Source organism: Micromonospora rubida (genome assembly GCF_009908295.1).
Taxonomy (GTDB): Bacteria; Actinomycetota; Actinomycetes; order Mycobacteriales; family Micromonosporaceae; genus Micromonospora; species Micromonospora rubida.
In genome coordinates, this window is the sequence record NZ_JAAALO010000004.1 from 340,408 (window position 1) to 395,910 (window position 55,503).

At 73.8% G+C, this 55,503-nt stretch carries 57 protein-coding genes (2 of these 57 cut by a window edge); 35 read left to right on the forward strand and 22 right to left on the reverse strand.

Annotation, left to right across the window (positions count from 1 at the left end; translation table 11 throughout):
* Together GVV04_RS15915 and GVV04_RS15920 are read left to right on the forward strand one after the other, a co-directional pair.
* A protein-coding gene (locus GVV04_RS15915; protein WP_161688810.1) for an acyl-CoA dehydrogenase crosses the window boundary here: on the forward strand, positions 1–1,375 show its 3' portion. The gene continues 482 nt to the left of window position 1, outside the view; only the last 1,375 of its 1,857 coding nucleotides appear in the window; its start codon lies off the left edge, out of view; the stop codon is at positions 1,373–1,375.
* A 225-nt stretch (positions 1,376–1,600) separates the two neighbouring features.
* The gene (locus tag GVV04_RS15920; protein ID WP_161688811.1) at positions 1,601–1,870 is read left to right on the forward strand and encodes a DUF6458 family protein; all 270 of its coding nucleotides are present in this window, start codon (positions 1,601–1,603) and stop codon (positions 1,868–1,870) included.
* Positions 1,871–2,011: 141 nt separating this feature from the next.
* Here the strand turns inward: GVV04_RS15920 and GVV04_RS15925 are convergent, their stop codons facing one another.
* Complete coding sequence (locus GVV04_RS15925; protein ID WP_161688812.1) at positions 2,012–2,542, reverse strand: SixA phosphatase family protein; 531 nt, start codon at positions 2,540–2,542, stop codon at positions 2,012–2,014.
* A 115-nt stretch (positions 2,543–2,657) separates the two neighbouring features.
* On the opposite strand from GVV04_RS15925, the gene GVV04_RS15930 reads away from it, so the two are divergent.
* Positions 2,658–2,945 (forward strand): DUF6458 family protein, encoded by a 288-nt coding sequence (locus GVV04_RS15930; RefSeq protein ID WP_161688813.1) that lies wholly within the window; start codon positions 2,658–2,660, stop codon positions 2,943–2,945.
* Positions 2,946–3,078: 133 nt separating this feature from the next.
* Here the strand turns inward: GVV04_RS15930 and trhA are convergent, their stop codons facing one another.
* Positions 3,079–3,756 carry a PAQR family membrane homeostasis protein TrhA gene (gene trhA / locus GVV04_RS15935; protein WP_161688814.1) on the reverse strand — a complete coding sequence of 226 codons (678 nt, stop codon included), beginning with the start codon at positions 3,754–3,756 and terminating at the stop codon, positions 3,079–3,081.
* A gap of 106 nt (positions 3,757–3,862) precedes the next feature.
* Between trhA and GVV04_RS15940 the strand changes: the two genes are divergently transcribed.
* Genes GVV04_RS15940 through GVV04_RS15950 form a run of 3 tightly spaced genes read left to right on the forward strand, consistent with a single transcriptional unit; the run spans position 3,863 to position 6,166 of the window.
* On the forward strand, positions 3,863–4,513 hold the full coding sequence (locus GVV04_RS15940; protein WP_161688815.1) for a 5-oxoprolinase subunit B family protein: 651 nt from the start codon (positions 3,863–3,865) through the stop codon (positions 4,511–4,513).
* Positions 4,510–5,433: a 5-oxoprolinase subunit C family protein gene (locus tag GVV04_RS15945; protein WP_161688816.1), complete on the forward strand. Its 924-nt coding sequence runs from the start codon at positions 4,510–4,512 to the stop codon at positions 5,431–5,433. Before GVV04_RS15940 ends, GVV04_RS15945 begins: the two co-directional genes overlap by 4 nt.
* Positions 5,417–6,166, forward strand: a complete 750-nt coding sequence (locus GVV04_RS15950; protein WP_161688817.1) for a LamB/YcsF family protein — start codon at positions 5,417–5,419, stop codon at positions 6,164–6,166. Before GVV04_RS15945 ends, GVV04_RS15950 begins: the two co-directional genes overlap by 17 nt.
* Before the next feature lie 26 nt (positions 6,167–6,192).
* Here the strand turns inward: GVV04_RS15950 and GVV04_RS15955 are convergent, their stop codons facing one another.
* From GVV04_RS15955 to pdhA, 6 genes are all read right to left on the reverse strand, one after another.
* Positions 6,193–8,025 (reverse strand): NHL domain-containing thioredoxin family protein, encoded by a 1,833-nt coding sequence (locus tag GVV04_RS15955; RefSeq protein ID WP_161688818.1) that lies wholly within the window; start codon positions 8,023–8,025, stop codon positions 6,193–6,195.
* A gap of 123 nt (positions 8,026–8,148) precedes the next feature.
* Complete coding sequence (locus GVV04_RS15960; protein WP_161688819.1) at positions 8,149–11,232, reverse strand: LppU/SCO3897 family protein; 3,084 nt, start codon at positions 11,230–11,232, stop codon at positions 8,149–8,151.
* Positions 11,233–11,548: 316 nt separating this feature from the next.
* Positions 11,549–11,686, reverse strand: a complete 138-nt coding sequence (locus tag GVV04_RS32195; RefSeq protein ID WP_201753571.1) for a hypothetical protein — start codon at positions 11,684–11,686, stop codon at positions 11,549–11,551.
* A gap of 220 nt (positions 11,687–11,906) precedes the next feature.
* Entirely contained in the window at positions 11,907–13,397 is a 1,491-nt protein-coding gene (locus GVV04_RS15965) for a dihydrolipoamide acetyltransferase family protein (protein ID WP_328822415.1), read from the reverse strand.
* Positions 13,394–14,383 (reverse strand): alpha-ketoacid dehydrogenase subunit beta, encoded by a 990-nt coding sequence (locus tag GVV04_RS15970; RefSeq protein ID WP_161688821.1) that lies wholly within the window; start codon positions 14,381–14,383, stop codon positions 13,394–13,396. The genes GVV04_RS15965 and GVV04_RS15970 overlap by 4 nt, the downstream gene beginning before the upstream one ends.
* Complete coding sequence (gene pdhA / locus GVV04_RS15975; RefSeq protein WP_161688822.1) at positions 14,383–15,567, reverse strand: pyruvate dehydrogenase (acetyl-transferring) E1 component subunit alpha; 1,185 nt, start codon at positions 15,565–15,567, stop codon at positions 14,383–14,385. The genes GVV04_RS15970 and pdhA overlap by 1 nt, the downstream gene beginning before the upstream one ends.
* A gap of 498 nt (positions 15,568–16,065) precedes the next feature.
* Between pdhA and GVV04_RS32200 the strand changes: the two genes are divergently transcribed.
* Positions 16,066–16,758, forward strand: coding sequence for a hypothetical protein (locus GVV04_RS32200; protein ID WP_201753572.1), 693 nt, complete (start codon positions 16,066–16,068; stop codon positions 16,756–16,758).
* Between the two features lie 140 nt (positions 16,759–16,898).
* Positions 16,899–17,423 (forward strand): phosphoesterase PA-phosphatase, encoded by a 525-nt coding sequence (locus GVV04_RS15985; protein ID WP_328822416.1) that lies wholly within the window; start codon positions 16,899–16,901, stop codon positions 17,421–17,423.
* Between the two features lie 19 nt (positions 17,424–17,442).
* Here GVV04_RS15985 and GVV04_RS15990 read toward each other — a convergent pair whose 3' ends face one another.
* From GVV04_RS15990 to GVV04_RS16000, 3 genes are read right to left on the reverse strand one after another with little or no spacing between them, the layout of a single operon-like run.
* On the reverse strand, positions 17,443–18,660 hold the full coding sequence (locus GVV04_RS15990; protein ID WP_161688823.1) for a hypothetical protein: 1,218 nt from the start codon (positions 18,658–18,660) through the stop codon (positions 17,443–17,445).
* Positions 18,661–18,713: 53 nt separating this feature from the next.
* Entirely contained in the window at positions 18,714–20,405 is a 1,692-nt protein-coding gene (locus tag GVV04_RS15995; protein ID WP_161688824.1) for a GTPase, read from the reverse strand.
* On the reverse strand, positions 20,402–22,249 hold the full coding sequence (locus GVV04_RS16000) for a GTPase domain-containing protein (protein WP_161688825.1): 1,848 nt from the start codon (positions 22,247–22,249) through the stop codon (positions 20,402–20,404). The genes GVV04_RS15995 and GVV04_RS16000 overlap by 4 nt, the downstream gene beginning before the upstream one ends.
* 195 nt (positions 22,250–22,444) lie before the next feature.
* Between GVV04_RS16000 and dnaK the strand changes: the two genes are divergently transcribed.
* The 5 genes from dnaK to GVV04_RS16025 all read left to right on the forward strand — a co-directional run bounded on the left by dnaK (position 22,445) and on the right by GVV04_RS16025 (position 27,252).
* Positions 22,445–24,334, forward strand: coding sequence for a molecular chaperone DnaK (dnaK, locus tag GVV04_RS16005; protein ID WP_161688826.1), 1,890 nt, complete (start codon positions 22,445–22,447; stop codon positions 24,332–24,334).
* Positions 24,335–24,381: 47 nt separating this feature from the next.
* Positions 24,382–25,113, forward strand: coding sequence for a nucleotide exchange factor GrpE (gene grpE, locus GVV04_RS16010; protein ID WP_161688827.1), 732 nt, complete (start codon positions 24,382–24,384; stop codon positions 25,111–25,113).
* 78 nt (positions 25,114–25,191) lie between these two features.
* Complete coding sequence (gene dnaJ / locus GVV04_RS16015; protein WP_161688828.1) at positions 25,192–26,379, forward strand: molecular chaperone DnaJ; 1,188 nt, start codon at positions 25,192–25,194, stop codon at positions 26,377–26,379.
* Between the two features lie 32 nt (positions 26,380–26,411).
* Positions 26,412–26,846 carry a heat shock protein transcriptional repressor HspR gene (locus tag GVV04_RS16020; protein ID WP_161688829.1) on the forward strand — a complete coding sequence of 145 codons (435 nt, stop codon included), beginning with the start codon at positions 26,412–26,414 and terminating at the stop codon, positions 26,844–26,846.
* Positions 26,847–27,012: 166 nt separating this feature from the next.
* Entirely contained in the window at positions 27,013–27,252 is a 240-nt protein-coding gene (locus GVV04_RS16025) for a hypothetical protein (protein ID WP_161688830.1), read from the forward strand.
* 74 nt (positions 27,253–27,326) lie between these two features.
* Here the strand turns inward: GVV04_RS16025 and GVV04_RS16030 are convergent, their stop codons facing one another.
* The 3 genes from GVV04_RS16030 to GVV04_RS16040 all read right to left on the reverse strand — a co-directional run bounded on the left by GVV04_RS16030 (position 27,327) and on the right by GVV04_RS16040 (position 29,651).
* Positions 27,327–27,758 carry a hypothetical protein gene (locus GVV04_RS16030; RefSeq protein WP_161688831.1) on the reverse strand — a complete coding sequence of 144 codons (432 nt, stop codon included), beginning with the start codon at positions 27,756–27,758 and terminating at the stop codon, positions 27,327–27,329.
* 182 nt (positions 27,759–27,940) lie between these two features.
* Positions 27,941–29,146: a cation:proton antiporter gene (locus GVV04_RS16035; RefSeq protein WP_161688832.1), complete on the reverse strand. Its 1,206-nt coding sequence runs from the start codon at positions 29,144–29,146 to the stop codon at positions 27,941–27,943.
* A 7-nt stretch (positions 29,147–29,153) separates the two neighbouring features.
* Positions 29,154–29,651 (reverse strand): cation:proton antiporter regulatory subunit, encoded by a 498-nt coding sequence (locus GVV04_RS16040; RefSeq protein WP_161688833.1) that lies wholly within the window; start codon positions 29,649–29,651, stop codon positions 29,154–29,156.
* 32 nt (positions 29,652–29,683) lie between these two features.
* Between GVV04_RS16040 and GVV04_RS16045 the strand changes: the two genes are divergently transcribed.
* Positions 29,684–30,778: a beta propeller repeat protein gene (locus tag GVV04_RS16045; RefSeq protein WP_161688834.1), complete on the forward strand. Its 1,095-nt coding sequence runs from the start codon at positions 29,684–29,686 to the stop codon at positions 30,776–30,778.
* Positions 30,779–30,858: 80 nt separating this feature from the next.
* Here GVV04_RS16045 and GVV04_RS16050 read toward each other — a convergent pair whose 3' ends face one another.
* Both GVV04_RS16050 and GVV04_RS16055 read right to left on the reverse strand, forming a co-directional pair.
* On the reverse strand, positions 30,859–31,125 hold the full coding sequence (locus GVV04_RS16050) for a winged helix-turn-helix domain-containing protein (RefSeq protein ID WP_161688835.1): 267 nt from the start codon (positions 31,123–31,125) through the stop codon (positions 30,859–30,861).
* Positions 31,126–31,149: 24 nt separating this feature from the next.
* A complete protein-coding gene (locus tag GVV04_RS16055; protein WP_161688836.1) occupies positions 31,150–31,368 on the reverse strand; it encodes a winged helix-turn-helix domain-containing protein in 219 nt (72 codons plus the stop codon).
* Between the two features lie 306 nt (positions 31,369–31,674).
* On the opposite strand from GVV04_RS16055, the gene GVV04_RS33150 reads away from it, so the two are divergent.
* Positions 31,675–32,043 carry a DivIVA domain-containing protein gene (locus GVV04_RS33150; protein WP_328822456.1) on the forward strand — a complete coding sequence of 123 codons (369 nt, stop codon included), beginning with the start codon at positions 31,675–31,677 and terminating at the stop codon, positions 32,041–32,043.
* On the forward strand, positions 32,040–32,291 hold the full coding sequence (locus GVV04_RS16065) for a hypothetical protein (RefSeq protein ID WP_161688838.1): 252 nt from the start codon (positions 32,040–32,042) through the stop codon (positions 32,289–32,291). Before GVV04_RS33150 ends, GVV04_RS16065 begins: the two co-directional genes overlap by 4 nt.
* A gap of 35 nt (positions 32,292–32,326) precedes the next feature.
* Here GVV04_RS16065 and GVV04_RS16070 read toward each other — a convergent pair whose 3' ends face one another.
* Positions 32,327–33,463, reverse strand: a complete 1,137-nt coding sequence (locus GVV04_RS16070; RefSeq protein WP_161688839.1) for an epoxide hydrolase family protein — start codon at positions 33,461–33,463, stop codon at positions 32,327–32,329.
* Between the two features lie 90 nt (positions 33,464–33,553).
* On the opposite strand from GVV04_RS16070, the gene GVV04_RS16075 reads away from it, so the two are divergent.
* The 16 genes from GVV04_RS16075 (at position 33,554) to GVV04_RS16150 (ending at position 47,630) form a co-directional block, all read left to right on the forward strand.
* The gene (locus tag GVV04_RS16075) at positions 33,554–34,210 is read left to right on the forward strand and encodes a TetR/AcrR family transcriptional regulator (RefSeq protein WP_161688840.1); all 657 of its coding nucleotides are present in this window, start codon (positions 33,554–33,556) and stop codon (positions 34,208–34,210) included.
* An 85-nt stretch (positions 34,211–34,295) separates the two neighbouring features.
* A complete protein-coding gene (clpB, locus tag GVV04_RS16080) occupies positions 34,296–36,884 on the forward strand; it encodes an ATP-dependent chaperone ClpB (protein WP_161688841.1) in 2,589 nt (862 codons plus the stop codon).
* A 90-nt stretch (positions 36,885–36,974) separates the two neighbouring features.
* Entirely contained in the window at positions 36,975–37,346 is a 372-nt protein-coding gene (locus tag GVV04_RS16085) for a hypothetical protein (protein ID WP_161688842.1), read from the forward strand.
* Between the two features lie 69 nt (positions 37,347–37,415).
* On the forward strand, positions 37,416–38,315 hold the full coding sequence (locus GVV04_RS16090; RefSeq protein WP_161688843.1) for a hypothetical protein: 900 nt from the start codon (positions 37,416–37,418) through the stop codon (positions 38,313–38,315).
* An 83-nt stretch (positions 38,316–38,398) separates the two neighbouring features.
* The gene (locus tag GVV04_RS16095) at positions 38,399–39,031 is read left to right on the forward strand and encodes a DUF4178 domain-containing protein (protein WP_161689416.1); all 633 of its coding nucleotides are present in this window, start codon (positions 38,399–38,401) and stop codon (positions 39,029–39,031) included.
* Positions 39,032–39,033: 2 nt separating this feature from the next.
* Positions 39,034–39,597, forward strand: coding sequence for a DUF2617 family protein (locus GVV04_RS16100; protein WP_161688844.1), 564 nt, complete (start codon positions 39,034–39,036; stop codon positions 39,595–39,597).
* The gene (locus tag GVV04_RS16105) at positions 39,594–40,022 is read left to right on the forward strand and encodes a DUF4247 domain-containing protein (RefSeq protein WP_161688845.1); all 429 of its coding nucleotides are present in this window, start codon (positions 39,594–39,596) and stop codon (positions 40,020–40,022) included. The genes GVV04_RS16100 and GVV04_RS16105 overlap by 4 nt, the downstream gene beginning before the upstream one ends.
* 34 nt (positions 40,023–40,056) lie before the next feature.
* On the forward strand, positions 40,057–40,479 hold the full coding sequence (locus GVV04_RS16110) for a DUF350 domain-containing protein (RefSeq protein WP_117667987.1): 423 nt from the start codon (positions 40,057–40,059) through the stop codon (positions 40,477–40,479).
* Positions 40,479–41,261 carry a hypothetical protein gene (locus GVV04_RS16115; RefSeq protein WP_161688846.1) on the forward strand — a complete coding sequence of 261 codons (783 nt, stop codon included), beginning with the start codon at positions 40,479–40,481 and terminating at the stop codon, positions 41,259–41,261. Before GVV04_RS16110 ends, GVV04_RS16115 begins: the two co-directional genes overlap by 1 nt.
* Positions 41,258–42,850 (forward strand): polyamine aminopropyltransferase, encoded by a 1,593-nt coding sequence (locus tag GVV04_RS16120; RefSeq protein ID WP_161688847.1) that lies wholly within the window; start codon positions 41,258–41,260, stop codon positions 42,848–42,850. Before GVV04_RS16115 ends, GVV04_RS16120 begins: the two co-directional genes overlap by 4 nt.
* Positions 42,851–42,890: 40 nt before the next feature.
* Positions 42,891–43,874: a hypothetical protein gene (locus tag GVV04_RS16125; RefSeq protein ID WP_161689417.1), complete on the forward strand. Its 984-nt coding sequence runs from the start codon at positions 42,891–42,893 to the stop codon at positions 43,872–43,874.
* A 91-nt stretch (positions 43,875–43,965) separates the two neighbouring features.
* Positions 43,966–44,919 (forward strand): hypothetical protein, encoded by a 954-nt coding sequence (locus GVV04_RS16130; RefSeq protein ID WP_161688848.1) that lies wholly within the window; start codon positions 43,966–43,968, stop codon positions 44,917–44,919.
* Between the two features lie 126 nt (positions 44,920–45,045).
* The gene (locus GVV04_RS16135; protein WP_161688849.1) at positions 45,046–45,669 is read left to right on the forward strand and encodes a hypothetical protein; all 624 of its coding nucleotides are present in this window, start codon (positions 45,046–45,048) and stop codon (positions 45,667–45,669) included.
* Between the two features lie 9 nt (positions 45,670–45,678).
* Complete coding sequence (locus tag GVV04_RS16140; protein ID WP_161688850.1) at positions 45,679–46,488, forward strand: SDR family NAD(P)-dependent oxidoreductase; 810 nt, start codon at positions 45,679–45,681, stop codon at positions 46,486–46,488.
* A 167-nt stretch (positions 46,489–46,655) separates the two neighbouring features.
* A complete protein-coding gene (pyrE, locus tag GVV04_RS16145) occupies positions 46,656–47,195 on the forward strand; it encodes an orotate phosphoribosyltransferase (protein ID WP_161688851.1) in 540 nt (179 codons plus the stop codon).
* A 57-nt stretch (positions 47,196–47,252) separates the two neighbouring features.
* Positions 47,253–47,630: an ArsR/SmtB family transcription factor gene (locus tag GVV04_RS16150; RefSeq protein WP_007454255.1), complete on the forward strand. Its 378-nt coding sequence runs from the start codon at positions 47,253–47,255 to the stop codon at positions 47,628–47,630.
* Between the two features lie 207 nt (positions 47,631–47,837).
* On the opposite strand, the gene GVV04_RS16155 is transcribed toward GVV04_RS16150, so the two are convergent.
* The 3 genes from GVV04_RS16155 to GVV04_RS16165 all read right to left on the reverse strand — a co-directional run bounded on the left by GVV04_RS16155 (position 47,838) and on the right by GVV04_RS16165 (position 52,928).
* Positions 47,838–48,773: a DedA family protein gene (locus tag GVV04_RS16155; protein WP_328822419.1), complete on the reverse strand. Its 936-nt coding sequence runs from the start codon at positions 48,771–48,773 to the stop codon at positions 47,838–47,840.
* 97 nt (positions 48,774–48,870) lie between these two features.
* Entirely contained in the window at positions 48,871–51,393 is a 2,523-nt protein-coding gene (locus GVV04_RS16160; protein ID WP_161688852.1) for a polynucleotide kinase-phosphatase, read from the reverse strand.
* On the reverse strand, positions 51,390–52,928 hold the full coding sequence (locus GVV04_RS16165; protein WP_161688853.1) for a 3' terminal RNA ribose 2'-O-methyltransferase Hen1: 1,539 nt from the start codon (positions 52,926–52,928) through the stop codon (positions 51,390–51,392). Before GVV04_RS16165 ends, GVV04_RS16160 begins: the two co-directional genes overlap by 4 nt.
* Positions 52,929–53,129: 201 nt before the next feature.
* Here GVV04_RS16165 and GVV04_RS16170 point away from each other — a divergent pair, with 201 nt between their 5' ends.
* Positions 53,130–53,609 carry a SigE family RNA polymerase sigma factor gene (locus tag GVV04_RS16170; protein ID WP_161688854.1) on the forward strand — a complete coding sequence of 160 codons (480 nt, stop codon included), beginning with the start codon at positions 53,130–53,132 and terminating at the stop codon, positions 53,607–53,609.
* A gap of 2 nt (positions 53,610–53,611) precedes the next feature.
* On the forward strand, positions 53,612–54,679 hold the full coding sequence (locus tag GVV04_RS16175) for an LCP family protein (RefSeq protein WP_161688855.1): 1,068 nt from the start codon (positions 53,612–53,614) through the stop codon (positions 54,677–54,679).
* 177 nt (positions 54,680–54,856) lie between these two features.
* Here GVV04_RS16175 and GVV04_RS34385 read toward each other — a convergent pair whose 3' ends face one another.
* Together GVV04_RS34385 and GVV04_RS16185 are read right to left on the reverse strand one after the other, a co-directional pair.
* Positions 54,857–55,078: an LPXTG cell wall anchor domain-containing protein gene (locus GVV04_RS34385; RefSeq protein ID WP_161688856.1), complete on the reverse strand. Its 222-nt coding sequence runs from the start codon at positions 55,076–55,078 to the stop codon at positions 54,857–54,859.
* Between the two features lie 77 nt (positions 55,079–55,155).
* Positions 55,156–55,368 (reverse strand): hypothetical protein, encoded by a 213-nt coding sequence (locus GVV04_RS16185; RefSeq protein WP_161688857.1) that lies wholly within the window; start codon positions 55,366–55,368, stop codon positions 55,156–55,158.
* A gap of 133 nt (positions 55,369–55,501) precedes the next feature.
* Here GVV04_RS16185 and GVV04_RS16190 point away from each other — a divergent pair, with 133 nt between their 5' ends.
* Positions 55,502–55,503, forward strand: partial view of a phage holin family protein gene (locus GVV04_RS16190; RefSeq protein WP_161688858.1) — a 2-nt sliver only. The gene runs 382 nt beyond the window's last position; just 2 of its 384 coding nucleotides fall inside the window; the start codon is cut by the window's right edge — 2 of its three bases fall inside, at positions 55,502–55,503; the stop codon falls past the right edge of the window.

Below are 55,503 nucleotides of genomic sequence, written 5' to 3' on the forward strand. Positions count from 1 at the left end.
CATGGTGCTCACCGAGCCGGACGCGGGCTCGGACGTCGGCGCCGGTCGTGCCCGCGCCGTCCAGCAGCCGGACGGTTCGTGGCACATCGAGGGCGTGAAGCGCTTCATCACCTCCGGCGAGCACGACCTGACCGACAACATCGTGCACTACGTGCTGGCCCGCCCGGTCGGCGTCGAGGGCGTCGGCGGCCCGGGCACCAAGGGGCTGTCGCTGTTCGTCGTCCCGAAGTACCACTTCGACGAGGAGACCGGCGAGCTGGGCGAGCGCAACGGCGTCTACGCCACCAACGTCGAGCACAAGATGGGCATCAAGGTCTCCAACACCTGCGAGATGACCTTCGGCGAGCACGGCGTGCCGGCGAAGGGCTGGCTGCTGGGCGACAAGCACGACGGCATCCGGCAGATGTTCATGATCATCGAGTACGCCCGGATGATGGTCGGCACCAAGGCGATCGCCACCCTCTCCACCGGCTACCTCAACGCCCTGGAGTACGCGAAGAACCGGGTGCAGGGCGCCGACCTGATCCAGCAGGCCGACAAGACCGCGCCCCGGGTCACCATCACCCACCACCCGGACGTGCGCCGCTCGCTGATGCTGCAGAAGTCGTACGCCGAGGGCCTGCGCGCCCTGGTCTGCTACACCGCCACCTGGCAGGACCGGGTCGCCATCGCCGAGGCGGCCGGCGACGAGAAGGCGACGAAGATCGCCAAGCGGGTCAACGACCTGCTGCTGCCGCTGGTCAAGGGCGTCGGCTCGGAGCGGGCGTACGAGATGCTCGGCCACGAGGCGCTCCAGACGTTCGGCGGCTCCGGCTTCCTCCAGGACTACCCGCTGGAGCAGTACGTCCGGGACGCCAAGATCGACACCCTGTACGAGGGCACCACGGCGATCCAGAGCCTCGACCTGATCTTCCGGAAGATCGTCCGGGACAACGGCAAGGCCCTGACGACGGTGGCCACCGAGATCCAGGAGTTCATCACCTCCGAGGGCGGCAACGGCCAGCTCAAGCAGGAGCGGCAGGCGCTCGGCAAGGCGCTCGCCGAGATCCAGAACATCCTCGGCGTGCTCACCGGCTGGCTGGGTGAGGCGCAGGCCGGCGACTCCCGGGCGCTCTACAAGGTCGGCCTGAGCAGCCGGCGGTTCCTGCTGGCGATCGGCGACCTGGTCGTCGGCTGGCTGCTCCAGCGGCAGGCCGACGTGGCCCTGCGTGCCCTGAACGGAGAGCTGTCCGCCACGGACAAGGCGTTCTACACCGGCAAGGTGGCCGCCGCGAAGTTCTTCGCCCGCGAGGTGCTGCCCCGCCTCGGCGCGGACCGGCGCATCATCGAGAACACCGACCTGGACGTAATGGACCTCCCGGAGGACTCCTTCTAACCTCCACCCCACCCCCTGGGTTCTGCGCCGGCACTTTCACGGAATTAGGGCTTATCCCGCGTCGGGAGGCCACAGATTCCGTGAAAGTGCCGGCGTTCTGGGTTGGGTGGGTTTGGGCTCGTATCGGGGCGTCTGTGCCGGGTAGTTGCCGGCCTGGGCGGGTAACCGGAGCGCGGACGCCGTCAGTGAACGCCCAGAGCCACCGCACGTGGGGGTGCAGCGCACATGGGCATTGGTAGCGGAATCTTTCTGATCGCCATCGGCGCGATCCTGACCTTCGCCATCCGGGCGAACGTCTGGTGGGTGGACCTGCGCGCGGTCGGGTGGGTGTCCATCCTGGCCGGGTTGGCCATACTGCTCACCACACTCTGGTTCTGGCAGGACCGGCGTAAGCGGGCACGCACCTTGATCGTGGAGGAGAACCGGCTGTCGCATCCGACCGCGATGATGCCGCCTCCGCCCGACCCGCCTCCGCCCACGGCACCGCCGTCCTGAGTGAGCCCGTGAGCAGGGGCCCCGGTCGCACCGGGGCCCCTGCCACGCGTACCCGTCCCGTTGCCCTGTGGTTGTCGCGCACTGAGGAAGCCCGCGTCGGGCGGGCCCCGGGACCGCGTCGAGAGGAGCCGCCTCGCGGGCTCAGCCCCGTGGCGTGTGGTGGGCGGTGATGTCGGCCTGGCGCAGGTCGGCCCAGGGGAACCGGGTGCGGTGCACCACGAGGTCGGCGGTGCGCATGCCCTGCTGGTCCGCCCGCTCCGGGTCGAGGAGCGCCGAGAGCAGCGAGACGCCCGGGTTGTGAGCGACCAGTAGCACCGTTGTCGCCTCCGGCGGTGCCGACCGGACCAGGGCCAGCAGCTCCGCCGGGCCTGCCTCGTACACGCCGGGTTCGTAGCGCACGGTCGGGGCGGAGCCGGCGGGCCCGGTCTCGTCCGGCGAGCCGGTCATGCCCAGCGCCACCCCGTGCCAGGTCTCCCGGGTGCGTCTCGCGGTCGAACAGAACACCACGTCGGGCAGCAGGCCGTGCCGGGCCAGCCAGGCGCCGGCCGCGGCGGCGTCGGCGTCACCCCGCGCGGTCAGCCGCCGATCGGCGTCCCTGTCGTCACCCGGCGGTTCCGCCTTGGCGTGCCGTAGCAGCACCAGCGTCCGTTCCGTACCCCCGGCGTCCGTCATGGACCCAGCTTGCCCGATTGGCGAGCGGAGTGCCGGGGTATGTCGATGGGTGCCGCAACCTTATCCATGGCCGCGGCGGGTAGCAGCGCCAGCTGACAGCCAAGGAGGCGACAAAATGGGCATTGGTGCCAGCATCTTCCTCATCGCACTGGGTGCGATCTTCGCGTTCGCCGTGCAGGCCGACCTGGGGTGGCTCAACCTCGGTGTCGTCGGCTGGGTGCTGATGCTCACCGGAGTCGTCAGCCTCCTCACCACCCTTTACTTCTGGAACCGGGGCCGGCGGACCGTGGTGGCCACCCCGGTGCGGGGGAACCGGGTCGTGGCCGACCGGGTCGTGCCGGTGCAGGGCGAGCCGGTGGTGCAGGAGTACCGCGAGGTGCGCCGCCCGGGCCGGACGGTCTGAGAGTCGTCCGACCCGCCGACCACCGGCCGTCGACCCGCCCGAGTGTCGGCCGTCGACCCGCCCGAGAACCCCGGGGCCCCGCAATGGTGCGGGGCCTCCGGCGCGTGTGTACGGGGCGAAGTGGCGGGGGCGCTCAGGCGAACAGGGCGAAGTAGATCGCGATGTGGTGACAGATCGCGGCCACCAGGGTGCAGGCGTGGAAGAACTCGTGGTGGCCGAAGACGGTGGGCCACGGGTTGGGGCGGCGCAGCGCGTAGAAGACCGCACCGACGCTGTAGATCGCGCCGCCGGCGGCGAGCAGCACCAGCGCGGTCACCCCGCCGGAGTGCAGGATCTGCGGCAGCATCGCCACCGCGACCCAACCGAGCGCCAGATAGAGCGGGGCGGAGACCCAGCGTGGGGCGTGCGGCCAGATCAGTTTCACCGCCACCCCGCCCAGCGCGCCGCCCCAGACCAGGGCGAGCATGGTGGTCGCGTGCCGGGCGTCCAGCAGCAGTACGCAGAACGGCGTGTACGTGCCGGCGATGAACACGAAGATCATCGAGTGGTCCATCCGGCGCATGATCTGGTACCCGCGTTCCGACCACACCCGGCGGTGGTAGAGCGCGCTGGTGCCGAAGAGCCCGCACACGGTCAGGCTGTAGATCAGGCAGCTCACCAGCGGAGCCCAGCCGGGCCGAGTAGCCGCGACGGAACAGAGCACGACGCCGCAGACGAGCGCGACGAAGAACGCGTAGGCGTGCAGCCAGCCCCGCATCCGGGGCTTTCCGATGTCGACCGGCTTGAGTCGAAGCGGGGCGGAGGTCGTCACACCAGTAGGTTACGGCACCGTAGGTTACCTGCAAGTAGTGTCTCGGGTCACGAGACCGAGGGGTCCGACGCCCCTGGCCGTCCGCCAAATCGGGAATCATGACGGGATGCGGATCCGACCCGTCGGCACGAACGCCTTGCTGCTCGACTGCGACGGCCCCGACCAGGTCGAGGCGTGGCGCGCCGAGCTGTGGCGCCGCCGGGCAGCCGGCGAGCTGACCGCCGTCGAGATCGTCCCGGCGGCCCGTACCGTGCTGCTCGACGGGGTACCCGACCAGGCCCGGGCCACCGCGCTCGTCGCCGGCTGGACGCCCCGGCCCGCCGACGCCGATGACGCCGGCTGGACGCCCCGGCCCGCCGTAGACGCCGCCGCGCCCGCCGACGAGGTCGAGGTCCCCGTCGGGTACGACGGTGCGGACCTGCCCGCCGTCGCCGGCCACTGGGGGGTGGACGTGCCCGAGGTGGTCGCCCGGCTCACCGGCACCACGTTCCGGGTCGCCTTCTGCGGGTTCGCGCCCGGGTTCGCGTACCTGACCGGGCTGCCGGCGGAATGGGCCGTGCCCCGGCTGCGGACGCCCCGGCCCCGGGTGCCGGCCGGCTCGGTCGCCCTGGCCGGCCCGTACGCCGGGATCTACCCCGGCGCGTCGCCCGGCGGCTGGCTGCTCGTCGGCCGGACCGACCTGACCCTGTTCGACGCGTACGCCGACCCGCCGGCCCGGCTCACCCCGGGCACCCGGGTCCGCCTGGTGGCCGGGTGACCGCCCGACCCGCCGCCCCGCCCGGCGACGAACCGCCCGGCGACGAACCGTCCGGCGACGAACCGTCCGGCCGGATCGAGGTGCTCCGGGCCGGCGCGCTCACCACCGTGCAGGACCAGGGGCGGCCCGGCTGGGCACACCTCGGCGTGCCCCGGTCCGGGGCGCTCGACCCGGCGGCGCTGCGGCTGGCCAACCGCCTCGCCGGCAACCCGGAGGCCGCCGCCGGCCTGGAGATCACCCTGACCGGCTGCACGCTGCGGCTGACCCGGGCCGGCACGGTCGCGATCACCGGCGCGGACGTCGACGTCCGGGTCGGCGACCGGCCCGGCGACGTCGGCCGGCCCCTCGCGGTCCCGGCCGGGGCGGTCGTGCGGGTCGGCCCGGCCCGCACCGGACTGCGGAGCTGGCTCGCCGTGGCCGGCGGGATCGCCGTCGCACCGGTGCTCGGCAGCCGGTCCACCGACACCCTCTCCGGCCTCGGCCCGCCCCCGCTGCGGGACGGCGACACCCTGCCGCTCGGCGCCCCGGCCGGCGGCCCCGCGCCGGTGGACGGCACCGTCAACCGCCCGGCCCCGGCCGAGCTGCTCCTCGGGCTGCGCCCCGGCCCCCGCGACGACTGGTTCACCCCGGCCGCGTTCGACCTGCTGTACGGCACGGCGTACACGGTGAGCGCGGTGAGCAACCGGGTCGGCGCGCGACTGGTCGGCGCACCGCTGCCCCGCGCGGTGGCCGGGGAACTGCCCAGCGAGGGCATCGTGCTGGGCGCGGTGCAGGTGCCCGCCGACGGCCAGCCGCTGATCTTCCTCGCCGACCACCCGACCACCGGCGGCTACCCGGTCATCGGGGTGGTGGACGACGTGACCGGGCTCGCGCAGGCCCGCCCAGGCACTACGGTGAGGTTCCATGGACCTCAACGCTGACCTCGGCGAGGGTTTCGGCATCTGGCGGCTCGGCGACGACGAGGCGCTGCTGGACCTGATCACCTCGGCCAACATCGCCTGCGGCTTCCACGGCGGCGACCCGTCCACCATGCGCCGGGTCTGCGCCGCCGCCGCCGAGCGCGGGGTCACCGTCGGCGCCCAGGTCGGCTACCGCGACCTCGCCGGATTCGGCCGCCGGCACATCGCGTACGCCTTCGCCGACCTGCGCGACGAGGTGACCTACCAGCTCGGCGCGCTCGACGCGTTCTGCCGGGCGTTCCGCATCCGGGTCCGGTACCTCAAGCCGCACGGCGCGCTCTACCACGCGGCGGCGGCCGACGAGTCGCAGGCCGCCGCGCTGGTCGCCGCGATCAACGACTACGACCACGAGCTGCCGGTGCTCTGCGCGCCCGGCTCGGTGCTCGCCCAGCTCGCCACCGGGGCGGGCATCCGGGTGGTCGCCGAGGCCTTCGCCGACCGGGGCTATCTGCCCAACGGCACGCTGGTGCCCCGCACCGCCCTCGGCGCGCTGGTCACCGATCCCGAGCGGGTGGCCGAGCGGGCCGTCCGGATGGCCACCGAGCGGACCGTGGTCGCGGTCGACGGCACCGTCGTCCCCTGCCCGGTCGAATCGATCTGCCTGCACGGGGACACCCCGGGGGCGGTCGCGTCCGCCGCCCTGGTGCGGGCCGCGCTCATCGACGCGGGAGTCACCCCCACCCCGTTCGTGTGAACAGCCCCCGCTCGGCCGGCGGGCGGTCAGGCGTCCAGGCCGCGCAGGACCAGCGGGAGCCGGGCCGCGGCACCCTCGACCACCCGGACCGGCACGCCCCAGTCCTGCCGGGTCAGGTGGCAGGCCGCGTGCTCCACGTCGGCGTCGCACGTCGCCGCCTGGGCGGTCACCTGGAGCACCCCGCCGGCCACCGTCCCGTCGACCACCAGCCGGCGGGACAGGTCGGTGCCGGTGCCCGCCCCCTCCAGCAGCAGCTCCGGTGGGGACGCCGAGACCACCAGCCGGGTCGACGGCCCGTACGTCCCGTCCAGCTTCTGCCCCGGGGCCGGGGTGAAGACGATGTCCAGGGTGACCTCGCCGGCCGCCAGGTCCGTCGGCTTTCGCTCGGTGCGGTGCCGGGGGCCGTCGACCGTGCTCGCCCCGGCGGCCGACAGCGCGCCCGGAGCCAGCCGGGTCAGCCGGTGCGCCGCCGACTCGACCACCAGCACCCCGCCGTCGGCGGTCAGCACCACGTCGCTCGGCTCGGCCAGCCCGTCGGCGACCGTGGACACCTGGCCGGTCCCCGGGTCGAACCGCCGGACCGCGCCGTTGTACGTGTCGGCTACCAGCACCGAGCCGTCCGGCAGCGCGCAGACGCCCAGCGGGTGCTGGAGCAGCGCCCGCTCGGCCGGCCCGTCGACGTGGCCGAAGTCGAACAGCCCCTGCCCGACGGCGGTGGCCAGGACGCCGTTCTCGACGTACCGGACCGAGCTGGTCTCGCTGTCGGCGACCCACAGCCGCGCGCCGTCGGTCGACACCGACAGGCCGGACGGCTGGGCCATCCACGCCTCGGCCCGGGGGCCGTCGCGCAGCGCCTCGACCGTCGTGCCGGCGTACATCCCGGTCGTGCGTCGGATCGGGTCGAACCACCAGAGCTGGTGGATGCCGGCCATCGCGACGATCACCCTGTCGTCGTACCAGGCCAGGTCCCAGGGGGAGGAGAGGTCGACCGAGAGCGCGTCGTGGGCGTGGTCGTCCACCGTGGAACGCCACTGCCGGCCGGTGCCGCCGACGGTGACCACCTCGCCGGTGCCCAGCCTCACGCCGCGCAGCAGGTGGTTGACGGTGTCCGCGACGACCAGGTCGTACCCGGCCACCTCGGCCACGTGCGCCGGCAGCCGGCACAGCCCCTGCGGTTCGGAGAACGCGGCGGCGTCGGCCGAGCCGTCGGCCCGCCCCCGGTCGCCCGAGCCGATCCGACGGACCAGCGTTTCGCCGTCGGGGGCCAGCTCGACCAGGCTGTGCCGGGCCGAGTCGGAGACCAGCAGGTTCCCGTCGTCGAGCAGGACGGCCTTACCGGGGAAGCGCAGGGTGGTCTCCGGCTCGGCCAGCGGCACGTACGGGCCGTCGCCCCGGTGCAGGGTGCCCTTCGCCTCGTGGATGGCGACCAACTCGTCCACCAGCCGGGCCAGCCCTTCGGCGTGGCCCTCGCCGGCCATGGTGGCCACCACGTACCCCTCGGGGTCGATCACCGCGAGGGTCGGCCAGGCCCGGGCCGCGTACTGCTGCCACATGTCCAGCTCAGGATCGTCGAGGACGGGGTGGCGCACGCCGTACCGCTCGACGGCGGCGGCGAGGGCGTCCGGGTCCTTCTCGTGCTCGAACTTCGGCGAGTGGACGCCGACGACGACCAGCACGTCGGCGTACTTCTCCTTCAGCGGGCGCAGCTCGTCGAGCACGTGCAGGCAGTTGACGCAGCAGAAGGTCCAAAAGTCCGCCACTACGACCTTGCCGCGCAGGTCGGACAGCCTCAGGTCCCGCCCACCGGTGTTCAGCCAGCCCCGTCCGCGCAGCTCCGGGGCCCGTACTCGTGCGCTCATCTTCTCAGTCTGCCCGACGGGGACGCCCCGCACGCCAACACCCTGCGCGGCCCCGGTCACACCCGGGCGGCGTACGACGAGGGCGGGGCCACGGTGGTCCGTGGCCCCGCCCTCGGGAATCCGCTACTTGGTGGACGGCTTCAGGCAGAGCACCTTGTTCGGCAGGTCGCCTCGGAGCACCACGTGCGGCTGCGCCGGGTCGGCGCACTTCTCCTTGGCGGCGACCTTCGACACCACGGTGAAGGTGTCGGCGTCCCCGCAGGTCGCCGCCGTCGCGTTGTCGCCCGTCTGCTTTACGCAGGAGCCGACCGCCGGGTCGAACGCCGGTGCCTTGTCGTCGCTGAACTTGCCGAGCAGCATGAGCAGGCCGAGCGGGACCGCGAGGATCAGCACGGCGGCCACCAGCACGGCGGCCAGCACCCGGCCGTTGCGCACCTTCGGCGGTGGCGCCTCGGTCTTCTGCTCGGCCGCGTCCGGCTTGAACGTGTCGAACCGGCCCTGCTCGGGCTCCATGTCCCAGGACGTACCCGACTGCTGGCCCTGCGGCGGGAAGGCCGGCGGGAAGCCACCCTGGGCCGGCTCGCCGAACGGTGCCGGGCCGTGCCCCGGCACCGCGCCCTGGACGGCCGTGCCGCCGCCGGGCGGGGCCGCCGGGCCGCCGAACTGGTCACCCGGCCGGTCGCCGTCGTGCGGCCGGACGCCGTTCACCGGCCGGTTGCTGGCCGGCGGGTCCACGAAGGACGGCACGCCGGGCGGGAAGATGGGCGGAACCGCCGCTGCGGCGGCCGGCCCGTCGCCGTACCCGTGTTGCCGGTCGGGCTCGTCGAAGCGCTGCGGCTGGCCGGGCTCGTCGAACCGGCCATGCGACGCGGGGTCGTCGAACCGGCCATGTGGCGCGGGGTCGTCGAACCGGCCATGTGGCGCGGGCTCGTCGAACCGGCCATGTGGCCCGGGGTCGTCGAACCGGCTCTGGGGCCCAGGCTCGTCGAAGCGCCCGCGCTGGCCCGGCTCGTCGAATCGGCCCTGGGGGTCGTGTTCGTCGAAGCGTCCCTGTGGGCCCGGCTCGTCGAAGCGGTGCGGCGGGTTGGGGTCGGGGTGGAAGCTGAGGTCCTCCGCCTGCTCCGGCTCCTCGACCGGCTCCGGGCGGGCGGGCCGGCCGTACACCCGGGGCTGCGGCGCGGGCGTGTCGCCGGGCCGCAGGGCCTGGTCGTTCGGGGGCATCACCCGGCTGGTCAGCGGCACGGACGCGCTCGCCGAGACGCTGCCGGCGGCACCGGCTGCGGACTCCCCGGCCTCCGGCAGGGAGACGGCGGCCCGGGCGGACGCCTGGCCCTCCGGCGACATCCGGGGAGCGGGAACGACCGGACCGGCCGGCGACTGCGGCTCCTCGGCGCGGCCCCAGCCGTTGTCGGCCCCCGCCAGCTCCGGCTCGTACGCCGCCGGCCCGGCCTCGCGGATGCCCGGCTCGACCGGCGCCTCGACCTCCGGGGTGAACTGGGCCGGCGGCAGGTAGTCGGCCGGCGGGGCGGCGGCCAGGCTGGCGCCGGGCACCCGCTGCTCCTGCGGCGGCAGCGGGACGGCGTTGGCCGGCGAGATCCCCGGGGCCGGTGCCGGCTGGTACAGCGGCCGATCCTCCGACCGTTCGGGCTCCCAGCCGTTGCCGGCCGGCTGCGGCGCGGCGGGCTCCGCCTCGGCGGAACGTCCCCACGCCTCGCCCGGCGCCCACGGCTCGACGTCCGGCACGCCGGGCCGCTCGGTCCGGTCCGGTCCGGGCCATTGCTGCTGACTATCCGCCGGGGCGCTCCAGGACGGCGGCCCGTCCACGCCGACGGTGGCGGTGGCCCGGGCCGGTGGCACCGACGTCGGCTCGGCCGCCGCCCAGTCCGGGACGGCCGGCCGGTCATCCTGCGGTTGCGGCACCGACGCCGCGCCCCACGTGCCGGGCTTGGCCGTTCCGTCGGCACCGGCCCAGGCGGTCGGCTGGGGCTGGTCGTCGGGCCTGCCCTCCGCCGTGGCCCAGCCGTCGGAGCGAGCAGGGTCGTCCTGTTGCCGGCCGGCGTTCCAGCCGCCGGAGCGGGCGGGGTCGTCCTGAGGGGAAGCGGGCGGGCCGGCGTTCCAGTCGGGGCGGGCGGGGTCGTCGTCCTGCTGGCCGGTGGGGTTCCAGCCGTCGGGCCGGTTGGCGTCGGCCTGGGCGGGCCAGGCGTCCTGGGGTGGGGTGGCCTGGCCGGGGACGCGGGCGGCACCCCGGGCGGCCGACTCGGTCTGCCCCCAGGGGGCGGGAGGCTGCTCGGCCTTGCCGGCGAACGCGGGCTGCTCGGCCGGGGCCCAGCCACCCGGGTGAACGGGTTCGTCGTCCTGCTGCCGACCGGCGTTCCAGCCGCCGGAGCGGGCGGGGTCGTCCTGAGGGGAGGCGGGCGAGCCGGCGTTCCAGCCGCCGGAGCGGGCAGGGTCGTCCTGCTGTCCGCTCGCGGTCCAGCCGCCGGAGCGGGCAGGGTCGTCGTCCTGCTGGCCGGTGGGGTTCCAGCCGTCGGGCCGGTTGGCGTCGGCCTGGGCGGGCCAGGCGTCCTGGGGTGGGGTGGCCTGACCGGGGACGCGGGCGGCACCCCGGGCGGCCGACTCGTTCTGGCCCCACGCGGCGGGCGGCTGCTCGGCCTGGGCGGCCCAGGCCGGCGCCGGTTGTTCGGGCTGCGCTCCCCAGGCCGGCTGGGACGGAACACCGGCGGAGCCGGGCGGCGCGGTGGCGGCCCAGGTGGGGCCGGGCTGATCCTCCTGCTTCCAGCCCGGCATCGGCTGGTCGGCCTGGCCCCAGGCGGGCTGCGGCGCGGCGGACGGCGGGCCCCACGCGTCCGGCCGGGCCGGCTCCGGCTGCTGTGCCGGCACCTGGGCGGCACCCCAGGCGGCGGTGGGTGGCTGCTCGTTCTGCGGTGCGGCGCCCCAGGCCGCCGTCGGCGGCTGGCCACCCTGGGGCGCGGCGCCCCAGGCGGCGGTGGGCGGCTGGGCGTTCGGCGGGGCGGCGGCGCCCCAGGCCGCCGTGGGCGGCTGGTCGTTCTGCGCCCGGCCGGGAGCTGGCGGATTCGGCCGGGCCGTGGGGGGCGGGGGTGCCCAGCCCAGGTCCGGGTTGGCGACGCCGTACGGCGCCGGTGCGCCGTTGCCCGGCGACACCTCGTCCGGTTCTTGGCCGGGGTGGTGCGGGCCCTCGGACGTCATCGGTGCGCCTCCTCCATCACATGTCGGCCTGGTGCCGGCGTCGCCGGCGGACCGGCTGTGGGGACTCCCCGCACCGTATCCGGTGACCGCCCGCGGCATCCGGGGAGCACCGGCCGTCACTCCGCGTTGCCGAACCGTGTCGAGCAGCTTCTATCGGCGCGACGGGGTCCGGACGTGTGGTTGACGACCGATCCTCACCGTACCGGGCGGTGCCGCGAGGTGGAATCCCGGTGTCAATCGGTCCGAAACGCCGACGACCCGCCCGGGGTGAGCGGGCGGGTCGTCGAACTGGAGGAGGCGAGGAAAGTGTGGGGCGTCAGCTCACGTGACGCTGGGCGATGGCGAGAAGCTCGTCACGGACCGCAGGCGAGTTGGCGGAACGCAGCGCGTGCTCGATGGCGCGGGCACGGCGGTTGGCGTCGCGGCGGTTGCGGATTCGCTCGATCATGCTCATCTGGGTTCTCCTCATAACTATTCGGTTGTCAGCCCCTGATGTGTCCATTGAAGCGCATGGAGGGCGGAGAATCCATCGATTAGTAGGTGAGCTGAGACACTCGCCTAAGGATCGTAGGTCAACGAGGCCCTCTGCCTGGGTTTTCTTCTGTCAACGGCAACGGCCGGTGTGCCGGGTGTTCACCCGTGGCACACCGGCCGTGGCTGGTGTCGGCTAACCGTCAGGTCCAGGCGAGCAGCGCCGCCTCCGGGTCGGTCAGGAAGTCCCCGATGTCGCGGAGGAACTTCGACCCGAGCTCACCGTCGATGATCCGGTGATCGAAGGACAGGCCCAGCGTGGTCACCTGACGCGGACGGACCTTGCCCTTGTGCACCCAGGGCATCTCACGGACCGCGCCGAAGGCCAGGATCGCCGACTCGCCCGGGGGCAGGATCGGCGTGCCGGTGTCCACCCCGAACACCCCGACGTTGGTGATCGTCAGGGTGCCGCCGGACATGGCGGCGGGCGAGGTCCGGCCGGCCTTGGCCGTCTGCACCAGGTCCGTCATCGCGTCCGCCAGCTCGCGCAGCGACAGCCGGCCGGCGTCCTTGATGTTCGGCACGATCAGCCCGCGCTCGGTGGCCGCCGCGATGCCCAGGTTGACGTAGTCCTTGACGACGATCTCGTCGCCGGCCCACGTCGAGTTGACCATCGGGTGCCGTCGCGCCGCGAGCAGCACCGCCTTGGCCACCAGCAGCAGCGGCGAGACCCGGACGTCGCGCCACTCCCGCCGGCCGCGCAGCCGGTCCAGGGCCTTCGTCGCGCGGGTGACGTCGACGGTCAGGAACTCCGTCACGTGCGGGGCCGTGAACGCCGAGCGGGACATGTTCTCGGCGGTGAGCTTGCGTACCCCCTTGACGGGGATGCGCTGCTCGCGGTCCGCGCCGAAGCTCGCCGCCGCCGTGGTCGCCGCCACCGCCGTCAGCGGCTCGGCCGCCGTCACGGTGCCGCTCGCCGCCCGCTGTACGTCCTCCCGGGTGATCGAGCCCAGTGGACCCGACCCGGTCAGCGCGGCCAGGTCGACGCCGAGGTCCCGGGCGAGCTTGCGTACCGGCGGCTTGGCCAGCACCGGCCCAGCTGTGCGCGTACCCCCGTGGCCGTTGCCGTTCGCCGGCGCGGCGACGACCGGGGCGGTCGGGACCGGGACCGGTGCCGGAGCGGTGGCCGGGGCCGCCGGGGCGGTGGTGGCCTGCGCCGGGACGCCGGCCTTGCGCGGCCGACGCTTGGCCGCCGTGGTGCGCGGGCCGTAGCCGACCAGAACGGCGGTACGGCCGCCCGGGGCTGGGCCGCCGATCAGGCCCGGCTCGACCGCGCCCTCGCTCGGGGCCACCTCGACCGCCGCCAGCGATGCCGCCGACGGGGTGGGCAGGTCCGCCGACGGGGTGCCCGTGGTCGACTCCTCGATCGGGCCAGCACCCGGGTCGGTGTCGATCGCGATGATCGGCGTGCCGACCTCGATCGTGCTGCCCGCCGGGTGGAAGATCGACCGCACCTGGCCGGCCCACTTCGCCGGGATCTCGACGGCGGCCTTGGCCGTCTCCACCTCGACGATCGGCTGGTTCAGCTCGATCATGTCGCCCACCTTGACCAGCCAGGCGAGGATCTCGCCCTCGGCCAGGCCCTCACCCAGGTCGGGCAGGTTGAACTCCTTGATCCGCGACACGCCGCTCACCACCCGAAGGCCCGGTCGACGGCGTCGAGCACCCGATCGAGGTCCGGCAGGTACTCCTCCTCCACCCGGGAGGCCGGGTAGGGGGTGTCGAAGCCGGTCACCCGCAGCACCGGGGACTCCAGGGAGTAGAAGCACTCCTCGGTGATCCGGGCGGCGATCTCCGAGCCCAGGCCCAGGTTGCCCGGGGCCTCGTGCACGACCACGCACCGGCCGGTGCGCTTCACCGACTCGTACGCGGCGGTCAGGTCCAGCGGGGAGAGCGTGCGCAGGTCGATGACCTCCAGCTCCCGGCCGTCCTCGGCGGCGGCGGTCGCCGCCTCCATGCAGGTGCGCACCATCGGGCCGTACGCCAGCACGGTCGCGTCCGTGCCGGGCCGTGTCACCCGGGCCGAGTGCAGCGGGTACGCCGCCGACAGCGGGGCGTCCAACTCGACCGGACCCTTCTCCCAGTAGCGCCGCTTGGGCTCCAGGAAGACGATCGGGTCGTCCGAGGCGATCGACTGCTGGATCATCGAGTAGCCGTCCTGCGGGTTGGCGCAGGTGACGACCTTCAGACCGGGGGTGTGCGCGAAGTACGCCTCCGGCGACTCCGAGTGGTGCTCGACCGCGCCGATGCCCCCGCCGTACGGGATGCGGATGACCATCGGGATGCGGAGCCTGCCCTGCGAGCGGTAGTGCATCTTCGCCACCTGCGACACGATCTGGTCGTACGCGGGGTAGACGAAGCCGTCGAACTGAATCTCGCAGACCGGGCGGAAGCCGCGAATGGCCAGGCCGATCGCGGTGCCGATGATGCCGGACTCGGCCAACGGGGTGTCGATCACCCGCTGGTCGCCGAAGTCCTTCTGGAGCCCGTCGGTGACCCGGAAGACGCCGCCGAGCTTGCCGACGTCCTCGCCCATGATGATGACCTTCGGGTCGTCCTCCAGGGCCCTGCGCAGGCCGATGTTGATCGCCTTGCCGAGGGTGAGCGTCTCCGTGGCCATCAGTGGGCGCTCCCCTCGAACGACTCCATGTAGCGGCTGAACCGTGCCCGCTGCTCGTCGAGCTCAGGCGACCCGTTGGGGTAGACGTGGTCGAACATCGTCACCGGCTCGGGGTCGGGCATGGCGAGCACCCGCTCGCGCAGGTGCACCGACTCGGCGCGGGCCTGCTCGTCGAGGTCGGCGAAGAAGTCCGCGTCGGCGATCTTCTGCTTCTCCAGGAACGCCTTCATCCGGGCGATCGGGTCCTTGGCCTGCCAGGCCTCGACCTCGCTGGCGATCCGGTACCGGGTCGGGTCGTCGGAGGTGGTGTGCGCCCCCATCCGGTAGGTGTACGCCTCGATCAGGCTGGGGCCCTGGCCGAGCCGCGCGTTGTCCAGCGCGTGCCGGGTCACCGCGTACGAGGCGAGCACGTCGTTGCCGTCGACCCGGACGCCGGGGAAGCCGAAGCCGCCGGCCCGCTGGTAGAGCGGCACCCGGGTCTGCCGCTCCAGGGGCTCGGAGATGGCGTACTGGTTGTTCTGGCAGAAGAACACCAGCGGGGAGTTGAAGACGCTGGCCCAGACGAACGCCTCGTTGACGTCGCCCTGGCTGGTGGCGCCGTCGCCGAAGTAGGCGATGACCGCCTCGCCGTCCTCGGTGCCGGTCTTGCCGTCCATGTGGATGCCCATGGCGTACCCGGTCGCATGCAGGGTCTGCGCCCCGATCACGATCGTGTACATGTTGAACTTGAACTCGTTCGGGTCCCAGCCGCCCTGGTTGACGCCGCGGAACAGGCCGAGCGGCATGATCGGGTCGATGCCCCGGCAGTAGAGGACACCGTGCTCCCGGTACGTCGGGAAGGCCATGTCCTGGCTGCGCAGCGCCCGGCCGGAGCCGACCTGCGCGGCCTCCTGGCCCAGCAGGCTCGCCCACAGGCCCAGCTCGCCCTGCCGCTGCAACGCGGTCGCCTCGGCGTCGAGCTTGCGGACCAGCACGAGGTCGCGGTAGAGCCCGCGGTACTCCTCGTCGGTGAAGTCGACGCGGTACTCCGTCCCGTCCGGGCCGAACGCCGTCTCGATGCGCTCGCCCTCGGGCGTCAGCAGCTGTACGAGTTCCGGGTTGCCGGGAGCCGCTGACGCGGCCCGCTTGGAACGGGGTGCGGCCCGCCTGCCGCGGGTGGTGACCCCGGGGTCGCCCTTTGCCATCCGTCTCTCCCTGTCGTGTCTGCGTCGGCGCCGGGGGGTGACCCGTCCGCGCAAATCGTGCGCCGGCCCGGCCGGTGCCGGGCTGGCCTTTGGCGGCCGCGCCTAGCCCCGGTGGGGGTTGCCGCGCGGCGTGATCCGGATCCGTGGGACGAACCCGGTTCGGGAGCGCCGGCGCCCAACCGCGTCTGCCGCGGGGTGCGCGGAGGCTGCGGCTGCGTTGCCGTCATGGTCCATATTCGCAGAGGAGGTGAGAGGCCCCACAGTACGCCCGCCCAGGGTTTCCGGCCGCTGTCGGCTTCGCGGCTCATCAGGGGTTTTGTCGTACATGAATTCGTGGCCGGATGGCGGCGGCGGACAATTTGTGTGTCGACACGCTGTGGTGCCTGGTGAACTGACCGTCACTGGTCCAAGCTGATGACGCGGGACGCACTTTTCGTGGGCCTATGTCCGTTTGCTGCTGCCGCGCCGCCCGTGACCGTGCCGAGACGAGGAGTGTGCGTGTCCCAGCCAGGTGAGGGTCCGGCCGTTCCGCTGCTCGGTCGGCACCGCGCGGCGGGCGGCTACCGCCGGGTCGTCGGCGCGCACCGCGCCCCCGGCTCCGCCGCCCACGGCCGCGGGTACCTCCTCACCGTCGCCCTGCTCGCCGGCACCGCCTCGATGCCGATCCTCGCCGCCGTCAGCGCGGGCTCGGCCACGGTGGGCAGCACGGCGCTGCCGGACAGCGGCACCCCGTTCATTCCCACCCCGTCCGTCGGCCCGGTGGTCGTCCCGCTGTCGGGGACCGCCCGGCCCGGGGGGATCCCGTCCGTCCGGCCGGGCGTGGTCGTGGTGCCGTCGACCGGCCCGCCCGGCCCGGGTCTCGCGCCGCAGGCCCCGCCCGCCGACCCCGACGGGTCCGGCCCGGACGCGGTACGTGACCCGCCGCCACCAGCGCCGATCCCCCCGCCGGCCCCTCGGCCGCCCACGACACCCCCCTCGCCGAGACCGACCCCGACCCCGACCCCGGCGCCACACCCGACGCCGGTGCCGTCACCGACCGATCCGCCGACGCCGGAGCCGACGCCCACGGCCGAGCCCACTGCTGAGCCCACTGCCGAGCCCACGGTGACGCTCTCCGGCTCGACGCAGGCCCCTTCCCCACCGGGCGACACCAGCGGGGACCGGCCGGCGCGACCGGGGACGGGGCGCTGAGCGGACCGGGTCTCCCCGCCGAGCCGGCCGAGCCCGCCGAGCCGGCCGAGCCCGCCGAGCCGGCCGAGCCCGCCGAGCCCGCCGGGCCGGGCCGGCGGATCGCCCGGCTGGTCACCGAGCTGACCGCGCCGGCCGTCCTGGTGACCCTGCTGACCGTGGTGGTCGCCTGGCACGGAGCCCGGGGCGGGGCCCACGGGTTGGCCTGGGGGCTGCTTGCCACCGTCTTCGCCAGCGGCATCCCGTTCGCGTACATCCTCGGCGGGGTGCGGCGCGGGCGGCTCACCGACCACCACGTCGGCGTACGCGAGCAGCGCCGGCTGCCGCTGCTGTTCGGGCTGGCCTCGGTGGCGGTCGGGTGGGTCCTGCTCGCGGCGTTCGGGGCGCCCCGCCCGCTGCTTGCCCTGGTGGCCGTCGGCGTGGTGGGGCTGGTCGTGGCGGTGACGGTGAGCCACTGGTGGAAGATGTCGATCCACACGGCGGTGGCCGCCGGGGCGGTGGTCGTCCTGGCGCTCACCTTCGGTGCCCCGCTGCTGGCAGCCGCGCCGCTGCCCGTGCTGGCAGGCTGGTCGAGGGTGCGGCTGCACGCCCACACGCTTGCGCAGGTGGTGGTCGGCGGTGCCGTCGGCGGGCTGGTCGCCGGGGTCGTCTACGCCACGCTCGGCTGAGCAGCGGCGCCTGCCCCGCTCAGGCCCCGTCGTCGGCGAGCCGGTGCCGGTTCGCCTCGATCCAGGCGTCCAGGGCGACCGGGTCGTCCGGGTCAACCCCGTCTGCCATGAGCTGGGCCACGGCTGCGGTGGCCGGGCTGCGCCGCTCCCCTGTCGAGTAGAGCCGGGCGAACTCCGGAACCATCTCCTCGATCGCCGTGTCGGTCCGGGTCGCCGCCGCCTCCGGCAGCCCCTTGCGCCGGGCCGCGTACGCCGCCCAGCCGCGCAGCACCCGGGGGAGCATCGCGGCGTCGTCCATGTCGAGCACGGCCCGCCGGTGCACCCAGTCGAGCAGGAACAGCTCGGCCACCGTGGGGCTCCACCGCAGCGGGTCCGCGTCGGGGAAGCTCGCGGCGTGGTCGAGCAGCAGGCTGAGGCAGAAGTGCAGCGAGGCGAGCCCCGCGTCGTCGGACGGGTCCAGGTCGAACCGGACCGCCTCGGGCGAGGCGAGGAACGCCCGGACCAGGGCGGTCCGCTCGTCGCCGGAGAGCGGCTCGGCGCCCCGGGCGGCACGCGCCGGGCGGGGCAGCAGCGCCAGTCGCGCGCCGGCCAGCGCGCGGTCGGTGGCGAGCGATCCCTCGGCGGGCAACTCGCTCAACTCGTCGGTGACCGCCAGGTGTCGGCCGACCTCGCCGTGCAGCCTGGCCGGGTCCTCCTCCCGGAACCAGGTCAACTCGTCGCCGTCGACCATCTCCCGGACCTGGTCGACGATCCGGCCGGCGGGGCCCCCGACGAAGATGTCCTTCGCGATGCCGATGTTGTGGTCGACCAGGGCCACCAGCGCGTGCTCCGGGCCGCCGGCCTCGTCGTCGTAGGCGAAGGTGGCCAGGTAGGAGGTCTGGTCGCCGTACACGTCGCCGTAGCACCACGCGCCGGTGAGGCGCACCCGGCCGAGCTGTTCGGACCAGGCGGGTGCCTGGGTGCCGGGGCGGACCTTCGTTGCGCCCTCCGCGGTGGGCACCAGGGCCGCGAAGACGGCGCGGATGGTCTTCGCTGCGGCCGTGCGCCGGCGGGTGGTGGCGGCGAGGAAGCCGGAGACGAACTCCCGGAGGGCCTCCTCCCGACCGGTCTCCGCGACCGCGTAGACGCTGCCCAGCAGCGCCGCGCCGAGCATCTCGGCATCGAGGGCGGTGTCGAGCCTGGTCACGTCGCGTGCGGCGTGCAGCACCGCGTCGTAGGGGGTCTGAGGCGTGGCCATGCCGTCGACCCTACGCCCGTGGGGGAGCCCCGGACAGTGAAGGCTGACCGGGGTCAGCGGCGCTCGGCGTCCCGCAACGCCTGCCTCGCCTGCCCATACCGGTCGAGCACCGCCCGGACCGGCGTCACCACGTACTCCCGGCCGACCGCATCGACGGCGGCGGTGAGTCGCTTCTCGGCCCGGTGGCTGGCCCGGCGGGCCGACCACCGCACCACCGGGCGGGTCAGCGCGGCCAGCAGCAGCCCGGCGAGCAGGCCGCCGAGCAGCAACACGGTGGGCAGCGGGGCCTCACCGACCCGCGGATACTCCAGCGCCGGCAGGCCGAGGGCCCGCAGCGCGTAGCCGAGGGCGAGCCAGCCGAGGCCGGCGACGGCCGCGAGCGTGACCAGCCACTGCACCGCGCCGACGAACCGCCACCAGACCGGCCGGCGGTCCATCCCGAGGTCGGCGCCGGCCACCGCGCGGTCCAGCGCGTCCGGCAGGTCGCCCAGCCGGGACCGGGCGGCGGCGGTCACCGCGGTCGCCCAGGGGGCCGGCAGGCCCGCGCCGGACCGGTCGGCCACCGCCCGCACGGCCAGCCCCAGCGCCGAGCGCTGGGCGGCGGTCGGATCCGGTACGGAGGTCGCGGCGACCAGGCTCTCCGCCGGGTCCCCGGCGTCCGCGCCGGCGACCGGGCCGGGCAGGTGCAGCCGGCGCAGCGGGTCGGGGCGCAGCCGCCGCCAGCCCCGCACCAGCGGCCAGCCGGTGCTCGACGCGGCCCGGTGCCGGTACGCCCCCTCGACCGCCGCCGCCACCGCCGGCACGCCGGCCGTCCCGGCCAGCGCCCGACTCAGCGAACCGACGGCCCCCTCGTCCGGCGCATCGGCCGGTGCGTCGGCGGCGACCAGCTCGTCCAGCCCGGCGACGACCGCGTCGACGTCCCCGGCGAGGCGCCGCAGCGCGGCCTGCCGCCCGGCGACCGTGCGTTCCAGCGTCCCGCGCAGCTCGACGATCCCGGCCGGGTCGACGGCGGTGGTGGCCAGCAGCGGCACCCCGTCCAGCCCGTCGGCGTCGAGCAGCCGGCGCAGGTCGTCCAGCACCCGGGGCAGCTCGGCCGGGGGCAGCCGGTCGGCCTGGTTGAGCACCACCAGCGTCACGTCCCGGTGCCGGTGGAACTCGCGCAGGTAGCTGGTGTGGATCACCCGGTCGGCGTACTTCTGCGGGTCGACGACCCAGACCACCAGGTCGACCAGGCCGAGCAGCCGGTCCACCTCCAGCCGGTGCGACCGTTGCACCGAGTCGAAGTCCGGCAGGTCGAGCAGCACCAGCCCGTGCAGGGCGGACTCGTCGTCGGCGTCCAGCGCGCTCTCCCGGACGAACCGGTGGCGGGGCAGCACGCCGGTCCAGTCGAGCAGCCGGTTCGCCCCATCCAGCGGGCCCCAGACGCAGGCGTGTGCCACGCCGGTGGTGGGTCGGCGCACCCCGACCGTGGAGAGGGTCAGCCGGGCGAGCGCGTTGAACAGGCTCGACTTGCCGCTGCCGGTGGCCCCGGCGAGGGCGACGACGGTGTGGTCCCGGGAGAGCGCAAGCCGGGTGCCGGCCCGCTCGACCAGGGTGTTCGCGGGCACGAGCTGGGTGTCGGGGAGCTGGCCGTCCACCGCGTCGAGGAACCGGCGGACCGCGTCCAGGCGGGCGATCAGCGCGTCCGGGTCGACCCGCTGGTCACCCCGGAGCGCCTCGCGCACCCGGCCGGCGATGTTGGTCATCGGGTCTCGGCCTCCGGGGTCGGCGCGGCGGGCAGGCCCGACGCGCCGGCCGCCGCCAGGCCGCTGCGGTGCCGGGCGTCCTCCACCCGGTCGCCCGCGGCGCGCAGCGGGTCCCCGGCGTCCGCCGCCGGGCGGGCCGCCGCAGTGCGGGACAGGAATCGGTCGGCCTCGGCGTCGAGCAGCTCCCGGACCCGGGCCAGCAGGTCGCCCCGGGCCCGGTCGGCCAGCGTACGCACGGCCTGGTCGCCGAAGATCGCCTGGAGCACGGCCTGCGCGGCGACGGTCGTGCCGGCCCCGGTTGCCACCTCCAGCCCGGTCGGGATGAACGCGGTCGAGGCGAACACGGCGATCATCACGGCCAGCCCGGTGGCGTTGACCGCGTACGCGGCGGTGCGGGCCACGAACCGTTTGTCGCCGCCCTCGGCCCGGACCAGCTCCAGCACCCCGCGCTGCCAGTCGCGGACGAGGCGCTCGGCGCGGGCGGGGAGGTCCTCGGCCGGGTGCGCCAGCGGCGGGTCGAGCAGCGCCGCCCCGGCCGGGTGTGCCCGCCACCCGGTGTACGTGTTCTCGGCCGCCTCGGAGGCCACCCCGCGCAGCAGCGTGACGAGCTGGGACTCGATGGCGTTGCGCAGCTCCGTGGCGGGCGCGGGCCGGCCGGTCACCGTGGCCACCAGGCGGTCCCGCAGCCGGCCGATCCGGGCCTCCAGGGTGCGGAAGAACTCGCCGGTGCCGACGAACTCCTGCCAGCGGGCGAGCACCTCGCCGCGGAGCAGCCGGCCGTCCTTCAGCCCCTGCTCCACGGTCCGCTCGGCCCCCCGGTACGCGGCCAGCACCCGCTCGTCGAGGGCGTCGGCGGCGGCCATCTGCTCGTCGGCGGCGTCGGCCAGCCCCGCCACCGCAGGGTGCAGGGCGGCCAGTGCCCCGTCCAGGGTCTGCCGGACGACGGCGGCCCGCGCCCCGGCGTCGGCGGCCAGCCGGGCGAACCAGGTGCTCAGCGGGGCGGTGACCTGGTCCGGCAGCAGGCCCTGACCGTCCACCCACGTCTCGGGCAGGACGAACAGCGGTGCCGCGCCGAGGCCCTGGTCGGCGAGCATCTCGGCCAGGTGGGCGGCCACCTCGTCGGTCGCCTCCGCCGGCACCCGGTCGAGCACCATGGCGATCACCACGCCCCGGGCCCGCGCGGTGTGCAGCAGCTCCCAGGGGACCGCGTCGGCGTACCGGGCGGCGGTGGTGACGAAGAGCCAGAGGTCGGCGGCGGCGAGGAGCTGCCCGGCCAGTGCCCGGTTGGCGTCGACCACCGAGTCGATGTCGGGGGCGTCGAGGAAGGCCAGCCCGGCGGGGAGCGCCGGGGCGGTGACCAGGTGCAGGGTGCCCGGGTCCTCGCTCGGCTCGTTGGTGCGGGTGAGGCCCGGCAGCAGCTCGCCCTGGCGGAACCAGCCTGAGTCGGCCGGGTTGCACACCAGCACCGGGGAGCGGGTGGTGGGCCGGAGCACCCCGGCGGCGCTGACCCGGGCCTGGACCAGGCTGTTGACCAAGGTCGACTTGCCGGCCCCGGTCGAGCCGCCGACGACCACCAGCAGCGGCGCGTCGAGCCGGGCCAGCCGGGGCAGGAGATAGTCGTCGAGCTGCGCGGTGAGGCTCGCGCCGATCTGGCGGGCGGACTCGGCCGAGGGCAGGGCGAGCGGGAACCGGGCCGCGCCGATCGCGGCCCGCAGGCTGGTGAGCGCGGCGGGCAGGCCGTCTGCGGTAGGGCCGGACGGGTCCTCCCCGGCGTCCTCGGTGCCGGTACGGGCGGCGACGGCGGGCGAACCGGAGCGGGTAGCGGGGTCCCCGTGCGTCGTCACCGCTAAAGCGTGCCCGACCGGCGCAAGGGAAGACAACCGGGCTCCCCGGAACGTGAGGTTGCGTCGGGTCGGCTCAACCCGATTTGACGATCGCCGTGGGCGTGGCACTATTGAGTCAAGTTCACTCAACTTGTGGCGAGTGCGCGGCGGGCGGATCCCGTCACCTGCTCCAACGTAAGAAGCGAGGAAGCGAAGATGGCACGTGCGGTCGGTATCGACCTCGGCACGACGAACTCCTGCGTCAGCGTTCTCGAGGGCGGTGAGCCCACCGTCATCGCCAACGCTGAAGGCTCGCGGACGACCCCGTCGATCGTCGCGTTCGCCCGCAACGGTGAGGTGCTCGTCGGTGAGGTCGCCAAGCGCCAGGCGGTGACGAACCCGGACCGGACCATCCGGTCGGTCAAGCGGGAGATCGGCACCAACTGGACCGTCGACATCGACGGCAAGAAGTACACCCCCCAGGAGATCTCGGCCCGGACGCTGATGAAGCTCAAGCGGGACGCCGAGGCGTACCTGGGCGAGCAGATCACCGACGCGGTGATCACCGTCCCGGCCTACTTCAACGACGGCCAGCGCCAGGCCACCAAGGAGGCCGGCGAGATCGCCGGCTTCAACGTGCTGCGGATCGTCAACGAGCCGACCGCCGCCGCCCTGGCGTACGGGCTGGACAAGGGCTCCAAGGAGCAGACCGTCCTGGTCTTCGACCTCGGCGGCGGCACCTTCGACGTGTCGCTGCTGGAGTTGGCCGAGGGCGTCGTCGAGGTCAAGTCGACCAGCGGTGACAACCAGCTCGGTGGCGACGACTGGGACCAGCGGATCATCGACCACCTGGTGAAGACCTTCCGGGGCGAGCACGGCATCGACCTGGCCCAGGACAAGATGGCCCTCCAGCGGCTCCGCGAGGCGGCCGAGAAGGCCAAGATCGAGCTGTCGGCGGCCACCACCAGCAACATCAACCTGCCGTACATCACCGCCGGCTCGGCCGGCCCGCTGCACCTGGACGTGACGCTCAGCCGCGCCGAGTTCCAGCGGCTGACGCAGGACCTGCTGGACCGCTGCAAGGGCCCGTTCGAGCAGGCCGTGAAGGACGCCGGGATCAAGGTCTCCGGCGTCGACCACGTGATCCTGGTCGGCGGCTCGACCCGGATGCCGGCGGTCACCGACCTGGTCAAGCAGCTCACCGGCCGGGACCCCAACAAGGGCGTCAACCCGGACGAGGTCGTCGCCGTCGGCGCCGCCCTCCAGGCGGGCGTGCTCAAGGGCGAGGTCAAGGACGTCCTGCTGCTCGACGTGACCCCGCTGAGCCTGGGCATCGAGACCAAGGGCGGCATCTTCACCAAGCTGATCGAGCGCAACACCACCATCCCGAGCAAGCGCTCCGAGGTCTTCACCACGGCCGACGACAACCAGCCGTCGGTGCTGATCCAGGTGTTCCAGGGCGAGCGCGAGATCGCGGCCTACAACAAGAAGCTCGGCACCTTCGAGCTGACCGGTCTCCCGCCCGCGCCGCGCGGCGTGCCGCAGGTCGAGGTCACGTTCGACATCGACGCCAACGGCATCGTGAACGTGCACGCCAAGGACCTGGGCACCGGCAAGGAACAGAAGATGATGATCACCGGCGGCTCCTCGCTGCCGAAGGACGACATCGAGCGGATGCGTCGGGACGCCGAGGAGCACGCCGACGACGACAAGCGTCGTCGCGAGGAGGCGGAGACCCGCAACCTCGCCGAGGCGCTCCAGTGGCAGACCGAGAAGTTCCTCGCCGAGAGTGGCGACAAGCTGCCGGGCGAGAACCGGGAGCAGCTCAACGAGGCCCTCGGCGAGCTGCGCGGCGCGCTCGGCGGCCAGGACATCGAGAAGATCAAGGCGGCCCACGAGCGGCTCGCGCAGGTCTCCCAGCAGGCCGGCTCGCTGCTGTACGCGTCTCAGCAGGCCGACCAGGCCGACCAGGCCGAGCCGGGCCAGCAGCCGGGTGCTGCGGGCGCGGCGGGCGCTGGCGCGGGCACCGGGGCGACCGGTGGCGCGCGGGCCGGCGGCGCCGACGACGTGGTCGACGCGGAGATCGTGGACGAGGACAAGAAGTGACGATTCGCCTCGGACGCGTACTCACGGCAGAGGGATGAGGTAACCGCATGACGGAGAAGCCACGAGCCGCCGACCCGGACTCCACCGGGTCGGCGCCGGGTGGATCCGCGACCGCCGGGCAGTCCGCCGGTGAGCAGCCGCGGGTCGTCGTCCGTGATAATCGCAAGATCAGTAAGCCGGAGGAGCCCGCCGCCACCGACGCCGGGGCGGACGTCCCGGCGGAGGGGCTGGTCGCCGACGCCGAGGTCGTGGTCGACGAGATCGAGGTCGAGGCCGCCTCCGTGGACGGGCCGCCCGTGGTCGACGCCCCGGCGCGGCCGGTGGAGAGCGACACCCCGGCCCCCGGCGCGGAGCTGGAGGCGCTGCGGGCCGAGCTCGACGAGCGGACCCGGGACCTCCAGCGGGTGACGGCGGAGTACGCCAACTACCGCAAGCGGGTGGACCGGGACCGCAGCCTGGTCCAGGAGCAGGCGGCCGGCTCGGTGCTCGCCGCGCTGCTGCCGATCCTGGACGACCTGGACCGGGCCCGCGAGCACGGCGACCTGGTGGGCCCGTTCGGCGCGGTGGCCGAGCAGCTTACCACCGCGCTGGGCAAGTTCGGCCTGACCGTGTTCGGCGAGCAGGGCGACCCGTTCGACCCGACCCGGCACGAGGCGGTGGCCCACCGGACCTCCGCCGACGTGACCGAACCGACCTGCGTGCAGGTCATGCGCCGGGGCTACCAGCTCGGCGAGCGGCTGCTGCGGCCGGCCATGGTCGCGGTCGCTGACCCGGAGTAGTGCCGACCCGGGCTGTCCCGTCCGCCCGCACCGGGCGGGCGGGACGGCCGGGCACGTCCCATGGAAGGGGGTGGACCGGTGAGTTCCAAGGACTGGATCGAGAAGGACTACTACGCCACGTTGGGCGTGCAGAAGTCCGCCTCCCCGGACGAGATCAAGAAGTCGTACCGGAAGCTGGCCCGGGAGTCGCACCCGGACCACAACCCCGGTGAACCGCAGGCCGAGGAGCGGTTCAAGGCCGTCTCCGAGGCGTACGCGGTGCTCGGCGACGAGGCCAAGCGCCGCGAGTACGACGAGATGCGCTCGCTGTTCGGCTCGGGCGCCTTCCGGCGTAACGCCCGGGGCGCGGGCGGGCCCGGCGGGCAGCCGTTCGACGTCTCGGACATGTTCGGCGGCGGGGCCGGCGGCGGTGACCGTCGCTTCGGCGGGGCCGGCTTCCAGGACCTGTTCAGTTCGATCTTCTCGGGCGGCGGGGCAGCCGGTGGCCCGTCCCGTCCGCGTGGCCCCGCCAAGGGCCGGGACATCGAGACCGAGGTGGCGCTCGACTTCGACGACGCGGTCCGCGGGGTGACCCTCCCGCTGACCCTGCGCGCGCCCGGTATCTGCGACACCTGCCACGGCAGCGGGGCGAAGCCCGGCACCCAGCCGGTGACCTGCCCGGTCTGCCACGGCGCCGGGGCGACCACCCGGAACCAGGGGTCGTTCAGCCTGTCCGAGCCGTGCCGCAACTGTCAGGGCGTGGGCACGGTCGTCGAGGAGAAGTGCCCGGAGTGCCACGGCACCGGCGGGGTCACCAAGACCCGCACGCTGAACGTCCGCTTCCCCGCCGGGGTGGCCGACGGGCAGCGGATCCGGCTGACCGGGCGTGGCGAGCCGGGTGAGCGCGGCGGCCCGGCCGGCGACCTGTTCGTACAGGTGAAGGTCCGGCCGGACGACCTGTTCGGGCGTACCGGGGACGACCTGACGCTGACCGTGCCGATCACCTTCCCGGAGGCCGTGCTCGGCACGGACCTGCGGGTCCCCACGCTCGACGGCACGGTGACCCTGCGGGTGCCGCCGGGCACGCCGGGCGGCCGGGTGCTGCGGGCCCGCGGCAAGGGCGTGGTGCGCAAGGACGGCCAGGCCGGCGACCTGCTGGTCACGCTCGACGTGGTGGTGCCGGCACGGGTGTCCGACGAGGCGCGGGCGGCGCTGGAGGCGTTCGCCGAGCAGGCCCCGCCGGCCGCCCGGGAACATCTCGACGCCCGCGTGCGTCGGTTCAGTTGAGCCTGCTGGAGTGCGTGCGGAGGTGAGCGGGGATGGTGGGACAGTTCACCGGCTCGGATGACCCTGCCTACGAGGCCAAGGTCCTGATGATCTCGGTGGCGGCGCGGATGGCGGGGATGCATCCGCAGACGCTGCGCCAGTACGACCGGCTCGGTCTGGTGCAGGCCGGCCGGGCGGCCGGCGGCGGGCGCCGCTACAGCGTCCGGGACGTGGTGCTGCTGCGCGAGGTGCAGCGGCTCAGCCAGGACGAGGGGGTCAACCTGGCCGGGGTGAAGCGGATCATCGGCTTGGAACGCCTGCTGGAGCAGGCGCAGCAGCGGATCGCCCGGCTGGATGCGGAGCTCGACGCCGCGTACCGCCGGGTGGCCGAGCTGGAGTCGCTGGCCCGGTTTCCCGGCCGGGACCTGGTGCCCACCAACCGCATGTCCACCGCCCTGGTGGTCTGGCGCCCGCGCCGCGACCGCTGACCCGTCCACCGCACAGCTTCACAGCTCCGGACCGCTCCACCGGCCCGGTCCGCTTCCCGGTATCCCGGCGCGGACCGGGCCGATCCGTTAACCTGTGAATCAGGCACTACCTGCTCAATTCGGGCCAGAAGCACCGCTGGAACCACCGCACCGGCGAGGGGGGACCGTGTCGGAACCGGCCAAGAAGGTGGCGCAGCAGGCGGAGACGCGGCTCGACCGGATCGCGAAGTCCGCCCAGAAGCGGTTCAACAAGATCACCGAGGGCCGGTTCACCGACAGGATCAAGGAGGGTCGGTTCGCCGACCAGGTCGACCACGGCGTCGACCAGGGGCGGGCCGACGTGCGGCGCGACCAGCAGGGCGAAGGGCGCGAAGGGCGCGAAGGGCGCGGCGGAGCGGCCGCCTGACGGCCGGTGCGACGACGTGCGGGCCGGGTTCCACGGGGGAACCCGGCCCGTTCGCGTGTCAGGGACGCATGCCGTCAGCCGATGCGGCGGTTCTCCCGGACCAGGCTGCCCTCGCACCAGTCCCGGTAGGCGAAGAGGTCCGGGCGGGCCAGCAGCACCCGGCTGTTGTGCGCCCAGTTGTGCATCAGCTCGTCGCCGGCCCGTTCCGCCCGCTCGACCAGTTTGCGGAAGCGCCGCTTGGGATGGGCGCGGAAGTTCGTCCGGATGCCGTCGGCGGCGTAGATGTAGAGGCAGTGCAGCGCGAACCGGCGGGCCGGGCAGGCCGGGTCCATCGCCAGCTCGAAGAGCGTCTGCACGAGGTGGTCCCCGGCGACCAGCAGGTCCCAGTCCTGGGGCATCGAGGTCAGCGGCACGGAGCCCGGCTGGTAGGCCCACGCCCTCAGCTCCGTGGGAGAGGGGTCGACGGGGTTGGCGAAGCCGTGGAACGTCGAGTCCTGCACGCTCACCGGCCAACCTTCCGCTCGCGTACGCGGGGGGACCGGCCCCCCCGCGGACTGGCTGCTGGGGCGAACGGTAGCCGGGGTCGTCGACCAGCGGAAGGGCTCCGCCGCACGAATTCGACGACCGATGGAACGGGCCGGGTCGGCCGTACGGCCGACCCGGCCCGTTCCCGTGCCGGGGTCGCGGGTCAGTCGGTCTTGACCAGCGGTTCAGTGCGCTGGCGGAGGGCTCGCTGCCGCAGCCACACCTTGAACCAGGTGAAGTCCGGCAGTCGGGCCAGCATCGGCCCGGTCACCACGGTGATCAGCACGTACGCCGTGGCCAGCGCGGCCAGCTTCGGCTCCACGCTGCCGGCGGCGACGGCGAGCCCGGCGATGACGATGGAGAACTCGCCGCGGGGCACCAGGGCAAGTCCCGCCCGCCAGCGGCCGGGCTCGGCGATCCCGACCCGCCTGGCCGCCAGGTATCCGGTGATCGTCTTGGTGCCCATCGTCACCACGGCCAGCGCGAGCGCCGGCAGCAGCACGGGCGGGATGTCCCGGGGGTCGGTGACCAGCCCGAAGAAGACGAAGAAGACGGCGGCGAAGAGGTCCCGCAGTGGGGAGAGCATCTCGGTGGCGTGGTGGGCCACCGGCCCGGACAGCGCGATGCCGACGAGGAACGCGCCGACCGCCGCCGACACCTGGAGCTTCGCCGCGATGCCGGCGACCAGCAGGGTCAGCCCGAGCACGCCGAGCAGCAGCGCCTCCGGGTCCTTCGCCGACAGGGCCGCGGAGATCAGGTGGCCGTACCGGATCGCCACCACCAGCACCAGCATCACGGCGCCGACCGCGACGCCGAGCGCGATGCCGCCGCCGAGCAGGCCGCTGCCGGCCAGCACGGCGGTGAGCAGCGGCAGGTACAGAGCCATCGCCAGATCCTCGATGACCAGCACCGAGAGGATCACCGGCGTCTCCCGGTTACCGAGCCGGCCCAGGTCGGCCAGCACCTTGGCGATCACCCCGGACGAGGAGACCCAGGTGATGCCGGCCAGCACGATGGCGGCCACCCAGTCCCAGCCGAGCAGGAAGGCGAAGATCGCGCCGGGCAGCGCGTTGAGCACACCGTCGATGAGCCCGGCGGGTGCGGCCGAGCGTAGGTTGCCGACCAGTTCCCCGGCCGAGTACTCCAGGCCGAGCATCACCAGAAGCAGGATCACGCCGATCTCCGCGCCGACAGCGAAGAACTCCTCGCTGGCGTTCAGCGGCAGCACACCGCCGTGCCCGAAGACGAGCCCGGCGAGCAGGTAGAGGGGAATGGGTGAGAGGCCGATCCGCCGGCCGAGCCGCCCCAACAGCCCAAGCAGCAAGAGCAGCGCACCGACCTCGATGAGCAGCGTTGTGGTCTCGTGCATCCGCGCCTCAGCCGGAATCGTTGTCGGCGAGGATGGCTGTCACGCCGTCGAGCCCCTTGCGGGTCCCGACCACGACGACCACATCGCCGGCCTCGAAGCGGAAGGCCGGGTCCGGCGAGACGATCACCTCGCCGTGGCGCAGCACCGCCACGATGGAGGCGCTGGTCCGGGTGCGGGCCTTGGTGTCGCCGAGGCGCTTGTTGACGTACTTCGAGCTGGCCGGAATGACGACCTGCTCGGTGAGCAGCCCGGCGGCCTGTTCCCGGAGCCCGGACAACTGACCCAGCATCAGCGACGCGCCGAGGATGTCGGCCAGCGCCTCCGCCTCGTCGTCGGTCAGGGGTATGTCGTGCTGACATGAATCGGGATCATCCGGGTCATACAGGACGAGGTCACGGCGGCCATTACGATGGGAAACCACTCCGAGCCGGCGGCCGGATTCCGTCAACAGATCGTGACGCATTCCGATCCCGGGGAGGGCAGTCTGTTCGACACGTACTCGCACGCGGGCAAGGCTACCGGCCGAGGGGAAGGTCGATGAATGGTCGGTTCCTCCGATGGGCGGTCGCCGTGCTGCTCATGCCACTGATGACGGCCTGTTCGATCGGGCCTGTCCGTCAGCCACCCCCGGACCGGGCGGCCCCTCCGCCCAATCCGGCGACCACCGCGCCGGCGTCGTCCCCCACGGTCTCCGACGTCGAGGTACGCGAGGTCCGGGTCGCCGTCGGCCAGCGGTACGAGGCGCCGTACGTCGAGTTCGTCACCGCCGAGCGCGGGTACGCCCAATTCAGCTGCGGCCCGCCGGTGGACCGGAGTTGCCCGGCGCTGCTCTACGCCACCACCGATGGCGGGCGCACCTGGCGGCGGCTCCGGCATCCGCACCCGGTCTCCGAGAACCCGCAGCTCCACGTCGCCCCGGGCGGGCTGGCGATCTCCGTCGGGCCCGGCGACTGGTACACCTCCACCGACGGCGGCGTGACCTTCGCGCACACCGGCGGGGAGCGGGCCCCGGCCGTGTGGCAGGCCGCCCAGGGCCGGTTCCAGATCGACGAGGCCACCGGCCGGGCGGTTCGCTGGCAGGGGCAGCGGATGACACCCCTGCCAGCCCAGCCGCCGGTGCCCGATCTGCACGGCATCGTCGAGACCCGTGGCCTGCTGGTGGCGGGGGGCGTCGACGGCGGGAAACCGTACGCGGCGATCTCGCCCGACGGCGGGCGGAGCTGGCAGCGGACGGCGGTGCCGGCGTCCGGTGGCGAGGTCGGAATGCTGCGACCGGTGGCCGGGCCGGACGGCGAGGCGCGGCTGATTGGGTGGCCGCCGGACCGGACGAGATTTCCCACCCTCTGGCGATATCTGGGGCGGTGGACACCCGTGCCCGCCGAGGGGCATCCGGCGCGGGCGCTCTCGGTGGTGCCCCTGACCACCGGCCGGTTCGCCGTCAGCGGCCCGGACGGCGTGGGCGTGGTCGCCGACGGCCGGTACGACCGGCTCGACTGGCCGCTCGGCCCCGAGCACTACCTGACCCTGCTGGACGACGGCACGGTGCTGGGCCGCGCCTCCGACGAGGTGCTGCTGGCCTCGGGGCCGGTCGGCAGCCGCGGCTGGGTGCGGGTGGTGCTGGGGCCGGCCTGAGCGGCCGGCTCGCGCGGACGCCGGTTGCGCCGCGCCGGTGGAGGCCCTGTTTCGCCGCCTGCGGAGCTGCCCCGTCTGCGCTATCGGGTCGCCCCGACGCCGTGGCGGATCCGTGATTCAGGTGGCCGGGGGCGAGGGCTGACGTAGGTGCCCTTGCCCTGGTGTCCTTCGATCAGCCCTTCGGCCTGGAGGACGAGCAGGGCGGAGCGCACCGGCTCGGCGGAGACTCCGTAGTGGGCGATCATCTCGCGCAGCGACGGCAGCTTGTCGCCCGGGTTGTACTCACCCGAGGCGATCTTGTCTCGGATGTCCTGGGCGATGCGCTGACGGTCGGGAACTCGGGGCATGGCGACAACTCCTGGTAGCAGGACCTACTGCTTCTCCGCCACGAAGACGCCCACCCCTTCGAGTGTCTCGGTCAGCCCGGTCGCGCGGAGGATCATCATGGCCTTCCCGACCACCGTGTCCGACACGCCGTAATCCTTGCAGAGTTGCGACCGACTCGGCAGCTTCGCGCCGGGCGGCCAGTCGCCTGATTCGATCTTGCTTCGTAGCTCGTCTGCGAGCACCTGGTACTGCTGCTTGGGCATGCACACTCCCCGGATGGCATGCCCATTCGATCACGGCACCACCTCCAACCTCAAGCAATTGGTGGTTGGTCGTTGACCTACAACCGGTACCGATTGAAGGTTGCTGTTGAACGCTCCCGGATGGCACTGAGGGCGCTCGACGAGGCGGGACGGCATTCCCTGGTCGACCGTCCCGACCTCCCGGTGGTCCTGCTCGCCTGCGGCTTGGCGGCTGTTGAGAGCAGGGCCGGGCGGTCGGTCGGCCGTGTCGACCGACCGCCCCTTCCGGCATCGCACACCGAGTCGTCGAGGAAAGGACAACCTGTGGTGCGTACGCTTCTGCGATCCCTGCTCAGCCGCCGGCACGCCGGGCCACACTCGGCAGCCCACCGGCCCGTCGGTGCTGCCCGGCCCGTCGGGCAAGGTCCGCGCAACCGGCCGCCGGCCGGCGCGTACCGCTCGTGCCTTCCCCTGCGACCCTGGCAGGTGCGGAGCCGGACCTTCACGCCGCGCCGGCGCGGCGCGGACCCGGTGGAGGTCGCCGAGTTCCTCGACCGGGTCGCCGCCGACCTGGCCGCCGCCTACGCGGCGCTGGCGCGCAGCCGCGAGGAGGTCGCCCGGATCAAGGCGGCGCTGCGGGAGTGGCAGTCGCGCCAGGCACCCGCCGCGCGTGACCTGACCCGGCGGCGTCCGTGAGCAGCCGGTACGTCATCCACCTGCCGGTGACGGCGGCCGATCTGGCCCGCGCCAAGATTCTGGCCCGGACCGCCGTCCGCTCGCTGGCCATCATCGCCCCCGTCGATCCCGGCGAGACCACCGTCTCGCCCGAGGACAACCAGGGGGTACGCCACCGCGTGTTCTGCGACCGCAGGCTCGATGGTGGGCGGCGGTGTGTGCTGCGGGCCGAGCACGAGACGCCCTGCGCGGCGCGTGTGCCCCGCTGACTGCGGCCTCCCGCAGGAGTCCCCGGCCGGGGTGGTCAGCGGAGGGCGGCGAAGAACTGGCGGATGTCGCCGACCAGCACGTCGGTCGCCTCGTGGGCGGCGTAGTGGCCGCCGACATCGCCCCGGTCGCCCGGGCCGGCGTCGAAGGAGTGCCAGCTGACGATGTTGGCGTGGTCCCGGTCGGCGAAGCGGCGGATCGACTGGAAGTCTCCGGGGAACATCGCCAGCCCGGTCGGCACCGTGGTCGGCCCGGCGGGCTGCTCGGTGGCGTGCGCGTCCTCCCAGTAGAAGCGCATGGCCGAGGCGGCGGTGCCGGTGAACCAGTAGATCGCCACGTTGGCCAGGACGAAGTCGGCGTCCAGGCTGGTGTCGAAGAGTTGGGCGTTCCAGGCCAGCAGCCCGACCGGCGAGTCGGCCACGGCGAAGGCCAGGGTCTGCGGCTGCTGGCTGTGCACCTGGTTGAAGGAGAACTTGTTCTCGTAGAACCACTGGAGGTGCTTGAGCGCCACATGGTCGGCCTCGGACAGCCCCGCGAACTCGGCCGGGTCGCCGGACGGGAACGAGAAGAGCTGGGTGACGTGCACCCCGACGACGTGTTCGGGGTCGAACCGGCCGACCTCGGGCGAGACGAGCGAGCCGCCGTCGTTGCCGACCGCGCCGTAGCGGTCGTACCCGAGGCGGTTCATCAGCTCGGCCCAGGCGCGGGCCGTGCGGTAGCGGTTCCAGCCGGCGCTGCGGGTGGGGCCGGAGAAGCCGAAGCCCGGCAGCGACGGGATCACCAGGTGGAACGCCGGGGCCTGCGGATCGGTGGGCTCGGTGAGCGGGGCGATCACGTCCAGGTACTCCAGCACGGAGCCGGGCCAGCCGTGGGTGAGCACCAGCGGGGTTGCGTCGGCCCGGGACGACCGGACGTGCAGGAAGTGGATGTCCTCGCCGTCGATCTCGGTGACGAACTGCGGGTGGGCGTTGAGCCGCGCCTCCACGGCCCGCCAGTCGAACCCGTCCCGCCAGCGCTCGGCCAGGGCGCGGACCCGGGCGGTGGTCATGCCGTACTCGCCGGTGGTGCCCGGCAGCTCGTGCGGCCAGACGGTCCGGCTCAGGCGGTCGGCCAGGTCGTCCAGCGCGGCCTGCGGGACCTCGACGCGGTACGGGCGGACGGTGGTGTCGATCACGGCGACTCCTTCGGAACGGAATGCTTCGCTCTGTTTCAGTAGAGACTCTATCAGAGCGGAGCGATCCGTTCCGCTGCTAGCCTTGGTGTCATGACGAACTCCGCCGACGCCGCCCCCACCCCGCCGCTCGCCGGGCGGCGGGCCCAGGCCGCCCGCAACGACGCCGTGATCCTGGAGGCCGCCCGCGCCGTCTTCCTCGACGACCCGAAGGCCCCGATCGCCGCCGTCGCCGACCGCGCCGGCGTCGGCATCAGCGCCCTCTACCGGCGGTACGCGAGCAAGGAGGACCTGCTCCGCCGGCTCTGCCACGACGGGCTACGCCGGTACGTCGCCGAGGTCGAGGTGGCGGTCGCCGACCCGGACGGCTGGCAGGGCCTCGTCGGCTTCCTGGGGCGGGTGGTCGACGCCGACGTGCACTCGCTGACCGTGCACCTGGCCGGCACTTTCGCGCCGACCCCGGAGATGGGGCAGGACGCGGCGCGGTCCGGCGAGTTGACCGCCGCGCTGGTCGAACGGGCCCAGGCCGCCGGGCGGCTGCGCGCCGATGTGGTGGTGCAGGACGTCGGGCTGCTGCTGGAGGGGTGCGCCGCGATCCGCGTACCCGATCCGGAGCGCACCCGGCAGTTGCGCCGGCGTCACCTCGCGGTGCTGCTGGCTGGTCTCTCGGCGGCCGGCGGCGGCCCGGAGCGGCCCCGGCCGCCGCCGGCCGCCGGGGAGCTCGACTGGCGCTGGAAGCAGCGCAAGTGACCCAGTTCACATCCCCAGGGTTGAGCGGAATAGGCTCAACTCTGGTTGTGTCCTTCCTAGTGGACACGCCGATCCGGGGGAGCCCATGAACACGGAACGTCTCACCACCAAGAGCCGCGAAACCATCACCGGTGCCGTCGCGTTGGCGAACCAGCGCGGCCACGCCACCGTGGAGCCCTGGCACCTGCTGCTGTCGCTGCTGGACACCGAGGGATCGACCGCCGCGGGCCTGCTGCGCGCCGCCGGGGCCGACCCCGCCGAGCTGCGCCGGGCCGCCCAGCGCGCGGTCGACGGCCTGCCGGCAGCCCGGGGCTCCAGCCTCGCCGAGCCCACCCTGGCCCGCGAGTTCGTCAACGCCATCGGCGCCGCCGAGCAGATCGCCCGGCCGTTGGGCGACGAGTACACCTCGACCGAGCACCTGCTCGCCGGCCTGGCCCGGGTCGGCGGCGCGGTCGCCGGCGCGCTGAAGAACGCCGGCGCGACCGAGGACAACCTGGTCGCAGCCTTCCCGACCGTCCGGGGTGGGGACCGGCGGGTCACCACCGCCGACCCGGAGCAGACCTACCAGGCCCTGACCAAGTACGGCGTCGACCTGACCGCCAGCGCGCGGGACGGCAAGATCGACCCGGTGATCGGCCGGGACTCCGAGATCCGCCGGGTGATCCAGGTGCTGTCCCGGCGCACCAAGAACAATCCGGTGCTGATCGGCGAGCCCGGCGTCGGCAAGACGGCGATCGTCGAGGGGCTGGCCCAGCGGATCGTGGCCGGCGACGTGCCCGAGTCGCTGCGGGGCAAGAAGCTGGTCTCGCTCGACCTCGGCGCGATGGTGGCCGGCGCGCAGTACCGGGGGCAGTTCGAGGAGCGCCTGAAGTCTGTGCTGGAGGAGATCAAGAACTCCAACGGCCAGGTCATCACCTTCCTCGACGAGCTGCACACCGTCGTCGGTGCCGGCAAGGGCGAGGGCTCGATGGACGCCGGCAACATGCTCAAGCCGATGCTGGCGCGCGGCGAGCTGCGGATGGTCGGCGCGACCACCCTCGACGAGTACCGCGAGCACATCGAGAAGGACCCGGCCCTGGAGCGCCGCTTCCAGCCGGTGCTCGTCGGCGAGCCGACCATCGAGGACACCATCGGCATCCTGCGCGGCCTCAAGGAGCGCTACGAGGTGCACCACGGCGTACGGATCACCGACGCCGCCCTGGTCGCCGCCGCATCCCTGTCCGACCGGTACATCACCGAACGGTTCCTGCCGGACAAGGCCATCGACCTGGTCGACGAGTCCGCGTCCCGGTTGCGCATGGAGATCGACTCCCGGCCGGTCGAGGTGGACGAGATCGAGCGGGCGGTGCGCCGGCTGGAGATCGAGGAGATGGCGCTGGCCAAGGAGCCGGACGCCGCCTCCGCGGAGCGGCTGGAGCGGCTGCGCAAGGAGCTGGCCGACAAGCGCGAGCAGCTCACCGCGCTGTCCGAGCGCTGGCATGTGGAGAAGGACCACATCACCCGGCTCTCCACGGCCAAGGAGGAGCTGGAGCGGCTCGGCGGCGAGGCCGAGCGGGCCGAGCGCGACGGCGAGCTGGAGCGGGCCGCCGAGCTGCGCTACGGCCGGATTCCCGCGCTCAACGCCGACCTGGCGAAGGCCGAGGAGGAGCTGGCCCGGCTCCAGGCCGAGGGCGCGATGCTCAAGGAGGAGGTCGGCGCGGACGACATCGCCGCGGTGGTCGCCTCCTGGACCGGCATCCCCGCCGGCCGGCTGCTGGAGGGCGAGGCCGCCAAGCTGCTCCGGATGGAGGAGTCGCTGGGCTCCCGGGTGGTCGGCCAGTCCGAGGCCGTCGCCGCCGTCTCCGACGCGGTCCGCCGGGCCCGGGCCGGCGTCGCCGACCCGGACCGCCCGACCGGCAGCTTCCTGTTCCTCGGCCCGACCGGCGTCGGCAAGACCGAGCTGGCCAAGACGCTCGCGGAGTTCCTCTTCGACGACGAGCGGGCCATGGTCCGCATCGACATGAGCGAGTACGGCGAGAAGCACTCCGTCGCCCGCCTCGTCGGCGCCCCGCCCGGGTACGTCGGCTACGAGGAGGGCGGCCAGCTCACCGAGGCGGTGCGCCGCCGGCCGTACTCGGTGATCCTGCTGGACGAGGTGGAGAAGGCCCACCCCGACGTGTTCGACGTGCTGCTCCAGGTGCTCGACGACGGTCGGCTCACCGACGGCCAGGGCCGCACGGTGGACTTCCGCAACGCGATCCTGATCCTCACCTCCAACCTCGGGTCGTCGGTGATCGGCGACCTGACGATGGCCGAGGAGCAGCGCCGGGAGGGCGTCCTCGCGGTGGTCCGGTCGCACTTCAAGCCGGAGTTCCTCAACCGGCTCGACGACATCGTGGTCTTCGCCGCGCTGCACGGGGACGACCTGCGGGCGATCGTGGACATCCAGCTTGAGCGGATGCGTCGGCGGCTGGCCGACCGCCGGCTCGGCCTGGAGATCACCGGGGCGGCCCGCGGCTGGCTCGCCGAGCACGGGTACGACCCGATCTACGGGGCCCGCCCGCTGCGCCGGCTGGTGCAGTCCGCCATCGGCGACCAGCTCGCCAGGGCGCTTCTCTCCGGCACGGTCCGCGACGGCGACACGGTGAGTGTCGACCTGGCCGACGGCGGGAACGGCCTGACCGTCACCGCCTGACGCCGCCGCCCAGGTGTCGAAAGGGGCCCCCTGTGCAACGTTTCGGCGTTGACAGGGGGCCTTCCCGCTCGATCGGGTATGGAGGTGGGCATGTTCGGACGCGGAAACAAGGAGCTCGACGCGGCGGTGCGGGAGCTGGCGAAGGCCGACACCCTCGCGTTCGGCGGGGTGGGCTTCGCCGGCACGCTGTTGCCGGTGACCGAGGCGTACCAGGAGGTCGAGCGGCAGCTCGACGCGCACCCGGAGCAGGCCCGGCGGAAGGTCGACTGGCTGCTGGAACACGGCTCGCCGGCCGGCCGGGCGTACGCGGCGACGCTGCTCGGCCGGGTCGATCCGGCGGGCGCGCGGACGGCGTGGGAGTCACTGCGCGACGAGCCGGCCGAGTTCACCACCTTCGGCGGCTGCGTCATGGGCCGGACCGCGCTCGGCGAGTACGCCGCCGACCGGCTCGCCGAGGGTTGATCGACCAGCCGGGCCGACGCTGACCGATCGGGGCTGCCGACCACCGGCCGCCGGCCGTACGGTCCTGCCATGACCGCACCCGTGGCCGCCCCGGTCCGTCCGCCCCGACCGACCTCGGTCACCGTCGCCTGCTGGCTCCAGGTCGCCACCGTGCTGATTCTGCTCGGCCTGGTCGCCCTGGTGGTGTACGAGGCGGTGCGCTTCGACGGCGAGATCAGCCGGGCGGCCCGACTGGTGCCGGACGCGGACCCCGCCGAAGTGCGCGACGAGCGGGACGGCAACGTCTTCGGCTCGGTCTTCCAGGGCAGTTCCATCCTGCTGCTCGCCGGCTGGCTCGCCGGCACCGCGCTGCCGCTGCTGCGCGGGCGCAACGTCGCGCGCATCCTGGTCTTCGTCTCCGGCGGCGGGCAACTGCTGCTCTGTCTCGGTTCGGTGTGCTCCGGCGCGCTGCTGTTCCCGTTCATCCTCGCGCTCGGGTTCTCCGAGGGGCTGGGCCCCGAGGGGGAGCCGCTCCCCGAGGAGGACTTCTGGCAGGAGTCGAGGTTCCTGGAGACCCTGTACGGCCGGCAGGAGTCACCCGGCGAGGTGCTCTTCCCGATCTTCGGGATCAGCATGCTGACCGTGCTGCTGCTCACCGCGACCGTGGTGCTGCTGGTCTCCCTGCCGCCCGCGAACCAGTACTTCCGCCCTCGGGCACAGCCGGCCGGCCCGGTGCCGTACGCCGGCTGGCCCACCGCCCCGGTGCCGTACGCCGGCTGGCCCACCGCCCCGCTCCCGCCGGCGGGCGCCTGGGTGCCGGCCGGGTATCCGGTCCCGCCGGGGTACCTGATCTGCCCCGACCCGGCCCTGCACCTCGCCTACCCCCCGACATCGCCCGGCCCGGCAGGTCCGGCGTCAGTGCCGCCCGGTTCGACCCCCGCGCCGGCCGGGCCGCCGGCCACCGATCCGCCCGCAGCACCAGGTAGCTGAGCCCTTACTCAGCGGTCGCCAGGTTCCCCCGCGTGCGCAGGGTTGTTACCGTCTCCGCCGACGCAACTGGGGAGGCGATCGGATTGAACGGATCGGTGGCATATCTGGTGACGGCGGCGGGCTGCCTCATCGCGGTGGCCGGGATCGTCGTCGCCGTGGTGGCGGTTCGGCGGTCCCGGACCAAGCAACCCCGGCACCCCGGCCCGACCGACCCGTTCCGCGACCGGGACGCCGACGCGCTGCGGGGCGACCCGCGCCGGCTGAGCCCCGGCGACATCGTCGAGGTCCGTGGGACGTCGTACGCGGTACGCGGCTCGGTGCTGATCAAGGAGGGCAGCTGGACCTGGTCGGAGCACCTGCTCGACGACGCCGGCGGCGGCCAGCTCTGGCTCTCCGTCGAGGAGGACCCGGACCTGGAGCTGGTGTTCTGGAAGACCGACCCGGCGCTCACCCTCACCCCTGGCCCGCCGACCGTCGACCTCGACGGCCACCGGTACACCAGCAACGAGTCCGGGCACGCGCTCTTCACCGGCACCGGGACCACCGGCCTCGACCCGTCCGGCGCCATGCGCTACCACGACTACCGGGGCCCGGGCGCCCTCCGGCTCTCCTTCGAGGCGTACGGCAACGCCGCGTGGGAGGTGGCCCGGGGCGAGGTGCTGCACCGCTCAGAGGTGATGATCTACCCGCAGGCCGGCCCCGGGAAGGTGAGCTGACCGTGCTGGTCACCCTCGACGCCCCGTACGTCGACACCAGCGCCGCCGACCTCAGCCTCGCCCTCGGCGACGCGGAGCGCCCCGCGCTGCACGTGCTCGACCTCGACCTGCCCGCCGGCGTCCGGCTGCGGCTGCGCCTGCTCGGCGCCTCCCACCAGGTGGTGCTCCGCGCGGCGGGCGTCGAGCTGACCGAGACCGTGGCCTGCCTGCCCGGCCACCCGCCCGAGCTGCCCGCCACGAGGCTCGACGAGGCGAACGGCTACCGGTTCACCGCCACGGTGCTGCGGCCGGCGGGCACGGAGCTGAGCGACCGGGTCGCCGCGCTCCGCGCCGAGCTGGCCAACGACCCGTACGCCCTGGTCGGGGTCTTCCCGGGCGACGCGGACGCGGTGACCGCCCTCGCGGTCCGGCCGGCCCCGCCGCACGGGACGGTCGCCTGGCGCACCTGGCACGCGTACCCCCAGACCAACGAGCTGGTCCTGACCGAGACGGTGGTGGCAACTGTGAGCGCGAGGAGTGAGCCGGGTTTGCGAGCCCCGCAGTCGCGAGCGGAGGTGGCCCTGTGAAGACGTACCGGCCCTGGTTCGTGGTGGGAGCGGCGGTCGCCGTGGTCGGCGCGCTGATCGCCGCCTTCGCGATCTTCTACGGCAACTTCTCCCCGCGCGGCTACGTGGAGGACAGGTACACCCGGGCGGCCAGCCGGGACATCGGCGGGAACGCCGTCGCGTACACCTCGTCGAAGTCGCCCAGCCAGGTCGCCGACGAGGTGACCGACGCCTGGAAGCCGGCCGATCAGTACATCGACGGCAGCGGCGTCTACCTGCGCTACGACGAAGAATCGGTGGTGATCCTGCCGATCGCCGCAGGCTCGGTGATCCTGCTCGAACGCATGACCACCGCCTACCCCCGTTACCACTCGACCGTCGGGTCGCACTGGGGCTGGGGACGCGGCAGCACCGTCCGGGGCGGCGGCCCCGGCACCGGCAAGTAGCCCGACGACCGACCCCTCACCCTGGAGCCCTCCTGTGCAGAACCTCGTCATCGATCTGCTGGTCACCCTCGCCTACGGCGTGGTCGGCGTCGTCCTGATGGGCGTCGGCTACGGGCTGGTCGACGTGGCCACCCCCGGCAAGCTCCACGAGCTGATCTGGACCGAGCGCAACCGCAACGCCGCGCTGCTGCTCTCTTCCAATCTGCTCGGCGTCGGCACCATCGTGGTCGCGGCGATCGTGGCCAGTGAGGACGACTTCGTCATCGGCCTGGTCGGCGCGGCGGCGTACGGGATCGTCGGCCTGGTCATCATGGCCGCCGCCTTTCTGCTCCTCGACGCGGTGACCCCGGGCCGGCTCGGTGAGCTGCTCGTCGACCCGGAGCCGCACCCCGCCGTGTGGGTGTCGGCCGTGGTGCACCTCGCCACCGGCGCGATCATCGCCGCCGCGATCAGTTGATGGCCCCCGCAGCTCACCCGGGCGGCCGGCGGCCGGGCAAGCCGCCGGCGAAGGCGTCGTCCTCGGCCGCCTCCGGCTGGATCGTCGGCCTGGTCACCGTCGTCGTGGTCGGTGGCTGCATCGGCGTCGGCGTCCTCAACGGCGACTCCGGCGGCACCACCGTTCCCGCCCCGGCGGCCGACGAGCGTGCCGACACCGTGCCGATCCTCGCGCAGGCCGCCACCAGCCAGGGCATCTGCTATGGCTGGCGGCTGGAGAGCTACTACGGCTCCGTGGTCAGCGTCGGCTCCAACCTCGGCGACGGGGTGGCCGTGGTCGACAACCCGGCCTGCCCACGCTGGGTCGAGGTGACCGCCGAGGTCAGGTACACCTCGGAGAGCAGCGAGAGCAGCGACTCGGTGACCGTCGACGTGACCGGCTCGACCGACATCGACCGCTCCGACCTGTACGCCGTGGAGAACGGCCTGCAACGGTTCGGGCTGGACGACGGCGCCTTCGTCGACGACCCCGGCTGGGCGGTCTGCCGGGCGGCCGTGGCGCTGCCCCTGCTGGTCGCCGAGGCCGGCGTGGCCGAGCCCGCCGCCACCCCGGCCGCCGCGCCGGGCTCCTCGGTGTCGCCGCTGCCGGCCGCCGGCAGCGACTTCTGGCGGGACCGGTGGGGCTGGCTGTCCGCCACCGCCGGGCTGCTGCTGGTCACCGCGCTGCTGTTCACCGTCGGATTCGTGCAGCGCAGCCGACAGCGCGCCCAGGCGCCCGCCGGGCGTACCCAGGGGAAGGCATGACCACCGAGGCGCCGGCGGCGGCCGACGGCACCCCCGCCGCCCGGCCGCACTGGCGGCTGTCCCGCGCGGCGGTGCTGGTCGCGGTCTTCGTCTGCGCCGCCTGCGGCCTGGTGTACGAGCTGGCCCTCGTCGCGCTCGGCAGCTACCTGATCGGCGACACCGTCGGCCAGGCGTCGATCGTGCTCGGCGTGATGGTCTTCGCGATGGGCGTCGGCGCGCTCGCCGCGAAGCCGTTGCAGTCCCGGGCCGCCGCCGCGTTCGCGTTGGTCGAGCTGGCCCTGGCCCTGCTCGGCGGGCTGTCGGTGCTCGGCCTGTACGCCGCCTTCGCCTGGCTGGACATGTACGGCCCGGCGCTGGTCGGCACCGCGTTCGTGCTCGGCCTGCTGATCGGCGCGGAGATCCCGCTGCTGATGGTCATGCTGCAACGCATCCGGGAACAGTCCGCCGGCAGCGCGGTGGCCGACCTGTTCGCCGCCGACTACGTCGGCGCGCTGCTCGGCGGGCTCGCCTTCCCGTTCCTGCTGATGCCCGTCTTCGGCCAGCTCAAGGGCGCCCTGGTGGTCGGCGCGGTGAACGCGGTGGCCGGCGTCGCGCTGGTCTGCACGGTGTTCCGCGCGGAGCTGAGCCGCCGGGCGCGGATCGCGGTCGGCGCCGGCTCCGTCGTGGTCGCCCTCTGCCTCGGGTACGCGTGGATCACCGCCCACGACTTCGAGTTGACCGCCCGGCAGCAGCTCTACCGGGACCCGGTGGTGCACGCCGAACGGAGCCGGTACCAGGAGATCGTGCTCACCCGCTCGGTGCGGGAGGTCGGCCACGCCGACACCGACCTGCGGCTGTTCCTCAACGGCGATCTCCAGTTCAGCTCGATCGACGAGTACCGCTACCACGAGGCGCTTGTGCACCCCGCGCTGAACGGTCCCCGAGGCGAGGTGCTGGTGCTCGGCGCGGGGGACGGGCTCGCGGTCCGGGAGATCCTGCGCTACCCCGACGTGCGCCGGGTGACCGTGGTCGATCTCGACCCGGCCGTGGTGGCGCTCGCCCGCAGCGAGCCGCAGCTGCGCCGGCTCAACGGCGACGCGTTCGCCGACCCCCGGGTGCGGGTGGTCAACGTCGACGCGTTCGGCTGGCTGCGCGCCGCCACCGAGCGGTTCGACGTGGTGGTCGCAGACCTGCCCGACCCGGACGAGACGGCCACCGCCAAGCTCTACACCGTCGAGTTCTACGGGCTGATCCGGGCGGTGCTCGCCGAGCGCGGGCGGCTGGTCGTGCAGTCCGGTTCGCCGTACTTCGCGCCCCAGTCGTACTGGTCGATCGAGGCGTCGGTGCGGGAGGCCGGCTTCGCCACCTCCCCGTACCACGTGGACGTGCCGAGCTTCGGCGACTGGGGGTTCGTGCTCGCCACACCGGGGGGCACCCCGCCGGGGCTGGCGCTTTCGGCCGACGTGTCGGGGCTGCGCTTCCTCACCGCCGGGACGTTGGCGTCGGCCGCGAACTTCCCCGCCGACCGGGGCCGGATCGACGTCCCTGCCTCCACCCTGCTTCGGCCCCGCGTGCTGGAGTACGCCCGCGCCGAGTGGCGCGGCTACTAGGGTCGGGGCCATGGTGCGCGGACCGTCGCGTCGCCGGTGGATGCCGCCCCGGGCGGAGGCTGCTGCGGCGTACCTCCAGGCGTTCGTCCTGTCCGGGGTGGCCTCGGTGCTGCTCACCCGGGCGTACCTCGGGGCCACCAACTACCCGCAGCTCGGCGGCGGCGGCCTGCACATCGCGCACGTGCTCTGGGGCGGCCTGCTGATGACCGCCGGCCTGGCGGCGGCGCTGGTCTTCCTCGGCGGCGCGGCCCGGATGACCGGGGCGATCCTCGGCGGCCTCGGCTTCGGCCTGTTCATCGACGAGGTCGGCAAGTTCGTCACGGTCGAGACCGACTACTTCTACGCGCCCGCCGCCGGCATCATCTACGGCGTCTTCGCCCTGCTCGTGGTCATCACCCAGGCGGTACGCGGGCGCACCCGGCTGATCCCCGCCGAGCGGGCCGCGAACGCCCTGGACGCCGTGGTCGGCGGGTCGATCGGCGGGCTCACCGAGCGGCGGCGTTCGGAGGTGCGGCGGCTGGCCCGGGGCTCCGGCGCGCAGACCGAGGCCGGGGTGGCCCGGCTGCTCGACGCGGTGCCTTGCCGGGAGCCCTCGCCGCCCAGGTTCTGGCAGCCCTGGCTGGACCGGGCCCGCCGGTTCGTCACCGGGCTGACCGCCCAGCGCTGGCTGGTCAGCCTGGTGGTGATCTACCTCGTGGCGGATCCGACCCTGACGCTGATCGGCGTGCTGTTGGACGGGGTGACCGGCGAGCTGGACCAGGAGCGGGAGTGGGGCGCGGTGCTCGCTGTCTCGGCGTCCGCGTTGGTCACCGCCGTGCTCAGCGTCACGGCGGCGTTCCGGCTGCGCCGGGACCGGGTCGACGCGTTCCGGCTGTTCAAGCTGGCGATCCTGGTCGACCTGCTGTTCGGGCAGATCTTCAACTTCACGGTCAACCAGTTCGGCGCGGTCACCGCGCTGGGCGCCGACCTGTTCCTGCTCGCCGTGGTGACCGCCGAGCACCGCCGGCTGTCCCGGGTCGCCTGACCCGGTCCGCGCCGCGCCACCGACCCCGCCTGTCGTGCCAGCCTGGCCTGCACTCGATACGGTTGTGGACGCGACTTAGGAAGGGAGCACCGTGGTCGACCCCCACAGCCCACCGCCGGCCCGGACACGTCCGGCCGTCGTCACCGTTTCCAGCTACCTGCTGATCCTCTTTGCCGCGATCCAGGTGATCCAGCTGATCCTGACGCTGACCACCATCGGCAAGACCCGCGACGTGCTGCGGGACGCCTACTCCGGCACCTCCGCCAACGGCGCGGACACCCTGGCCGACTTCACCTTCGCGATCGGCATCGGCTCGGGCATCCTGACGCTGCTCCTCGCGGTCGGGCTGGTGGTACTGGCCCTGCTGAACAACCGGGGCCGCAACGGCGCCCGGATCACCACCTGGGTGCTCGGCGGCATCCTGGCCTGCTGCACCGGCGGCGGCCTGATCAGCGGGCTGGCCGGCGGCGTGACCGCCAGCGGCCAGACCTCGGGCGACATGCCGAGCGCCGAGGAGATCCAGCGCCGGCTGGAGGAGGCGCTGCCCTCGTGGCTGACCCCGGTCACCACCCTGCTCAACGTCATCGCGCTGCTGGCCCTGCTGGCCGCGCTGATCCTGCTGGCCCTGCCCAAGGCGAACGAATTCTTCCGCAAGCCGCAGCAGGGCTGGGAGCCGCCGGTCCCGGGGACCGCCTACCCGGCGTACCCGCAGACCCCCGGCTACCCGCAGGCCCCGGGCTACCCGCAGAGCCCCGGCTATCCGCAGGCCCCGGGCTACCCGCAGACGCCCGGCTATCCGCAGAGCCCTGGCTATCCGCAGGCCCCGGGCTACCCGGAGACCCCGGGCTATCCGCAGTCTCCGGGTCACCCGCAGGGGCCCGGACAACCCGGCCAGCCGCCGGCGTCCGGCCCGTCGTCGGCCCCGCCGAGCGGTGGGGCCGCGGACCCGGGGTACCCGTCCCAGCCCGGGCAGCCGCCCGCCGGGGGCGGCGACCAGCCCGGTGGCGGCCCGCCGTCGGGACCGAACCCGCCCGCGTCGAGCTGACCGGCCGGCGCCGCCGACACGCCGACCGATCCACGAAGAGCGTCGGCGCGGTGCGCCGCGCATAACGGCGACACCGACGATCCCTCCGAGTAGGTTCCAACCGGACGCCTACCGGAGGGATCTGTCGTGTCGAACCCCGAACAGGCGCGGGCCCGTCGCCCCGCTGCGGTGGGGCTGGCGGCGGCCGTGCTGCTGCTGATGGCCGTCGGCGCCGTGGCCGCCGCAGTCGCCGGCCTGCTCGTCCTCGGCGGCACCGTCGACCGGTTCCGGGCGGCGGCGGCCGGCACGGCGGCCGGCCCCGAGGAGATCGACAACCTGGTCACCGTGCTGCGGGCCGGGACGTTGGCCTCGGCGGCGGTGACCGTGCTGGTCGGCGTCGTGCTCGTCGGCCTGGCCCTCGGGCTGCTCGCCGGCCGCGCCGGGGCCCGGGCGGCGACCTGGGTGGTCTCCGGGCTGGGCCTGGTCTTCGGCTGCTGCGGGCTGGCGACGCTGGTCGGCCAGCGGGCCGCGCCGTTGCGACTGTCCGGTGCCGACCGGAGCACCGCCGAACTGCTCGGCCTGGTCGGCGACGCGTATCCGTCCTGGTGGATTCCGGTCAACGCGGCCCTTTCGGTCGGCCAGGCACTCGGTTACCTTGTGGTAGCCACGTTGCTGGCCCTGCCGGCCGCCAACGCCTGGTTCCGTCGGCGCGTCCCCGCGCCGGCCCCGGTCGGGCCCCCGCCGGCCATGTCCCCGTACCCGCCCCGCTGAGGACCGTCCGTGACGTCAGAGCAGGTTCCGGCCGAGCGCCGCGCGCTGGTGACCGGCGCGACCGCCGGCATCGGCGCGGAGTTCGCCCGCCGGCTGGCCGCCGACGGCTGGGCCCTCGTGCTGGTGGCGCGCGACGCCGCCCGGCTGGCCGAGGTGGCTGCCGAGCTGACCGGCCGGCACGGCCACCCGGTCGAGGTCGTCGCGGCGGACCTGTCCACCGACGACGGCTGCGCGGCCGTGGAGCGCCGGCTGGCCGACGGTAGCCCCGTCGAGCTGCTGGTCAACAACGCCGGGATCAGCCTCAACCAGCCCTTCCTGCGTTCCTCGACAGAGGACGAGTTCCGCCTGCTGCGGCTGAACGTGCACGCGGTGCTGCGGCTGACCCGCGCCGCGATCGGCCCGATGACCCGCCGGGGCCGCGGGGCAGTGATAAATGTCTCTTCGGTTGCGGGCTTCGGGCCGGTCATGCCGGGCTCGACGTACCCGGCGAGCAAGGCGTGGGTCACCGCGTTCAGCGAGTCCGTCGACCTGACCACCGCCGCCGCCGGGGTGCGCGTGATGGCCCTTTGCCCTGGCTACACCCGCACCGGCGCGCACGAGCGGATCGGCATCGACATGTCCGGCACCCCCCGGTTCATGTGGCTCGAGGCCGCCCAGGTGGTCGACGAAGCCCTTCGTGACCTGCGGAAAGGCCGCTCCGTGAGCGTGCCGTCGCTGCGCTACAAGCTTGCGGTGGCCGGGGTGCGGCACGCGCCTCGGAGCCTGCTGCGCCGGTTCGCCCGGGACACCCGCGGTCGCGACGACCGCCGCCCCGGCTGACCTGCGGCGCAGCCCCGGCCGGCCGGCCCCGGTGGTGGCCGCCGGGCCGGATCCGGCGTGGTGATCGCACAGAGTAGCCGAACATCGCCATCCATCGGTCGCCCGCAGGGCTGATCAGGGTGGACCCCGCACACGGCTCCCAGACTTGCGCAGTACCCTCTATCGGCATGGGGGACCACGACGACCTGCGCAAATTCATCAACGACCTAGCCGTGGTCCACGGGCGGGTGGTGCTCTCCTCGGGCCAGGAGGCGGACTGGTACGTCGATCTGCGGCGTGTCACGCTCCATCACCGGGCCGCACCGTTGGTCGGTCGGGTGCTGCTCGACCTGACCTCCGACTGGGAGTACGACGCCGTCGGCGGCCTGACCCTGGGCGCCGATCCTGTCGCCCTCGCAATGCTGCACGCCGCATCGACGATCGACCGGTCGATCGATGCTTTCGTCGTTCGTAAAGCGGGTAAGGCCCATGGTCTGCAACGCCGCATCGAGGGACCGGACGTGGCCGGACGGCGGGTGTTGGCGGTCGAGGACACGTCAACCACCGGTGGCAGCGTGCTGACCGCGGTTGAAGCGTTGCGCGAGGCCGGGGCCGAAGTAGTGGGTGTGGCGGTTATTGTTGATCGTGGCGCCGGCGACGCGGTGCGAGCCGCCGGACTGCCGTATCGGGCGGCCTATACGTTGGCTGACCTCGGCCTTGTGGCCTAAAAATTTGCCGATTCGGATCTGCGGATATGCAGGCGGATCGATGCTGCTGGTGGAAGGATGGAATACGTGGGAACTGCGTTGGCTGAAATGACCATGCCTCAGATCTCGCCGCTTGCCGGCGAGCCGATCGAACGTGCCGACGCCGAGCGGCTCGCGGGGGTCCTCAAGGCCCTCGCGGACCCCGCCCGGCTGCGGCTGCTCAGCCTGATCCAATCGGCGCCCGAGGGCGAGGCGTGCGTGTGCGATCTGACCGCACCGCTCGGCCTCTCCCAGCCGACGGTCAGTCACCACCTGCGTATCCTCACCGAGGCCGGCTTGCTGGAGCGGGAGAAGCGCGGTGTCTGGGCGTACTACCGGCTGGTGCCGTCCGCGATCGCGACGATCGCGGATCTGCTCACCCCGCCGCGCAAGCGGGCCACCAAGAAGGCTCGCTGACGACAAGGTTCTGTTCCGGGCCGTCCCGCCTCGGGCCGGCATCGGGTGACGTGCCAGGGGTGGCGTCACCACCGGACGGTGACGCGTGGCCGCGTCACCGGCAGTTGCCTCGTTGATCCGTCTGCCGTCGACTCGTCACGGCCCGACCGATGGCCGGTCCCGCAACGCGGGGCCGGCCATCGGTGTACGTCGTAGCGGCCCGCGACGTCAGCGGCCCTCGCCCTGCTCCGGCCACCGCCCGCCACCGTAGGGCGGCTGCTGCTGCGGGTGCTGCGGCTCCTGCCGCCCGTACTGGGGGTACTGCTGCTGCGGTGCCTGCTGCTGCCCGTTCGGCTGCTGCGGCGACCGGTCGTGGCCGTGGTGGTGAAGGTGGTGCTCGACGGTGTCCCGGACGGCGTCCACCGCACCGGCGGCGCTGGCCGCCGCAACCACGGTCATCACCTCGCCGCGCTTGCGGGCCCGCCGGTCGCGGAGGAACTCGAAGAAGATCGGCAGCACCGAGATCAGGATGATCAGCGCGACCACCGGCAGGATGTACCGGTCGATCTTGTCGCCGATCGCGTTGTAGATCTGTTCGGCGAGCAGGTACCCGATCAGCAGGATGCCGTCCACCCAGAGGACCGCGCCGACGATGTTCCAGAGCAGGAACTGCTTGGCCGGCATGCCGAGCGTCCCGGCCACCGGGTTGAGGAACGTGCGGACGATCGGGATGAACCGGGCCAACACCACGGCCTTGGCCGGGCCGAACTTCTGGAAGTAGTACTCCGCCTTCTCCACGTACTCCCGCTTGAACAGCCGGGAGTTGGGGCGCTCGAACATCCGCCGGCCGTACCGCGCGCCGAGCCAGTGCCCGAGCTGGGCGCCGACGATCGCGCAGATCGGCCCGCCGATCAGCAGCCCGACCAGGGAGATCCGGGTGCCGTCGCCGAAGATCGCGTCCGCCACCGGCGATGCGGCGACGCCGGCCAGGAACAGCAACGAGTCACCCGGGAAGAAGAAGCCGACGAGCAGACCCGTCTCGGCGAAGAGGATCACCCAGACGCCGATCAGCCCGAAGGTATGGAGCAGATCCTTCGGGTCGAGCGGATTCAGGGCGACGGTCTCGACGACCGCCCGTGCCTTCTCTGCTGTGTCCACGGCCACACACGGTACCGAACCCCGGTTCCACTCCTGCCCAGCACCGCCCCGGTCCACCCCGGGGCGGTGCTGGGCGGCGTCCTCGGCCAGCCCCCGACCGCCGTCACAGGCGGGGGTCGACCGGCTCGGACTCGCAGGCCAGGACGGCGAAGACCAGCTCGTGGCGGCGCCAGAGCGGGGCGCCCGCCGCCAGCGCGTCCAGGGCGGCGAGCCCGAGGGCGTGCTCCCGCAGGGCCAGCCCCCGCTTGCGGCCCAGCGATCGCCGGCGTAGCGCGACGAGCTGCTCCGGCCCGGTGTATCCCGGGCCGTAGATGATCCGCAGGTACTCCCGGCCCCGGCACTTGATCCCCGGCTGGAGCAGCGACCCCCGCGAGGACCGGGCGGCCGGCCCGGCGTACGGCTTGACCACCATGCCCTCCCCGCCGCCGGCGGTCAGCGCCAGCCACCAGCCGGTGGCATCGGCCTCGGCCGAGGCGTCGGTCAGGTCGACGACCCGCCGCCGGGTGGGGGTGAACAGCACCGGGTCGGCGGCACACAGCCGGTCGACCAGGTCGAGGTGCCAGCCGTGGTCCCGGTCGACGTGGCTGGCCCCGGCGGAGGCGAGCACCACGAACGGGGCGAGGGTCACCCCGCGCAGCCCGTCCGTCGGCGCCACGTACGCCCGGTACGCCGCCGAGTACGCCTCGACCTCCACGGATCGGGCGGCCATCCGCTCCCGCAGCTCCCCGACCGGCAGGCCCCGGCCGGCAGCCGCGTCCAGGGTGGCCAGCACCGCCGGCAGGGCGGCCCGGCCTGCCGCCCCCACGCTCGCGTACTGCTCGCGGATCAGCCCGCCCGCCTTCGCCGACCAGGGCAGCAGCTCGCAGTCCAGCAGCAGCCAGTCGGTGCCCAGCTCCGCCCACAGCTCCGCCGCGGTCACCGCCGCCCGGACCCGGTCCAGCAGCTCGCCGTCCAGCGGCGGGCCGAAGAACGGCCGGCCGGTGCGGGTGTGCACCACGCCGCCGCCCGGCCCGAACGGGCCGCCCTCCGGATCGCGGCAGACCAGCACCACGGCCCGCGAGCCCATGTGCTTCTCCTCGCAGACCACCCGGTCGACGCCGGCCGACCGGTAGTCGGCGAACGCCTGCGCCGGGTGCTCCAGGAACCCGTCGACCGTCGACGTCGAGCATGGTGCCATCGTCGGCGGCAGCCAGGTCAGCCAGCGCGGGTCGACCGCGAACCGGCTCATCACCTCCAGCGCGGCGGCGGCGTTCTCCGCCGGCACGGTCAGCGTCCCGTACGGGTGCTCGACGTGCCGTCGGCCGGCGACGTCGCGCAGGTCCAGCACCGTGTCCGGGCGGGCCGGGGCCGGCGCGACCAGTGGCCGGGCCGGGGCGTACCACTCCTTCACCGCGCCGACGGAGACCAGCTCCCGCTCCGGGTAGCGCAGCGCGGTCAGCTTCCCGCCGAAGACGCAGCCGGTGTCGACGCAGATGGTGTTGTTCACCCATTCCGCCTCCGGGGCGGGCGTGTGCCCGTACACGACCATGGCCGAGCCCCGGTAGTCGCGCGCCCACGGGTAGCGCACCGGCAGGCCGTACTCGTCGACCTCGCCGGTGGTCTCCCCGTACAGCGCGAACGCGCGGACCCGGCCCGACGCGCGGCCGTGGTACTCCTCTTTCAGCCCGGCGTGCGCGACCACCAGCCGGCCACCGTCCAGCACGAAGTGGCTGACCAGGCCGTCAATGAAGGCCGCCGTCTCGGCCACGAAGCTGGCCGGCTCCGCCTCCAGCTGGGCCAGCGTCTCCGGCAGGCCGTGGGTGAGCCGCACGGCCGCGCCGCGCAGTTTGCGCAGCAGCTTCTGCTCGTGGTTGCCCGGCACGCAGATCGCGTGCCCAGCCGCCACCATGCCCATCACCAGGCGGAGCACCCCGGGGGAGTCCGGGCCGCGGTCCACCAGGTCACCCACGAAGACGGCGGTACGACCAGCCGGGTGCGCCGCGTCCACCGGGCGACCCGCGTCGTCGCGGCGCAGGCCGTAGCCCAGCCGGAGCAGCAGCGCCTCCAGCTCCTCGCGGCAGCCGTGCACGTCACCGACGATGTCGAACGGCCCGGTCAGGTCCCGCCGGTCGTTGAACAGCTTCTCGTACCGGACCTCCGCCGCGTCGATCTCCTCGACGCCGCGCAGCACGTGCACCTTGCGGAAGCCCTCCCGGGCCAGCAGCCGGTACGACCGGCGCAGGTCCCGCTGCATCCGGGCCAGCACGGGCCGGCCGAAGGTACGGTCCGTGCGGGCCTGCGTCCGCTCCCAGGCCAGCGCCTCCGGCACGTCCAGCACGATCGCCACCGGCAGCACGTCGTGCTCCCGGGCCACCCGGACCAGCCCGGCGCGGGCGTGCGGCTGGAGGTTGGTGGCGTCCACGACGGTGAGCCGGCCGCGCCGCAGCCGAATTCCGGCGACGTGGTGCAGCGCGTCGAACGCGTCCGCCGACGCCGACTGGTCGTTCTCGTCGTCGGCGACCAGCGCCCGGAACGCGTCGGAGGAGAGCACCTGGCTCGGGGCGAAGTGTCGCCGGGCGAAGGTGGACTTGCCGGAACCGGAGACGCCGACCAGCGCCACCAGGGCCAGCTCGGGGATGTCGATCATCGGCTCGCCTCCTTCGGTGCGGTCGTCTGCGTCGTGGCGTTCGGCGGTGCCGTGGCATTCGGCGGTGCCGTGGCGTGCGCCGGTGCCGTGGCGTGCGCCGGTGTCGTGGCGTGCGCCGGTGTCGTGGTGAACACGGCGAGCTGGGTGGGGGCGCCGACCTCGGGGTCGTCGTCGCCGATCCCGCCGATCGTCGCGGTGTAGCCGTACGCGGCCGTGACCCGGTCGACCCAGGCGGCGAACTCCGCGCGGGTCCACTCGAAGCGGTGGTCCGGGTGTCGGAACCGCCCCGCGCCCAGCCCCTCGTAGCGGACGTTGTGCTCGACGTTCGGCGTGGTCACCACGACCGTGGCGGGCCGGGCGTGACCGAACACGGCGTCCTCCAGCGCCGGCAGGCGGGGCAGGTCGACGTGTTCGACGACCTCCATGAGCACCGCCGCGTCGTACCCGCGCAGCCGGTCGTCCCGGTAGGTCAGGGCGGACTGCCACAGCCGGATCCGGTCCCGCTGCCGCTCCGGCAGCCGGTCCAGCCGCAGCCGGCGCTCGGCCAGCGTCAGCGCCTGGGCGGACACGTCGGTGCCGACGATCTCGGTGTACCGGCGGTCGCCCACCAGGGCGGACAGCAGCGCCCCGCCGCCGCAGCCGAGGTCCACCACCCGGGTCGCCCCGCTGGCCGCGAGGGCGGCGAGCACCGCCTCCCGGCGGCGCACCGCCAGCGACGGCCGGCGCGCGGCCTCCCCGCCGTCGGACTCGGCCACGCTGTCGGCGGGCGGCTCCTCGGCCAGCCGCTGCTCGGCGAGGCGGGCCATGGCCTCCCCGGCCAGGGCCCGGCGGTGGGCCAGGTAGCGGCGGGTGATGGTGGACCGCTCCGGGTGGCCGGCCAGCCAGCCGGCGCCCGCCCGGAGCAGCTTGTCGATCTCGTCCGGCGCGACCCAGTAGTGCTTCGCGTCGTCGAGCACCGGCAGCAGCACGTACAGGTGGTTCAGCGCATCGGCGAGCCGCAGCGTGCCGGTCAGCGTCAGGTCGACGTACCGGCTGTCGCCCCACTCCGGGTACGTCTCGTCGAGCGGGATCGGGTCGGCCGCCACCGCCCAGCCCAGCGGCGCGAAAATCCGGGCGGCCAGGTCGGCGCCGCCCCGGCAGCGCAGCACGGGCACCCGGACCTCCAGTGGGATCTCGGCGGCGGCCAGCTCCGGCCGGTCCCGGGACTCGCCGCGCAGGGCGGACCGGAACACCCTGGCCAGCGCCGAGGCGAGCAGGCTCGACGCGGCGTACGGGCGGTCGTTGACGTACTGGCCGAGGGTGAAGCCGTGCGGGGCGGTCGGCTGGCTCCGGCTCTTGCCGCGGCCACCGGCCAGCCGCAGCGGGTCGACGTCGACCAGCAGGGCCACGGTGCAGCGCCCCTCGTCGGCCTCGGGGAAGACCACGTGCGCGGCGCCGACGGGCAGCTCGAAGGAGTGCACCCGGTCGGGGTGCTTGACCAGCAGGTACCCGAGGTCGGTCGCCGGCCGGTGGGTGGTGGTCAGGGTGAGCAGCACGCGCCCATGGTGTCAGGGACATCGATCTTGCGTCGCCCCGTTTTCGGCCCGCTGGGGTGGGCTCGGTGACAAGCGGGTCCGGCGCGGCACCCTCGCACCGCACGGCGGACCGAAGATCTGATGAGCCGAACGGTTGATCGCTCCTGCCGCAACGTTCAGCCGGCCCGGTCCCGTCATCAGAGCAGGACACCGGGAGGTGCAGTGACATACGAGGAGTTCGCCGATTCGCGGCTGACCGCCCTGTTGCGGTACGCGGTCATGCTGACCGGCGACCCGCACCAGGCGCAGGACCTGGTGCAGGAGACCATGGTGCGGGCCCAGTTGAACTGGCGGCGAGTGGCCCGGGCCGACTCCCCGGAACGTTACGTGCGCCGGATGCTCACCAACCAGTACGTCGACTGGCGGCGCGGCTCGTGGGTGCGCCGGGTGCTGCTGCGCGCCGAGACCGACGACGCCGTCCCGGTCTCCACCGACCACGCGCAGAACGCGGTGGATCGGGACCAGGTCTGGACCTGGCTGTCCCGCCTGCCGCGCAGACAGCGCGCCACCCTGGTGCTGCGCTACTACGAGGACCTGCCCGACGCGGAGATCGCCGAGATCCTCGGCTGCGCGGTCGGCACCGTCCGTTCGTCCATCTCCCGCGCCCTGGCCACTCTCCGGGCCGAATACGTGGAGGCCTGATCATGATCGAGGACGACCTGCATGCCGCGTTCGAGCGGCACGAGTCACTCACCCCGCCGACCGGCCCGCTGCGTGCGGCCATTGACCGGATCGCCGCCGTCCGTCGGCGTCGCCGCCGACGTACCACGCTCGGCGGGGCGACCCTGGCCCTGCTGGCGGTTACCGGGCTCGGCGCGGCCCCGCTCGTCACCCCGGCCAAGGCCCCGGAACGGGCCGAATTCCTCGCTGGCCCGACCGGTGGGGAACCCGTCGGGGCGATGAACCTGCTGCTTCTCGGCGTGGATTCCAGCGGCCCGCAACCCCCGATGGCCGACTCGATCCTGCTGGTGCACGTGCCGGCCGACCGCAGCCGGCTCTACCTGCTGTCGATCCCGCGCGATCTGAAGGTGGCCGTCCCCGGCCACGGCAGCGAAAAGATCAACGCCGCCTTCGCCTCCGGAAGCCGCAGGGAGGGGCGACAGCCCGACCTCGGCGCGGGCTATAGCCTCACCTCGCAGGTCGTCGCCCGGTTGACCGGGGTACGCGTCGACGCGGGCGCGGTGCTGACCTATCCCGTGCTGCGGAAGATCACCGACGCGGTGGGCGGGGTGGAGCTCTGCCTGCCGACCGAGGTGCTTTCGTTCCACACCGGCCGGACGTACCCGGCCGGCTGCCAGCACCTGGACGGAGCAGCCTCCGTGGATTTGCTCCGGCAGCGGCGCACCCTTGCCGACGACTCCCAGGACCGGGACCGCAACGCCCAACAATTCGCCGCCGCCCTGGTGCGCCGGGCCGACGAGCGGGGCGTGCTGCACGACCCGGTGCGGGTGTCCCGGCTGGCCGCCGACATCGGCCCGCACCTCACCCTCAGCTCGGCGAGCGGCTCGCTGCTCGACCTGCTGGCCCTCGTGCCCCGGTTGAGGTCCGCCGAGGTGGTCGGCCTCAACCTGCCGGCCGTACTGGTCGACGCCCCGGCCCACCGCTACGAGCCGGACCCGGCCGCCGCCCCGGAGCTGCTCGCCGCGCTGCGCGAGGATCGCCTCGCGGCGTGGGTCGCGGCGCACCCCGAGCGGGTCACCGGCCCGCGCTGACCGTGTCGACTACGACGGCGACGGGCGGCCCCCGCCCATCGCCGTCCGGTCTCCGGGCGCCCGTCGCACCGGCTGAGCGGTAGTCGTCCTCGTCGGGCTGGCCCATCGTCCCTCTGCGGTGAAACCGGCGCCCCGCCGACCCGGGTGGGTCGGCGGGGCGCCGGCGGTACGGGTGGATCAGGCGACGAAGCGGGTCCGGCGGCGCTTGGCCACCAGGTAGCCGCCGACGCCGGCCACGAGCAGCAGGCCGCCGATGCCGGCGATCAGGCCGGTCGAGGCGCCGGTGACCGGCAGACCGCCGTCACCGCCACCCCCGCCGCCCGTTCCGGTGCCGGCCTTGACAGTGATCGTGGCTATGTCGTTGCCCTCGCTCGGGTCGCCGGCGAGCCTCGTCGTCACGGTTGATTACCGCTGCCGCAACGTGCAGCCGGCCCCGCCCCGCCGGTGCGACCGCAGCCCGGGAGCGCGGAGCGGGCTCAGCGGTAGTCGTCCTCGTCGGGGGCGACAACCCGGGCCTGCTCCATGGCGTCCCAGTCGTCGACCTCCAGGCCCCGGGTCGGCTCCTGCTCGCCGTCGGCCGGGTCGGTCGAGGTGGCCTGTTCCACGGCGTCGGCCGGGGACGCCTCCGGGTCCCGCTCCTCCGGAGTGAGGTGGTCGCTCGGAGCGAAGTCCTCGTCGGGCTGACCCATCGTCCCTCCCTGATTCCGGTGGAAAGCTACCCACACCGTACGGGCTGACCCGGGTGCGCGCTCGGAGCCGGGGAGAAAGCCGAGTCGGCGGAATCGGCCCTCCGGGCCCGGCCGGCGGTGCCAGGATGGTGTCGT

Bases quoted from the DNA above. Each gene is read 5' to 3' on its own strand.
- GVV04_RS16125 (WP_161689417.1), top strand. From the start codon at position 42,891: ATGCCGCCCCGGGCGGAGGCTGCTGCGGCGTACCTCCAGGCGTTCGTC.
- GVV04_RS15990 (WP_161688823.1), bottom strand. From the start codon at position 18,660: ATGGCCACGCCTCAGACCCCCTACGACGCGGTGCTGCACGCCGCACGC.
- GVV04_RS16085 (WP_161688842.1), top strand. From the start codon at position 36,975: ATGTTCGGACGCGGAAACAAGGAGCTCGACGCGGCGGTGCGGGAGCTG.
- GVV04_RS15920 (WP_161688811.1), top strand. From the start codon at position 1,601: ATGGGCATTGGTAGCGGAATCTTTCTGATCGCCATCGGCGCGATCCTG.
- GVV04_RS16185 (WP_161688857.1), bottom strand. From the start codon at position 55,368: ATGGGTCAGCCCGACGAGGACTTCGCTCCGAGCGACCACCTCACTCCG.
- GVV04_RS15950 (WP_161688817.1), top strand. From the start codon at position 5,417: ATGGACCTCAACGCTGACCTCGGCGAGGGTTTCGGCATCTGGCGGCTC.
- GVV04_RS16020 (WP_161688829.1), top strand. From the start codon at position 26,412: ATGGTGGGACAGTTCACCGGCTCGGATGACCCTGCCTACGAGGCCAAG.
- GVV04_RS16150 (WP_007454255.1), top strand. From the start codon at position 47,253: ATGGAATACGTGGGAACTGCGTTGGCTGAAATGACCATGCCTCAGATC.
- GVV04_RS16115 (WP_161688846.1), top strand. From the start codon at position 40,479: ATGGCCCCCGCAGCTCACCCGGGCGGCCGGCGGCCGGGCAAGCCGCCG.
- GVV04_RS15970 (WP_161688821.1), bottom strand. From the start codon at position 14,383: ATGGCCACGGAGACGCTCACCCTCGGCAAGGCGATCAACATCGGCCTG.
- GVV04_RS15925 (WP_161688812.1), bottom strand. From the start codon at position 2,542: ATGACGGACGCCGGGGGTACGGAACGGACGCTGGTGCTGCTACGGCAC.
- grpE (WP_161688827.1), top strand. From the start codon at position 24,382: ATGACGGAGAAGCCACGAGCCGCCGACCCGGACTCCACCGGGTCGGCG.
- GVV04_RS15930 (WP_161688813.1), top strand. From the start codon at position 2,658: ATGGGCATTGGTGCCAGCATCTTCCTCATCGCACTGGGTGCGATCTTC.
- GVV04_RS16090 (WP_161688843.1), top strand. From the start codon at position 37,416: ATGACCGCACCCGTGGCCGCCCCGGTCCGTCCGCCCCGACCGACCTCG.
- GVV04_RS16175 (WP_161688855.1), top strand. From the start codon at position 53,612: ATGATCGAGGACGACCTGCATGCCGCGTTCGAGCGGCACGAGTCACTC.
- dnaK (WP_161688826.1), top strand. From the start codon at position 22,445: ATGGCACGTGCGGTCGGTATCGACCTCGGCACGACGAACTCCTGCGTC.
- GVV04_RS15995 (WP_161688824.1), bottom strand. From the start codon at position 20,405: ATGACCAACATCGCCGGCCGGGTGCGCGAGGCGCTCCGGGGTGACCAG.
- pdhA (WP_161688822.1), bottom strand. From the start codon at position 15,567: ATGGCAAAGGGCGACCCCGGGGTCACCACCCGCGGCAGGCGGGCCGCA.
- GVV04_RS16035 (WP_161688832.1), bottom strand. From the start codon at position 29,146: ATGCACGAGACCACAACGCTGCTCATCGAGGTCGGTGCGCTGCTCTTG.
- clpB (WP_161688841.1), top strand. From the start codon at position 34,296: ATGAACACGGAACGTCTCACCACCAAGAGCCGCGAAACCATCACCGGT.
- GVV04_RS16075 (WP_161688840.1), top strand. From the start codon at position 33,554: ATGACGAACTCCGCCGACGCCGCCCCCACCCCGCCGCTCGCCGGGCGG.
- GVV04_RS16045 (WP_161688834.1), top strand. From the start codon at position 29,684: ATGAATGGTCGGTTCCTCCGATGGGCGGTCGCCGTGCTGCTCATGCCA.
- GVV04_RS15940 (WP_161688815.1), top strand. From the start codon at position 3,863: ATGCGGATCCGACCCGTCGGCACGAACGCCTTGCTGCTCGACTGCGAC.
- GVV04_RS15960 (WP_161688819.1), bottom strand. From the start codon at position 11,232: ATGACGTCCGAGGGCCCGCACCACCCCGGCCAAGAACCGGACGAGGTG.
- GVV04_RS16160 (WP_161688852.1), bottom strand. From the start codon at position 51,393: ATGATCGACATCCCCGAGCTGGCCCTGGTGGCGCTGGTCGGCGTCTCC.
- GVV04_RS16050 (WP_161688835.1), bottom strand. From the start codon at position 31,125: ATGCCCCGAGTTCCCGACCGTCAGCGCATCGCCCAGGACATCCGAGAC.
- GVV04_RS16055 (WP_161688836.1), bottom strand. From the start codon at position 31,368: ATGCCCAAGCAGCAGTACCAGGTGCTCGCAGACGAGCTACGAAGCAAG.
- GVV04_RS16120 (WP_161688847.1), top strand. From the start codon at position 41,258: ATGACCACCGAGGCGCCGGCGGCGGCCGACGGCACCCCCGCCGCCCGG.
- GVV04_RS32195 (WP_201753571.1), bottom strand. From the start codon at position 11,686: ATGAGCATGATCGAGCGAATCCGCAACCGCCGCGACGCCAACCGCCGT.
- GVV04_RS15955 (WP_161688818.1), bottom strand. From the start codon at position 8,025: ATGAGCGCACGAGTACGGGCCCCGGAGCTGCGCGGACGGGGCTGGCTG.
- pyrE (WP_161688851.1), top strand. From the start codon at position 46,656: ATGGGGGACCACGACGACCTGCGCAAATTCATCAACGACCTAGCCGTG.